The 57,671-nt window shown below is 55.5% G+C and carries 52 protein-coding genes, 1 tRNA gene and 1 pseudogene (1 of these 54 only partly in view); 34 read left to right on the top strand and 20 right to left on the bottom strand.

From position 1 onward, the window contains the following. Positions 1–427 precede the first annotated feature (427 nt). A complete protein-coding gene (locus ACFWYE_RS16070) occupies positions 428–1,540 on the top strand; it encodes a hypothetical protein (protein ID WP_379112672.1) in 1,113 nt (370 codons plus the stop codon). Between the two features lie 193 nt (positions 1,541–1,733). On the opposite strand, the gene ACFWYE_RS16065 is transcribed toward ACFWYE_RS16070, so the two are convergent. Next, a complete protein-coding gene (locus ACFWYE_RS16065; RefSeq protein WP_379112670.1) occupies positions 1,734–1,943 on the bottom strand; it encodes a hypothetical protein in 210 nt (69 codons plus the stop codon). A gap of 264 nt (positions 1,944–2,207) precedes the next feature. On the opposite strand from ACFWYE_RS16065, the gene ACFWYE_RS16060 reads away from it, so the two are divergent. The 6 genes from ACFWYE_RS16060 to ACFWYE_RS16035 all read left to right on the top strand — a co-directional run bounded on the left by ACFWYE_RS16060 (position 2,208) and on the right by ACFWYE_RS16035 (position 9,564). Next, positions 2,208–3,503, top strand: a complete 1,296-nt coding sequence (locus ACFWYE_RS16060; protein WP_379112667.1) for an HlyD family secretion protein — start codon at positions 2,208–2,210, stop codon at positions 3,501–3,503. After that, the gene (locus tag ACFWYE_RS16055) at positions 3,500–5,608 is read left to right on the top strand and encodes a peptidase domain-containing ABC transporter (RefSeq protein ID WP_379112664.1); all 2,109 of its coding nucleotides are present in this window, start codon (positions 3,500–3,502) and stop codon (positions 5,606–5,608) included. Before ACFWYE_RS16060 ends, ACFWYE_RS16055 begins: the two co-directional genes overlap by 4 nt. A gap of 1,111 nt (positions 5,609–6,719) precedes the next feature. Next, entirely contained in the window at positions 6,720–7,895 is a 1,176-nt protein-coding gene (locus ACFWYE_RS16050) for an abortive infection family protein (RefSeq protein ID WP_379112661.1), read from the top strand. 1 nt (position 7,896) lies between these two features. Continuing rightward, positions 7,897–8,403: a hypothetical protein gene (locus ACFWYE_RS16045; RefSeq protein WP_379112659.1), complete on the top strand. Its 507-nt coding sequence runs from the start codon at positions 7,897–7,899 to the stop codon at positions 8,401–8,403. Between the two features lie 347 nt (positions 8,404–8,750). Continuing rightward, positions 8,751–9,221, top strand: coding sequence for a hypothetical protein (locus tag ACFWYE_RS16040; RefSeq protein WP_379112656.1), 471 nt, complete (start codon positions 8,751–8,753; stop codon positions 9,219–9,221). Between the two features lie 64 nt (positions 9,222–9,285). Further along, entirely contained in the window at positions 9,286–9,564 is a 279-nt protein-coding gene (locus ACFWYE_RS16035) for a DUF5334 family protein (protein WP_379112654.1), read from the top strand. 41 nt (positions 9,565–9,605) lie between these two features. Here ACFWYE_RS16035 and ACFWYE_RS16030 read toward each other — a convergent pair whose 3' ends face one another. Beyond that, positions 9,606–10,661 (bottom strand): lysozyme inhibitor LprI family protein, encoded by a 1,056-nt coding sequence (locus ACFWYE_RS16030; RefSeq protein ID WP_379112651.1) that lies wholly within the window; start codon positions 10,659–10,661, stop codon positions 9,606–9,608. A 194-nt stretch (positions 10,662–10,855) separates the two neighbouring features. Between ACFWYE_RS16030 and ACFWYE_RS16025 the strand changes: the two genes are divergently transcribed. The 6 genes from ACFWYE_RS16025 (at position 10,856) to ACFWYE_RS16000 (ending at position 17,483) form a co-directional block, all read left to right on the top strand. Continuing rightward, positions 10,856–11,128: a hypothetical protein gene (locus ACFWYE_RS16025; protein ID WP_379112648.1), complete on the top strand. Its 273-nt coding sequence runs from the start codon at positions 10,856–10,858 to the stop codon at positions 11,126–11,128. Then, positions 11,125–12,534 carry a His-Xaa-Ser system radical SAM maturase HxsB gene (gene hxsB, locus ACFWYE_RS16020; protein WP_379112645.1) on the top strand — a complete coding sequence of 470 codons (1,410 nt, stop codon included), beginning with the start codon at positions 11,125–11,127 and terminating at the stop codon, positions 12,532–12,534. The genes ACFWYE_RS16025 and hxsB overlap by 4 nt, the downstream gene beginning before the upstream one ends. 98 nt (positions 12,535–12,632) lie before the next feature. Beyond that, positions 12,633–13,637, top strand: a complete 1,005-nt coding sequence (gene hxsC, locus ACFWYE_RS16015; protein WP_379112642.1) for a His-Xaa-Ser system radical SAM maturase HxsC — start codon at positions 12,633–12,635, stop codon at positions 13,635–13,637. After that, a complete protein-coding gene (gene hxsA / locus ACFWYE_RS16010) occupies positions 13,637–14,200 on the top strand; it encodes a His-Xaa-Ser repeat protein HxsA (protein ID WP_379112639.1) in 564 nt (187 codons plus the stop codon). The genes hxsC and hxsA overlap by 1 nt, the downstream gene beginning before the upstream one ends. Before the next feature lie 147 nt (positions 14,201–14,347). Further along, entirely contained in the window at positions 14,348–16,573 is a 2,226-nt protein-coding gene (locus tag ACFWYE_RS16005) for an AAA family ATPase (protein WP_379112636.1), read from the top strand. A 1-nt stretch (position 16,574) separates the two neighbouring features. Beyond that, positions 16,575–17,483 carry a hypothetical protein gene (locus ACFWYE_RS16000; protein ID WP_379112633.1) on the top strand — a complete coding sequence of 303 codons (909 nt, stop codon included), beginning with the start codon at positions 16,575–16,577 and terminating at the stop codon, positions 17,481–17,483. A gap of 96 nt (positions 17,484–17,579) precedes the next feature. Here ACFWYE_RS16000 and ACFWYE_RS15995 read toward each other — a convergent pair whose 3' ends face one another. The 3 genes from ACFWYE_RS15995 to ACFWYE_RS15985 all read right to left on the bottom strand — a co-directional run bounded on the left by ACFWYE_RS15995 (position 17,580) and on the right by ACFWYE_RS15985 (position 21,578). Further along, positions 17,580–18,017: a MucR family transcriptional regulator gene (locus ACFWYE_RS15995; RefSeq protein WP_379112630.1), complete on the bottom strand. Its 438-nt coding sequence runs from the start codon at positions 18,015–18,017 to the stop codon at positions 17,580–17,582. Between the two features lie 170 nt (positions 18,018–18,187). After that, a complete protein-coding gene (locus tag ACFWYE_RS15990; RefSeq protein ID WP_379112627.1) occupies positions 18,188–20,203 on the bottom strand; it encodes an ATP-binding protein in 2,016 nt (671 codons plus the stop codon). Continuing rightward, the gene (locus ACFWYE_RS15985) at positions 20,193–21,578 is read right to left on the bottom strand and encodes an SIR2 family protein (protein ID WP_379112624.1); all 1,386 of its coding nucleotides are present in this window, start codon (positions 21,576–21,578) and stop codon (positions 20,193–20,195) included. The genes ACFWYE_RS15990 and ACFWYE_RS15985 overlap by 11 nt, the downstream gene beginning before the upstream one ends. Before the next feature lie 407 nt (positions 21,579–21,985). Between ACFWYE_RS15985 and ACFWYE_RS15980 the strand changes: the two genes are divergently transcribed. Further along, complete coding sequence (locus ACFWYE_RS15980; protein WP_379112621.1) at positions 21,986–23,275, top strand: hypothetical protein; 1,290 nt, start codon at positions 21,986–21,988, stop codon at positions 23,273–23,275. Beyond that, positions 23,272–23,430, top strand: coding sequence for a hypothetical protein (locus tag ACFWYE_RS15975; RefSeq protein ID WP_379112620.1), 159 nt, complete (start codon positions 23,272–23,274; stop codon positions 23,428–23,430). The genes ACFWYE_RS15980 and ACFWYE_RS15975 overlap by 4 nt, the downstream gene beginning before the upstream one ends. Positions 23,431–23,483: 53 nt before the next feature. On the opposite strand, the gene ACFWYE_RS15970 is transcribed toward ACFWYE_RS15975, so the two are convergent. Next, on the bottom strand, positions 23,484–23,720 hold the full coding sequence (locus tag ACFWYE_RS15970) for a multiprotein-bridging factor 1 family protein (protein WP_379113129.1): 237 nt from the start codon (positions 23,718–23,720) through the stop codon (positions 23,484–23,486). Between the two features lie 153 nt (positions 23,721–23,873). Here ACFWYE_RS15970 and ACFWYE_RS15965 point away from each other — a divergent pair, with 153 nt between their 5' ends. Both ACFWYE_RS15965 and ACFWYE_RS15960 read left to right on the top strand, forming a co-directional pair. Then, a complete protein-coding gene (locus ACFWYE_RS15965) occupies positions 23,874–24,509 on the top strand; it encodes a hypothetical protein (RefSeq protein ID WP_379112617.1) in 636 nt (211 codons plus the stop codon). Between the two features lie 528 nt (positions 24,510–25,037). Next, positions 25,038–26,045, top strand: a pseudogene (locus ACFWYE_RS15960) (recombinase family protein); the annotation flags it as partial. 570 nt (positions 26,046–26,615) lie between these two features. On the opposite strand, the gene ACFWYE_RS15955 reads toward ACFWYE_RS15960, so the two are convergent. Next, positions 26,616–26,690: transfer RNA gene (locus ACFWYE_RS15955), tRNA-Gln, on the bottom strand. Positions 26,691–26,809: 119 nt separating this feature from the next. Further along, positions 26,810–27,154 (bottom strand): VOC family protein, encoded by a 345-nt coding sequence (locus tag ACFWYE_RS15950; protein ID WP_379061460.1) that lies wholly within the window; start codon positions 27,152–27,154, stop codon positions 26,810–26,812. Between the two features lie 363 nt (positions 27,155–27,517). On the opposite strand from ACFWYE_RS15950, the gene ppdK reads away from it, so the two are divergent. Together ppdK and ACFWYE_RS15940 are read left to right on the top strand one after the other, a co-directional pair. After that, positions 27,518–30,178 (top strand): pyruvate, phosphate dikinase, encoded by a 2,661-nt coding sequence (ppdK, locus tag ACFWYE_RS15945; RefSeq protein ID WP_379112615.1) that lies wholly within the window; start codon positions 27,518–27,520, stop codon positions 30,176–30,178. Positions 30,179–30,268: 90 nt separating this feature from the next. After that, positions 30,269–31,027 (top strand): polysaccharide deacetylase family protein, encoded by a 759-nt coding sequence (locus tag ACFWYE_RS15940; RefSeq protein ID WP_379061456.1) that lies wholly within the window; start codon positions 30,269–30,271, stop codon positions 31,025–31,027. A gap of 33 nt (positions 31,028–31,060) precedes the next feature. Here the strand turns inward: ACFWYE_RS15940 and ACFWYE_RS15935 are convergent, their stop codons facing one another. Then, complete coding sequence (locus ACFWYE_RS15935) at positions 31,061–31,792, bottom strand: SDR family oxidoreductase (RefSeq protein ID WP_379112612.1); 732 nt, start codon at positions 31,790–31,792, stop codon at positions 31,061–31,063. A 32-nt stretch (positions 31,793–31,824) separates the two neighbouring features. Next, positions 31,825–32,310: a VOC family protein gene (locus ACFWYE_RS15930; protein WP_379112610.1), complete on the bottom strand. Its 486-nt coding sequence runs from the start codon at positions 32,308–32,310 to the stop codon at positions 31,825–31,827. A gap of 110 nt (positions 32,311–32,420) precedes the next feature. Between ACFWYE_RS15930 and ACFWYE_RS15925 the strand changes: the two genes are divergently transcribed. Then, a complete protein-coding gene (locus tag ACFWYE_RS15925) occupies positions 32,421–33,314 on the top strand; it encodes a transcriptional regulator GcvA (protein ID WP_379112607.1) in 894 nt (297 codons plus the stop codon). Positions 33,315–33,338: 24 nt separating this feature from the next. Here the strand turns inward: ACFWYE_RS15925 and ACFWYE_RS15920 are convergent, their stop codons facing one another. Next, positions 33,339–33,728 carry a DUF427 domain-containing protein gene (locus tag ACFWYE_RS15920; protein WP_379112604.1) on the bottom strand — a complete coding sequence of 130 codons (390 nt, stop codon included), beginning with the start codon at positions 33,726–33,728 and terminating at the stop codon, positions 33,339–33,341. A gap of 80 nt (positions 33,729–33,808) precedes the next feature. After that, positions 33,809–34,165, bottom strand: a complete 357-nt coding sequence (locus tag ACFWYE_RS15915; protein WP_129415969.1) for a hypothetical protein — start codon at positions 34,163–34,165, stop codon at positions 33,809–33,811. A 194-nt stretch (positions 34,166–34,359) separates the two neighbouring features. Between ACFWYE_RS15915 and ACFWYE_RS15910 the strand changes: the two genes are divergently transcribed. Further along, a complete protein-coding gene (locus ACFWYE_RS15910; protein WP_379112601.1) occupies positions 34,360–35,988 on the top strand; it encodes a fatty-acid--CoA ligase in 1,629 nt (542 codons plus the stop codon). A 275-nt stretch (positions 35,989–36,263) separates the two neighbouring features. Continuing rightward, a complete protein-coding gene (locus ACFWYE_RS15905; protein ID WP_379061442.1) occupies positions 36,264–37,052 on the top strand; it encodes a DUF1499 domain-containing protein in 789 nt (262 codons plus the stop codon). Between the two features lie 54 nt (positions 37,053–37,106). On the opposite strand, the gene ACFWYE_RS15900 is transcribed toward ACFWYE_RS15905, so the two are convergent. Continuing rightward, on the bottom strand, positions 37,107–38,015 hold the full coding sequence (locus tag ACFWYE_RS15900; protein WP_379112598.1) for an MBL fold metallo-hydrolase: 909 nt from the start codon (positions 38,013–38,015) through the stop codon (positions 37,107–37,109). A gap of 209 nt (positions 38,016–38,224) precedes the next feature. Between ACFWYE_RS15900 and pseB the strand changes: the two genes are divergently transcribed. Genes pseB through ACFWYE_RS15885 form a run of 3 tightly spaced genes read left to right on the top strand, consistent with a single transcriptional unit; the run spans position 38,225 to position 41,387 of the window. Beyond that, entirely contained in the window at positions 38,225–39,250 is a 1,026-nt protein-coding gene (gene pseB, locus ACFWYE_RS15895) for a UDP-N-acetylglucosamine 4,6-dehydratase (inverting) (protein ID WP_379112595.1), read from the top strand. A gap of 8 nt (positions 39,251–39,258) precedes the next feature. Continuing rightward, a complete protein-coding gene (gene pseC / locus ACFWYE_RS15890; RefSeq protein WP_379112593.1) occupies positions 39,259–40,470 on the top strand; it encodes a UDP-4-amino-4,6-dideoxy-N-acetyl-beta-L-altrosamine transaminase in 1,212 nt (403 codons plus the stop codon). A 14-nt stretch (positions 40,471–40,484) separates the two neighbouring features. Beyond that, positions 40,485–41,387 (top strand): aldo/keto reductase, encoded by a 903-nt coding sequence (locus ACFWYE_RS15885; protein ID WP_379112591.1) that lies wholly within the window; start codon positions 40,485–40,487, stop codon positions 41,385–41,387. 57 nt (positions 41,388–41,444) lie between these two features. Here ACFWYE_RS15885 and ACFWYE_RS15880 read toward each other — a convergent pair whose 3' ends face one another. Genes ACFWYE_RS15880 through ACFWYE_RS15870 form a run of 3 tightly spaced genes read right to left on the bottom strand, consistent with a single transcriptional unit; the run spans position 41,445 to position 43,904 of the window. Continuing rightward, positions 41,445–42,779 (bottom strand): aminotransferase class III-fold pyridoxal phosphate-dependent enzyme, encoded by a 1,335-nt coding sequence (locus tag ACFWYE_RS15880; protein WP_379112590.1) that lies wholly within the window; start codon positions 42,777–42,779, stop codon positions 41,445–41,447. 7 nt (positions 42,780–42,786) lie between these two features. Continuing rightward, complete coding sequence (locus ACFWYE_RS15875; protein ID WP_379112588.1) at positions 42,787–43,173, bottom strand: GNAT family N-acetyltransferase; 387 nt, start codon at positions 43,171–43,173, stop codon at positions 42,787–42,789. Continuing rightward, on the bottom strand, positions 43,170–43,904 hold the full coding sequence (locus tag ACFWYE_RS15870) for a cytidylyltransferase domain-containing protein (RefSeq protein ID WP_379061427.1): 735 nt from the start codon (positions 43,902–43,904) through the stop codon (positions 43,170–43,172). Before ACFWYE_RS15870 ends, ACFWYE_RS15875 begins: the two co-directional genes overlap by 4 nt. 135 nt (positions 43,905–44,039) lie before the next feature. Here ACFWYE_RS15870 and pseG point away from each other — a divergent pair, with 135 nt between their 5' ends. The 3 genes from pseG to ACFWYE_RS15855 all read left to right on the top strand — a co-directional run bounded on the left by pseG (position 44,040) and on the right by ACFWYE_RS15855 (position 47,486). Next, the gene (gene pseG, locus ACFWYE_RS15865) at positions 44,040–45,068 is read left to right on the top strand and encodes a UDP-2,4-diacetamido-2,4,6-trideoxy-beta-L-altropyranose hydrolase (RefSeq protein WP_379112586.1); all 1,029 of its coding nucleotides are present in this window, start codon (positions 44,040–44,042) and stop codon (positions 45,066–45,068) included. 191 nt (positions 45,069–45,259) lie between these two features. Further along, positions 45,260–46,306 (top strand): pseudaminic acid synthase, encoded by a 1,047-nt coding sequence (gene pseI / locus ACFWYE_RS15860; protein WP_379061423.1) that lies wholly within the window; start codon positions 45,260–45,262, stop codon positions 46,304–46,306. A gap of 235 nt (positions 46,307–46,541) precedes the next feature. Continuing rightward, positions 46,542–47,486 carry an NAD-dependent epimerase/dehydratase family protein gene (locus ACFWYE_RS15855; protein ID WP_379061421.1) on the top strand — a complete coding sequence of 315 codons (945 nt, stop codon included), beginning with the start codon at positions 46,542–46,544 and terminating at the stop codon, positions 47,484–47,486. 21 nt (positions 47,487–47,507) lie between these two features. On the opposite strand, the gene ACFWYE_RS15850 is transcribed toward ACFWYE_RS15855, so the two are convergent. From ACFWYE_RS15850 to ACFWYE_RS15835, 4 genes are all read right to left on the bottom strand, one after another. Continuing rightward, positions 47,508–48,080 (bottom strand): DapH/DapD/GlmU-related protein, encoded by a 573-nt coding sequence (locus ACFWYE_RS15850; protein WP_379061419.1) that lies wholly within the window; start codon positions 48,078–48,080, stop codon positions 47,508–47,510. Further along, the gene (locus tag ACFWYE_RS15845; protein WP_379112585.1) at positions 48,080–49,105 is read right to left on the bottom strand and encodes a Gfo/Idh/MocA family protein; all 1,026 of its coding nucleotides are present in this window, start codon (positions 49,103–49,105) and stop codon (positions 48,080–48,082) included. Before ACFWYE_RS15845 ends, ACFWYE_RS15850 begins: the two co-directional genes overlap by 1 nt. A 105-nt stretch (positions 49,106–49,210) precedes the next feature. Beyond that, on the bottom strand, positions 49,211–50,329 hold the full coding sequence (locus ACFWYE_RS15840) for a Wzz/FepE/Etk N-terminal domain-containing protein (RefSeq protein ID WP_379112583.1): 1,119 nt from the start codon (positions 50,327–50,329) through the stop codon (positions 49,211–49,213). A gap of 36 nt (positions 50,330–50,365) precedes the next feature. Then, a complete protein-coding gene (locus ACFWYE_RS15835) occupies positions 50,366–51,667 on the bottom strand; it encodes a nucleotide sugar dehydrogenase (RefSeq protein ID WP_379061413.1) in 1,302 nt (433 codons plus the stop codon). A gap of 294 nt (positions 51,668–51,961) precedes the next feature. Here ACFWYE_RS15835 and ACFWYE_RS15830 point away from each other — a divergent pair, with 294 nt between their 5' ends. The 6 genes from ACFWYE_RS15830 to wecB form a co-directional block, all read left to right on the top strand. Next, positions 51,962–53,401, top strand: coding sequence for a lipopolysaccharide biosynthesis protein (locus tag ACFWYE_RS15830; RefSeq protein WP_379112581.1), 1,440 nt, complete (start codon positions 51,962–51,964; stop codon positions 53,399–53,401). After that, the gene (gene hisH, locus ACFWYE_RS15825) at positions 53,398–54,024 is read left to right on the top strand and encodes an imidazole glycerol phosphate synthase subunit HisH (protein ID WP_379112579.1); all 627 of its coding nucleotides are present in this window, start codon (positions 53,398–53,400) and stop codon (positions 54,022–54,024) included. Before ACFWYE_RS15830 ends, hisH begins: the two co-directional genes overlap by 4 nt. Further along, positions 54,018–54,779, top strand: a complete 762-nt coding sequence (locus ACFWYE_RS15820) for an AglZ/HisF2 family acetamidino modification protein (protein ID WP_379112577.1) — start codon at positions 54,018–54,020, stop codon at positions 54,777–54,779. Before hisH ends, ACFWYE_RS15820 begins: the two co-directional genes overlap by 7 nt. Further along, a complete protein-coding gene (locus ACFWYE_RS15815; RefSeq protein WP_379112575.1) occupies positions 54,772–55,962 on the top strand; it encodes an N-acetyl sugar amidotransferase in 1,191 nt (396 codons plus the stop codon). The genes ACFWYE_RS15820 and ACFWYE_RS15815 overlap by 8 nt, the downstream gene beginning before the upstream one ends. A 55-nt stretch (positions 55,963–56,017) precedes the next feature. Beyond that, a complete protein-coding gene (locus tag ACFWYE_RS15810; protein WP_379112574.1) occupies positions 56,018–57,346 on the top strand; it encodes a hypothetical protein in 1,329 nt (442 codons plus the stop codon). A gap of 119 nt (positions 57,347–57,465) precedes the next feature. Then, a protein-coding gene (gene wecB / locus ACFWYE_RS15805) for a non-hydrolyzing UDP-N-acetylglucosamine 2-epimerase (RefSeq protein WP_379061400.1) crosses the window boundary here: on the top strand, positions 57,466–57,671 show its 5' end (the start). The gene runs 871 nt beyond the window's last position; only the first 206 of its 1,077 coding nucleotides appear in the window; the start codon lies at positions 57,466–57,468; its stop codon lies beyond the right edge, outside the window.

The following is a 57,671-nucleotide window of genomic DNA, read 5'->3' as shown; positions in this document are numbered from 1 at the left end:
GTGGAGGAATGGTTGAGCTTCCGTGGAATGGCGATGGCACCATTCTCTTTTGGGGTGCCGGTGACGGGAGACACGGATACGCATGGCCAGCTGGCCGAGCCGGCACGGGCTCGTGTAGTCGCGCGTCGGACCACAAGAACGGTGCACCGTCTGTTTTGTGAAGAATTACTTCAGGTTATGTGCAGGATCCATGCAGATCATAGCCAGCATATTGACGAGACAACCGTAGGAAAAATAGTCTCTTTATCTTCGACATATTCTGGAACCCGCCCCCTAGAAATCGACTGAGGAAGTGAAGTTTTTTCGTGCGGCGGGGACAGGCAGCAGCATGCCAGCGCGTACAGAGGGTTGCTGGAGGCGGTTTGAACTCCTCAATCCAACAAGAGCCGGCATCCAACGATACCAAAGCTGCCATCGGTAATGCATCATGACGCGCCAATACCTCACGCAACGTCGGATTAGAAACCGCACCTATCTGGCCGTCATAGCAGCCATCGCGCTCGTCTGCGCTTTAGCTGCTGTGCCAGCCTATGGTGTCTTCCGGCGCATCGATGCCGCGCGAACGCTTTATCTCGGTTTTGTCGAGGCGATGTACTCGAACACCCCCATTCGCGTGAATTTCCTGCCCAGCCGCGAACACAGCTTTCCATTCGCGGTGCGCCGCGCGCTGACGGTTGCAATCGATTCCGAAATCGACCCTGCGTACCTCACCAGAGTGAAGTCAGCATTCAGTGTGATGACAAGGCTTATGGGTTCGACCGTAACGTTTCGAAACGTCAATCCAGATTTCGACTTCCGCGACGATTACTATGTCTATGTTGGCTACAAAAAGGATCGATATGCTTTTCGGCCCAGCTACATAGCTGACTTCACCGACAAGCTGCACGGCGCGATTTCAAAGCTCTATGGCAGCAAACGGGATGATCTCCTTTGGGAGAGATTTAGACTGGGTCCGACGAACATGGTTTTTGGAACCGGCTTTTTGTTCAACGCCGAATACAATAGAATACCTTACAACGAACTCGTGGAAGAAAGTGATAAAATTCGGGCTTCACACCCCAATGCAGTCCCGGCAATGGCTGTTATCGAAGGAGACGTAAGTTACAAGCTAAACAACGCCAGCCCGACCAAGGGAGTATTTTTTGTTTCTACCAGGAACGACTCGACCGTTGTGGAGGCAAAATTCCGTGAACACACGAATGACACTATCACCCAGGAAATATTTCAAGGACTTATTCAGCAAAATGACCTCAACGGACCATTCAGGCTGAAGACCTTGCTGGATGACTATGACGATGTCGCCAATATCGTCAAACCGCTGTCCGACAGTGAAAATATAGATATCGCCAACAAACATGCAGCGCGCGGGCTATGCCTTCTGGATACGATTTACCTGTTGCATCTGGGATCAGTCGACGCTGAAGATTTCCGGTGGCAGCTGTTGAAATCGAACTGGTTCACTTACGCGAAGCTATACCTGCAGGCCTACTCTGAATACCGAAAGGGCCCGGCTGAGTTGTTCGATTCCAGATGCTGGTAGTATCTGCTGTCCCTTGCAGTTTCCGACCGCAAAGCCTCGGCGAATTTCCCAGAATGGCCCGCGGAACGCCGGATTCATCTGCCTAATAGGTCAGCCGCGGTGCCTGCCAAATAGCAAGTCCGTCACGTGCAAAGATACACGCGACGGAGCTTACTAGCCCTAAGCTAGGTGGGGACGATCAACATTCGATCCGCTACCGCCCGGAGCGACCACCACCCCAACGCGGACTATCAGATCCAGGCACACCTGGTTTGTTGTGCGACCAGTCGGCATCCCGCTTGGTCGGCCTGTCACCCTTCTTGTCGCGCCCGTGTCCATTGCCGCCGCCGCGCCCGCGACCGCCACTCCCGCCGCGTCCGCCGCCTGCCACAAGCTTCATTTCTTCGACCGAAAGTTCACGCATATTGGTCCTCATTTGCTTTGAATACTGAATAATATCTGCGCCATCGCCATCAAAATTCTACAGGAAGAAGACAACTAGCGTATAAATCTTACGTCTTTCATATTACTGGTCAATATCATATAAAAAATATTGTATCTCCACAATAACTATACAAAATCTCCACAATAAATTCACAAATTGATGCGCGTTGCCTCCAAAATTTCAATGAATTAATGCAAAATCACTTCGAAAACTAACAATCGACTTCGAATTTTGGGGGCAAGCTTGAATGAACCTCTTTTTCGTTCGGAAGCCATTGCTGCCCAAAAAGACACCTTGTTTGGTCATGTGGTGTTACTGCGTCCACTCGGCGTTTCGGTCGCGGTCGCGTTGGGGGTTGCCATCGTTCTGGCGATCACCAGCTATCTGATCTTTGGTGAGTATACGCGCCGCGTACGCCTGACCGGCGTTGTCACCCCAAGTGCAGGGATTGTGAGGGTTTTTGCGCCCAACGCAGGCCGCGTGACCTCGTTGAACGTTGTCGATGGCAGCGAGGTTCGCCAAGGACAATCCCTCTACACCATCACCTCCGATAGCACGACGTCGCTGGGAGATACTCAGGCGACGGCCGCGCTCCTGCTGCGCAAGCAGCTAAGCGAGTTGGCCGCCGAGATCGTGCGCCAGCAGGATCTCGATCGGATTGAGAAAGCCGGACTGACGAGAGAAGAACAGGGTCTGCTCCGAGAAATGGATCAGGTGCAGGTTCAGACAAAACTCACGGCCAGCCACGCAGCTCTGTTGAGCATCATCTCGGATAAATATGACGAACTGGTTCGTCGCCACGTTGTCCTGCAGCGGGAGGCTTTCGCTCGCATGGAAAGCCGCATCCAAAAAGAGCAGGAGTTGGAGAATTTGCACCGTGAAGCCATTCGCCTAGAGCAAAGATTGGCAGAGGTGCGCACAAAGCTTGCAGGTTTCGATTCGAAGGCAGCCTCAGTCATCAGCCAGTTGCGCAGACAAATCAGCACCATCGAGCGCGATCTCGTCGAGAGTGAAGCCCGCAGACAGATAGATGTTACCACGCCAAGAACCGGGAATGTTGCAGCCATCCTGGTCCAGTCGGGACAATTCGTTGCCGCCGGGACGCCGTTGTTGTCGATCCTGCCAAGCCAATCCCAACTGGAAGTTCATCTGTTTGGGTCGAGTAGCACCATCGGCTTCATGCATGAGAACGCCAAAGTCATGCTGCGCTATGCAGCCTTTCCTTACCAGAAGTTCGGCCTCCATCCGGGAATTGTCACAAGTTTCTCCCGGGTCAGTTTGAGGCCGGGCGATATAGACATGATTACCCTGCCCGAAAGGGGACCCTCCCCTACGAACGATCCGTCCGCTGGCCTGTATCGAGTTCTCGTCCGGCCGGAACAAAATTATGTCGCTGCTTACGGCAAGAAGGAGCCTATCCGGCCAGGCATGGCCGTGGAAGCCGACGTGTTTCTGGACAGGAGGCCGGTTTATCAGTGGTTGCTTGAGCCACTTTACAGCCTGCGAGGCACGCTTTCCAGCGAGGGCGACATCAAGTGACCTATCTGGAAAATCTCTTTTTCGGCTTCAGATCACGCTTGCCATTGATACTGCAAACGGAAGCAGCTGAATGCGGCCTCGCCAGCTTGGCAATGATCGCATCCCATCACGGCCATCACATCGATATCAGCAGCATGCGCCATAAATTCAGCGCCTCCCTGAAGGGCATGACGCTATTCAATATTGCCGAGCTCGCCAACAAGCTCCTGTTGTCGACCCGCGCGGTCCAAGTGGCACTTGATGACCTGCGAGAGTTAAAAACGCCCTGCGTCCTCCATTGGGACTTCAGCCACTTCGTCGTCCTGGACAAGGTCACTGCCAACGGGGCGGTCATCCACGACCCCGCCCGCGGGCGCCGTCATGTCTCCCGAAAGGAACTTGATCAAAGCTTTACCGGTGTCGCTCTTGAAGTTTGGCCGGCTCCATCCTTCTCGCCGAGGGTAGAGCAAAACCGATTTCAACTGTTGAGCTTGTTCAGAGGTGTCGTTGGTCTCAAGCGCGCTTTGGGACAGATATTCCTGCTTGCTCTTTGTCTTGAGGTCTTCGCCATTCTCTCGCCGCTTGGCCTTCAACTGGTCATCGACCAAGCTATTGTGAGCGCTGATCTCGATCTCGTCACGGTGGTCACGATCGGCCTGGCGCTGCTGGTCCTGCTGCAGACGGTAATTGGTTTTGTCCGCTCATGGGCGACAATGGTGCTTATGACCCGGCTTGCCGTCCAATGGGATATTGGCCTGTTTTCTCATCTGATACGCCTGCCGCTGTCGTGGTTCGAAAAGCGCCATGTCGGCGATGTGGTGTCGCGCTTCGGTTCGATCAGGACCATCCAGGATACGCTAACCACGGATCTTGTTAGTTCCACTATGGACAGCGTGATGGTTGCCGGCATGCTGTTCATGATGTTTCTCTACAGCCCGCCCCTGGCTGCAATGTCCCTGGCCTCGACGCTGCTCTACGTGCTGGTTCGAATTCTGTTCCATCGGCCTTACCGCGCGGCATCGGAAGCGGAGCTCGTCTATCGCGCGAGAGAAAATACCCACTTCATGGAGTCCATTCGCGGCGCAAGCAGCGTCAAGGCTCTTGGCCTCGAAGAACGACGCCAAAGCGTATGGCTCAACACGTTGGTCGACGCCGTTAATGCCGATCTCAAGACAGACAAGCTCGATATCGCTTTCGCTGGGATCAATGGGTTGCTGTTCGGCTTCGCGCGGGTTCTCGTGCTCTGGATCGGCAGCCGTGCAGTGATCGAGGGTCGTTTGACCGTTGGCATGCTCATGGCGTTCTCGTCCTATCAGGAGCAGTTCACCAGTCGTGTCACCGAACTGATCAACATGATTTTCAAGCTGCAGATGCTGTCCCTGCAAGAGGAACGGCTAAGTGATATCGCACTGGCCCAGCCCGAAGCGCACAAAGGCGTCTCACGGATTGGAACTTCGACCGGTATTGTGGCAGGCCACCTTGAGGCGCAGGGGATCCGTTTCCGCTATGGCGACGGCGAACCGGATGTGTTGGAGGGGATCAATCTGACGATTGCAGCGGGCGAAAGCGTCGCCATTACCGGCCCCTCTGGCTGCGGAAAGAGCACATTGCTGAAGATCCTTTCGGGGTTGATTCATCCTACGCAAGGGCGAATCTGCCTGGACGGCAACGACATCCGTGATGTTGGACTCTCCAATTATCGGAAGATCACGGGCTGTGTTCTTCAGGACGACCAGCTGTTTGCAGGTACACTGTCTGAAAACATATCTGCCTTTGATCCTCATTCGGACCCTGCTTGGATCGAGGAGTGCGCACGTCTGGCAGCGATCGACGGCGAAATCCACATGATGCCCATGGGCTATGAATCGCTGGTCGGCGATATGGGCAGCGCGCTTTCGGGGGGGCAAAAGCAGCGCTTGTTTCTTGCGCGCGCCCTCTACCGCAAACCACGTATCTTGTTCCTGGACGAAGCAACAAGCCATCTCGACGAGACCAACGAGTTTCTCGTCAACCGAGCGCTCGCGGATCTCCGCATCAGTCGCGTGATCGTGGCGCACCGGCCATCGACTATCGCCATGGCCGGCAGAGTTATCGCAATTGAGGATGGTCAGGTCCGTGACCCTTGAGGTCTCGCAGGTGCCTCATTCGTATCAATGTAGCATTTTGTGGCAGTGATGGTCGATGTTGGAAAGGGTCGGATGGCACGTTCTATGTCGGCGATCCGGCGGCAGACTGAACAGCCACCGCCCGCGCGCGCATGGCAAGGCCCGCAAGCTTCTGGGAGCGCATCGATGAACGGTTCGAGCGCAATTGAAACGCATGGCGTCCGCACGCTGACGGACACCATCTGAGACAAGGAGGTCCGCTGCGGCGGATGAGGCTGATGCAGACCAGGAACGACGGAACGCACGTTATCATGCCTGCGGCCGCGCCGATCGCAAGACGGCCGGACCGCGCTCGATTGCCTGTGACGCTGCTCTGTCACTCCGATGGAAGAGTGCGCCGCGACGGTTCGAACGCTGCAAATAAGCAGCGCTGCTACCCCATCGCAGAGCGCGGAAGACTGCACGGCGCATCGGAATTCAAAGCTGGAGAGCGGAAGCGTGACATATCGTATAGATTCGTGAATTATCGCAAAATATAAAAGAAATGACGATGTCGATCAAATAACGAAAAGTACAACCGATTATGATGGCAGGATAAAAGGCCGCAACGTGCGCGCCGGTCGGTTGGTTGTTTTTATTCAGGTTCTTGGCGCGTTCCGCACCGTGCATCATTTGGGTGCACGGTGCGCTTTCTTGTCAGTGCTTTGAAAAGACGATACTTTTCGCACGTTGCGACGACCGGCGCGCGCTCTTCGAGTTCAGTGAGAGGCGAGCGTGCCAACGAAAAATTTAGATCCCTTGCGGAGATTGCTGATTCGGCCATGTTTTGGGTTCCGCCTCAGGCGGCGGGCCTCGCGCCGTTGGCGCGCGGGTCTTTTCTGTTTTTGTTTTAGCCTGTTCCTACAGGACACCGAACATTAGCGTCGAGCGGACTCTGCCCGCGTTTTTCTGATAGTGCTCCGCATGTTCGCCACCGGGCAATCCTCGTCTGGAGCAGATGCAGGAAGCGGCCGGTTGCTCAATCGTGGAAATGGTCACGAACAAATGGAGATCATGCGAGTCCAGATAAAGGTTCGTTTGACTGGCACCGCCACTGAATTCGCGTGTAAATTGAAAGGGGGAGGGCCGCGGGTTGAAACAGCAGGCAGCACAGCAGTATCCGACGACGGCGGTCAAACAGCTTAGAACCGCACTGGCGTTCGCGATCTCCGGTTTCAGCGCCAACGAGGTGCCATCGTTGTGCAGCCGTCTCGGGCTGCGGGATGGAGATCGCGATGAGTCCTTCAAAAGCAAATTCAAGTATGCGGAACGACGTCTGCTAGAGAAGTCTGCGTCCGAAATGATCCCTATCGCTCAGCGCTTGGTTGAGGAGGTCGACTCCTACGATCTAGCGGAGGCCTTGGCCAAAATTCAAGAAATTGGCCAGGCAGCGGTTTCCGAACTTACCCGACGTCGGATCATGGCTCTTTTCGACAAACGACCGTACAGCACCGAGTTTGAAGATCTGGCCTTCATTCGCCGCGTTTGGCCTACGCATCGGATGCCTTCGGTCTTCGCGGATGCTCCGTCGGAACAGACGCTGGATGATGACCTCTTCAATGCGATCGGTCGAAACAACAACTGGAACAACCGAGAAACGTTGGAGGCGGTCGGCTACCTTACATCTTCACAAAAGCAATTCTTTCGATTCTTGGAAGAGGTCACAAGCCCGCTTACCCAATCGTCTGTCTATCAATCCGATATCGCCGCGGTGATCAACGAACACCTGCACCACGATGGCTACCGGCTGATCATCACCCGGCGACTATCGGGAAGCCCGGTTTATGAGGTGCAGCCTGCTGCTATCGGCAGTCCGGCTGACGATGCGATATCGCAGACCCTTGCGGACTTCGATCCTGACACCGTGCACGCGCGATGGGCCCAGGCGCTCGACCGACGAGATGCAGACCCCGAAGGCGCGATCACGTTGGCCAGGACGTTACTTGAGGATGTATGCAAATGGATCATTACCGAGGCTGGGGATGCGTTTGAGGAAAAGGACGACCTCCCAGGCTTGTACCGAAAATTGGCGACGATCCTGAACCTTGCTCCTGACAATCATACCGAACCCGTTTTCAAGAAGATTCTTGGAAGCTGCCAGTCGGTGGTCGAGTCCTTGGGATCACTGCGGAACAAGATCGGCGACGCCCACAGCCCCGGTCCCAAAAAAGTAAAACCTGCCGCCCGTCATGCACAGCTGGCCGTCAATCTGTCGGGGACAATGGCGACGTTTCTTGTATCGACTTGGGCGGCGAAGAAGGGCAGCTAGAATGAAAAGATTGAACTATAGATATCCTCTGGCTCTCGCCATCACGGCCTCCATCGTAGCCGGACCGGTGTCGGGGCGATCGGCTCCCGAACACCACCTGTGGCAGGACAAGCGGACGTTCGAGGCTTACAGCAAAACAGCCCGGTCTATCACGGGTTCGATAGGGCTTTCCGGTCATCGGGACTTCGCCACGCCTGGCAGCAAAATGACCATCACTTTCGGTAACGGCAAGAAAATCCAGCTGACGTCCCTCGGCGCATCATGGCGTCAGTGGGATGATGTCGACAACAAGAACGTGACCGCCGAAGTGTTCAAAATGGCGAGGGATCCAGGCAAGCTCCTCAACGGCAACACACTTTGTGGGGATGGAGCGCGCTATATCGTTTTCCATGAGTCCATATCGAACGGGAACTCTCTACTTAGCGTCGCCGTCTTCGATAGTTCGAAGGAGCCAAAGGACATACACAGTCCCGGGCTTTGTGGAACTTTCAACTTTTTCACCAATTGACGTCGGGCGCAAAAAGGCGGAGCAAGGCCGTTCGCTCCAGCATATGCGCCTTGATAGGCGTCAGGTCTGCGGCGATCATTGGTTTAAGATCCTTCCCGCAGGTAGAACCGCTAGTCAGTGTCATCGCCAAGGCGAGTGCGCATTGAAAGGCCTCTGCAGACTTACCGCGATTAAGCTGAAGAACTAACGCAAGAAAACCGACGCCGAGCAGGCTGCCAAGTTGTTGCACGAGGCTAGCGCTGGTCGCCCAAAGAAGGGCATCGCCAGCGCAAATAGTATGGCCCAGCGGAAGGGACTAGACATCATATGGGATTTCGCCCCAAGAATTGGCCTTGGGGGGGACCGATATGAAACATCTTCCACTGTTGTTGGCAGCCGCATTATCTTTTGGTGGCTGTACAACGAATACATCGATCGCACAAAAAGACCTCACGGGCGAAAGCACGCTTAGTTTATGCCGGATGCTAACGGCAAACTACGACGACGCGTACAAAGCCAAAATTGTCAGGCTGCTTGTTCGTCGCGGTGCTTCTGCTGAGAAGTGCATGAAGCTGATCGCGTCGGACAACTCCGTTGCAACCGGGGTTGCTGCGGCAGGGCTCGGCGCCGCCGCCGCAGCTGTGGCTGCCAATAATGGCGGCTATGGGGGAGGAGGATACTATCCACCATCCTATGGCGTGGCCTGGGATCAATTCTACGGCCCAAACTACACATTGATCTGGCGCTGCCGGGATCGTGCAACTGGCCGGTTCGTCTACGACGGCTACTGCGGAGGACAACCAATGGTCGACTCTACGTGGCCTGGCTGGAGCGCGTAGAAACATGCCCGGAAGACCTGTGATTCATTCGCCACATCAACTCAATCGCGATCGGAGTACACCAATGCTTACCTACCGGGCGGGCGCTTTCTCATGCTTACTCTTGTTTCCATTGAATGCCTTTGCGTGGGATGGAGTCGATACCAGCACCGGTAACTCGGTAGAAATCGAGAAAGGCAACCTTGTTCGGACGGGTCGAGACATCGAGATTTACGACTACGATGCCGGCGAGTATCGCGATGTCACGGTCGAAGACATCAGTCGCCACGGATCCACTGTGGAGGTGGAAGTCTACGACAACGAAAGTGGTGAGTACCGCACCCTGGAAATGGACGGCCAGTAGCTGACCTGCTCAGCCTTATTGGCATACCGCCTTTCCTGAGGTCACAATTTCTTCGCTGCGTCGCTGTTTTGGACATCTAAGGATTTTGACAGTTTGTCCCACAGGGGTGTCAGCGTGTGCCGAAGTTCGAACTTGTTTATTGTCGATCCGTAGTGGCGGAATTCTATCTGGCTCGAACTATTCGACCACGTGAGCACATCGTTCTCGAACTTGTTTCCCAGTTTGTTCTGCCATGTCTCGACACGTTGTGTCGGTTCCCCATATGCCTTGCGCATAAGTTGTTGGAGGCTGGCGAAGCTGTCGGAGGGACCCTCAGTAGATATCCAAAACAGCCTTTGAACGCCGGCATCATCTGGAATGAAATAGAACCCAGTCATCACGCTAACATCGCCCAGAACGATCCCGGCTTCCATGACCATAGGGCTGCCGTAGCTCATCTGAACGTCGTAAAAGTATGAACAGAAGACGACCCCTGCAGCCGCCAATTTGTCGGGATAGAGCCGTGCCGACGAATAACCGAGCTGCTCTGCCCGCGGATCGTTGCTGCAAACTAGATAGGCGTTCGGATTCTTGTCCGGGTCGGGATACGGGGCAGATCGGAATTCCCGCAGACTCATCCCAAGCCTGAAATCCCTCCGTGCAAAAGCAGCTGGCCATGGATTGGTAACAGCCATTGCAGGGTCGGGCTTGGGAGGATTGGCGGTGGTTCCTGAAACGACAGGTTCGATCTTGTTGGCAGGGCTGGCCTCGAATTGTATTAGCGCCCATTGTTGACTGAGTGCGATGCAAGCTTCGTCTGCCCCACAGGCATGCCGTCGCGCCAGGAACGCTTTTGCAATCGAAATAGCCTTCTTCCGATTTCGTGCTTTGAAGCTCTCATAGGCTGTTGTTGTTTCTAGGTCAGTTTGGGCCAAGTAGGGATTGGCGCAAATAGCAACCTCATCGGGACGCTTCGCCTTTGTGCAATCGAAGCTCGGAGATGCGGATGCAGAACTTGCGACTAATGCGACTAAAGCCCCAATGAAAATCCACTTCCTTGCGAGGAAAACGTCTGCCGACACGCGCCTGCGAACAATTAACATGCCAGCAAGCGTCAAGACTGCTCTCCAATCCATTGCCAAGCCCTCCCCAGAGCGCTCGAAAGATCGCTGCCTCATCCTTACAATGCAAGCTGGATTCTGGATTTCCGTTGCGTTTGCTCGCCAGCTGGAAATTCGTTGACTCTGGACCCATTAACGTCACTTGATTACAAGCATAACACGTGCACTATCCCCGTCGGGGAGAGCGGGCTGTGGGTAATATCATTTCAGAGTCGGATTCTATTCTGACGGTTGCTATTGCGCCGCAGTTCGAAGCCTTTGTTTCGAGTGCCTGCGTCAGATTTCAGGTCCAGTTTCCCGAACTGACGGTGCGGATAGAAAACGGGATGGCCGAGATTTCCGGTTGCAACCGCCGCAGCTCCGACATTCGGCGTGCGTTCCTCCATACCCTCTACCGCGAGAAGATCTACGCAGAGACCTTACCTCTCAGGGCAAACCTGGTCGCAGCGGTAACCTCGCGATGAACGTCTGGCCGCTCAAGTTCCGCGAGCTCGCGGATAGCCGAATTTTATTCGCCGACGATGCCGGCGGCTTCTTTAAGTCGGATGACAACTTCCTCAACCGATACGCCGGCGACATGTTGAATGACGGAGATCGATCCTTTCTTACGGAAGGCGGCCATTCCTCCGACGACGAGCTCGATCTTTCTTGGACATCCTTTGCCTATCGGTGGTCGCAGCGGCAATCGAAGCCCCAGCAGCTGAACTACGTCATTCTGGTGCCGACACTCCGGTGCAATCTCGCATGCGGGTACTGCCAGGTGTCCCGGGCTCCGGAAAAGGCACGCGGCTTTGATTGGACCGACGAAACTTTGGCCGCAGTTCTTGCTTTCCTTGGTTCCATCGAAGGCCAGAATATCAAAGTTGAGTTCCAAGGCGGCGAGCCGCTGCTTCGTATCGATCTCCTCGAGATCGTACGCGACTTTTGCCGTGGCAAGTTTGCTCGCGCCCAGTTCGTTGTCTGCACCAACCTTCAGAACTTGGACGAAAGAGTGTGGTCTTTCCTCGACGCTGATGACACTTTCATCAGCACTTCGCTCGATGGAGACGCGACAACTCACCAACGACAGCGGACGCATGACGAGGGCTGCACGCGGGCTTTCTTCTCAAATCTCGAAGCTGCGGTGGCGCGCTATCCTGAGGGGAAGATTTCGGCGCTGCCGACGATTGATGTCTCGTCGCCACCGGATCTCGGGGAACTTCTCGACAGCTATGAACGGTATGGGATCAAATCTGTCTATCTGCGGCCAATAAACCATCAGGGGTTTGCGCGGAAGCTTGATCAGGGCGCGGACGCGTTAGGCCGCTGGAACAAGCTCCATTCGGAATTCATCGACCGTCTGATTGACCGCAATCACCACACCGGTCGCTTTATGGAAGAGTACTATTTCAGTCAGTGCCTAAAGCGGGTTCTTCGCTCTGGAGCTGACAACCATGTCGATATCCGCAATCCCGGGTTCTTCGCTTCGGATTACGTCGTCATCGATCACGACGGGAAATTCTATCCGACGGACGAAGCACGCATGCTGTCGAGAATTGGCCGCATCGATCTCAGCATCGGGGATGTGAACACAGGCATCGACAGATCGAAGGTGGAGATCCTGAATTCCGGCGCCTTCAACCACTTCGATCCGGACTGCATCCACTGCGCATACCAGCCGTTCTGCGGTTCAGACGTTATCGATGACATCTCCCGCTACGGTCGCATCGACATGCCGCGCCACGACACCTGGTTCTGTGGTCGACACCTGTCGATTTTTGACAAGGTATTCGAGGTGATCTACCGTCAGGACGACGCGGCTCGCGGCTCGGTTGCTGCTTGGTTGGGTATAGGCACCTGGGACCCGAGCATGGTCGCGGTGCATTCATGACACCGCTCCGCATCAAAGCCGAGGCACAGGCCGCACAGCCATTTGTCGTCCGGCTCCGGTCATTCGAGGGTATGGCCAGCGTCGATGGACGGGCTGACATGAGTGCTTTCGATGTCAGCCTAGAGACCGCAGGCGCAGACGTTGCCGAATATGCAGGCGAGGTCGGTTCAGTTCGGATCCTCGGGATCGATCCATCGGATGTTGATGGCGATGTGCTGCTCGTTAATCCACAAAGAGGAACCGCTGATCGCTTGATCCGCAGCACGTCACCCCACAATACGTTCCTGGTGACGGAGCGTTGCGACCAGCTCTGCGTGATGTGCTCGCAGCCCCCTAAGAAACAGCATGTCGACCTTTTCGGGTATTTTGAGCAGGCTGCGATGTTGGCTCCCGAAGGGGCAACGATTGGGATCTCGGGTGGCGAGCCGACGCTCTTCAAGGCCGAGCTCTTCAAGTTCCTCCAAAGGGTTATGCGGGCCAGGGAGGATCTCCGGTTTCACGTCCTGACCAATGGGCAGCATTTCGAAGAAGGCGACCGCCCGAAGTTGCTGGAATTGGATCGCGAAAGGATCGTCTGGGGAGTACCCCTCTACTCGGCTGATCCCGTCATCCATGATGAAATCGTCGGCAAGACTGGGGCTTTTGGAAAGCTGCGTTCAGGCCTGGCATTCTTGGCACGAGCTGGTGCACAAATCGAGTTGCGCACAGTTCTCATGCAGCCGAATGCCCAGGGACTCCCCAGGCTCGCCAGATACCTAACAACATCGGTGCCGTTTATCCAAACCTGGGCGATCATGCAGCTCGAGAACATCGGTTACGCACGGCAAAACTGGAGCCGACTGTTCTATGACAGCTCAACTGGCTTTAGAGCAGTCGGGCAGGCCATCGACATCGCCCGAAGCCGCGGCATCGATGTTCGGCTTTTCAATTTCCCTCTCTGTACGGTCCCTAGATCGTATCGGCATCTAGCACCGTCGACGATCTCTGATTGGAAGCGGGCCTATATGGATGGCTGCAAGGACTGCAGTCTCAGGGGCGACTGCGGCGGTTTCTTCGAATGGCACCCGCGAGATCATGGGTATGTGGGCTTGGGTAGGGTCTGATGAAAAAGCGCTTGTTTGCGATACCGTCGCTGTTGGCGGCGGGCTTCATGCCATCAGAGGGGCAGGCCTTACCTTCAAAGCCATTGTTGACTGACGGCGGTAAGTCGCTGTCCTTGTTCGATATCTTCAAAATGGACCATGTGTACACGCTGGCGGGGCACCGCAGCCACAGCTCACACAGGAGCCATAGCTCTCATAGCAGCCATCGATCGTCGACCGGAGGCTATTCGTATCGGCCGCCTGTCTATAACAGTCCGTCGCCGTCTTATGTGGCACCTTCGAGTCCGCTCTATTCGACACCGTCGACCACATATCAGCCGCCCGCGGCAACAGCGCCGGCGCCGCTTCGGACGCTGCCTGGCAACGCGAACAAGTTCAAAGAGATCGTCCTCGAGGTGCAGTTCGCGATGCTAGCGTTTGGCTACTACAACGGCGAATTGAACGGTCTGATGGGGCCTGAAATGAGGGCAGGGCTTCAACGAATGCAGGTGGACTATGGTCTTAAGGTTACGGGGACGATTACGCCGGAGACGTTGAACGCGTTGAAGATCGAGGCGCGGTGAGATGGTGGCCTCTTTTAAACTCGAAGATGTGTCGCGTGAAAGCTAGTGAGTCCTCAGCTCCGCCTCCGAACTACGGCAGGAGGCCAACTGCTGAAATAGCATAGGCATGGGTGAAAGGAGCGGTGAGGCGGTTGGAGCGCGAGGGATGTGATTAAGGTTGGTCGTTTAGGGGCGAACTTTCCGCCGACTCTGGCATCAGATGATGCCATAGCCGCGCGCCGGGCTGTGGAGGAGGTTCTTCTTCTCAGTATCCAGGCACGAGCACAACGCCGTATACCCTTCGAAGCAAGGGTCTACGGCGCAGAGGACGTGCGCAAGTCTCTTTATGCACAGTTCGAAGGTAGATGCGCGTTCTGTGAGAACGATCTCCGAAACTCGGAATGGCCAGTCCATCATTTTCGGCCACTTAGAAGCGCGTCGGACAGCTCGGCCAAGTTTCCAGACGAACACTATGCTTGGTTCGCCTACGAATGGGGCAATTTGTATCCTGTATGCGGAGATTGCCATCGTGCGAAAAAGTCGAATTTTCCGGTAAAGGGAAGGCGCGCTGCACCGTTTTCATCATTGGATGAAGCTCGGAACATTGAGGCCGCTCTTTTGCTTGATCCTGATATTGATGACCCTTCACGCCATTTGATTTTTCGTTGGAATGGCGAGTGCGAGCCCAGTTCGGAGCGCGGCGAAGTCACAGTTGCGACATTCGATCTAAATCGATGGAATTTGGTGGAAGAGCGCCGCGATTCCGCACATCGTCTATTTGAATTCTTGAATGTAGCGCCGAGTAGGCCACCGACCGATGTGATCGTCGAGTTGAACAAACTTGTGCGGTTGCGCCCTGGCTTGTCCGGTGCGCTGCTGAAGCGATTTGTTGACGATATATGGGACAGGTCAGCACGTCGCTCACGATCACGCGGTCCATTCGATGCTCTGCAAGCGTTCCTCAAAGATATGGACTCCGAAGTTTACGGAGCTTGTCTCGAAGAAGCGTTGAGTGAATTTCGCAGTGATCCGGGCAGTACGGGTTCATATATCCCTGGGCCAATTATTTCGGAACCTATGATTTCGGTTGCTAGGGCGCAGCCGCTGCTGGCGCATGACTTTCAATTTCGTTCGATCAACATCAATGGTTTCAAGGCGCTCCGGTCAATACGGTTTCAAGTTCCAGAACGAAGGAATTCCACATACGGCGCGCCCTGTCTGATGCTGCTCGGTGAGAATGCTAGCGGAAAAAGCTCCATTCTCGAGGCCATAGCGCTCGCTCTCATTGGCACTGAGGCGGCGAGCAAGGTAGCAGGTCCGCCATCCGACTACCTCCGTCGAAAGGATCCACGGCGATGGGCGCTGGTCGACCCAGAGCCTATGTCAATCGCGATCGACTTCTTCGGTTTGAGTGACCCAGTGGAGCTTCGGGTGGATCCTGCGAGACAGGTCTTTGAGGGGCCAAGCAGTCCGACTGCACTAGTATTAGCGTATGGCCCTCGGCGGTTTTTTTCAAAGGGTGGTCGGATGCGGCAGGGAGGAGCTGAGAGGTATGTACGCACTCTCTTCGATCCGATGGCCACAATTCGACACCCGGGTGCTTGGTTGAATCGCCTGCGCGGCGACAAGTTTGATGCCGTCGCGCGCGTGTTGAGAGAGGTTTTTGTTCTTCGTCTTGACGATGAGCTCATAAGAGATGGCGAGATGGGAGTGTCCGTGCGTGCCAACGGACTGCTCACGCCGCTCGACCGAATGAGTGAAGGTTACAAATCGCTGTTTGCGATGACCGTTGACGTAATGCGCGGGCTGATGGGCCACTGGGATAACTTGGACGAGGCTCGAGCGATCATACTCATCGACGAAATCGAAACTCACCTTCATCCGAGATGGAAGATGCGTGTAATGGCAGCTCTGCGGCGCGCTCTTCCTTATGTCACTTTCATTGCCACAACTCACGATCCTTTGTGTTTGAGAGGACTCGATGATGGGGAGGTTTCAGTTCTTGTCCGCGACGAGCAACAGAACATTGAAACCTTGGACGATCTGCCAAGCATCAAAGGATTGAGAGCAGACCAGCTATTAACGTCTGATTTCTTTGGTCTTTCCAGCACGGCTGACCCGGAGATGGAGGAAAGGCTTTCGCTGTATGCGGGTCTGTTAACCACTCCTGTCGAACGACGAAGCACGAGTGAGCAAGCTAAGTTGCGCGAAGTAGAAAGTGAACTCGCCCAGACGTTGGTGATTGGAGATACCGCTGTCGATCAGGTTGTTGCTCAAGCAATGAGGCAATTCGTCGAAGCTCGGCAGGGGGCCCCAGTTGCTCAACGTACTGCTGCGCGTCAGCGGATGGTGTCGGCATTGCTCGATGCCCTTAATCAACCTCCAAGGACCTGACGTGCGCTTCGTCAACCGGAATGATGTTGCGGAACCTCCGTCTCTTGCTAGTGCGGATAGCGCTGGAAAGACCGAGCTTGAGAAGGCGCGCGCGTACTATGGGGCAACTCCACCTCCCAAGAAGAGTTACAAATTCAAGGCATATACGGCGGACGACGTACACAAAGCCCTCGACAAGCTCTTCAAGGGGAAGTGCGCATACTGTGAGACACCCTATCAAGCCTCTCAACCAGTAGACGTAGAGCACTACCGTCCGAAAGGAGGTGTGGAAGATGATCCAGATCACTTGGGCTACTGGTGGTTGGCGATGCGCTGGGACAATCTTCTTGCAAGCTGCATCGACTGCAATCGACGCCGTCGGCAGGTAACAGCAACTTTGGGCGAAACTCTACACGAGCTCGAAACTGCCTTTTATGAAGGCAAGACAAAGAACTCGGGTAAGAAAGACTCATTCCCGACTAGAAATGGAATTTGGGCTCGCACTGAGGCCGACGCTATCGACAACGAGCAACCGTTGCTGATCGATCCAACACGGACAAACCCCGACGGGTACATTCTCTGGCCGGTCGAAGGAGCCACTTCAGTGGCAGTATCTTCAATTGCTGTCGATGGGAGCGAAAGCCCGGAGGGGAAGGCATCGATCCACGTATACGGCCTGAACCGTATGGGTCTTATCCAAGAGCGAACGAAGCTATTGCTGGAACTGCGTGTAAGAGAAGAAAGACTCCGCAAATTGCTTAATGTGGCGGAACAAGCCGAAGCGGCAGGCCAGCCGATTGACGAGTTCTTGGATTTGGCGCGTGAAATGGCTGCCGATATGGTTGGGATGACCTCTCCGGAAAGTCGCTACTCTGCGCTCGCGGTAGCTTTCGTAACGGAGTTGAGAGCTAAGCTCAACGACCTCTTCTGACTTGCCGCTGGACCCTCCCTCATTAAATTCAACCGGCTTTGTGTCTAGATAGGTCGCGGTTCCTCCGCGTCATTAGGTACCGCAAGCCCAAAGTTCCTATTTTGCGATATCCTTCTTAATCCGCTTTCCCTTCGGCTTCCTTCCCAATCCGAGATTTTTAGCAAGCGCCGACCGCTGTTCTGAATAGCTTTCGGCCACCATTGGATAGTCAGATGGAAGAGACCATTTCTCACGGTACTGTTCCGGTGTTAGCCCCAAGGTTGTCAGGTGCCGCTTCAGCGTTCGATATTGCTTTCCGTCCTCCAGACTTATGATGTAGTCGCGCGTTACCGACTTCTTGATGGAGATGCGGGGTTTCTGCGGCTCAACAATCGGTTCCTTCGGGCTATTGATACCGCTTAGGCTGTGAAAGACGCTAGCGATGACACCTGGCAACTCGGATACCGGTACGGGATTGTTGGCAACGTAAGCGCTTACGATCTCAGCAGTGAGTTCGGTGAGTATGTCGGTGGAAGGTGGGTTTTCCTCGGCCATTTTATTGTTCCCCAGTTTTATTGGCGGATTCGCCATTATCCGAGAATGGGGCGTTTCGAAAGGTGAAATTTAAGGCTTAAAGTTCGGCCCGAGACACTCAAGGGGGAGCATGGCTGCGAGGATTGACCCTACTGTGAACCTTGACCAAGGCTCAACGAGCCACCCAACGCCTACCTTAGGAGATCGCCTTCATCTTCATCGTCACTGAGGATGACCTCCTGACCATTGGAAAGCGATAGGGGAGTGCAGCGACCAGTCTCCTGAAACCAAAGAGCACTGATATGCGCATCGTCGCTCGCGGGCAGCGGATCTGCCCGTCGCACCTTGAAAGTGGTGGGTAAGTTTACCGAATTTCCAAACACCAACGCATGCTGCTTCGGGAGTGAAGGCAATCGTCGTAACACTCCCTCAGATATCGTCGGTGACATTTGCCTGATCTGTGACAGATCGTCGGGATTCTGGATCCGGTGAACGACAAAATTAGAACACTGCGAGAGAACAGTCTTCGATAACTCGCTTGGCCGCTGGGATGCGACCAGCAGGATAAGTCCGTATTTTCGGCCCTCTTTAGCGATCCTGTCGAACACGCGTCCGGCCTCCAGGGCATAACGCGACGGTGTGGCCGAGATGTAGCGATGCGCCTCCTCCAGAAGCAGGTGGACGGGGAACCGGTTACGCGGTTCGGCCTGACGCAGCAGCCTGAAAATCATGCGAGCTACGACTGCGCTCACCAACTCGACGACTTCATCGTCGACGGAGTTCATATCAATGATAACGATCTGCGCCGACTTCAGATGTCCCTGCCCATGCGGGATCAAGCCTAATAGACTGGCGAGAAATGCTTTGGCATCGTTCGGTGCGCCAACTGCGGTATGGCGAAGAAAGTCATAGTCTTGCCGCTCTAGCAAAGCTTTGAAGCGGGTGACCATTTGCGAGCAATAGTCGCGGATTTGGCGATTGCCGTGCGCTTCCTCGTAAAGCAGCGCCAGGTCGATCGCATCCCCCAGTGCCTCGAAATCAAAAGGAATATTGCCATACTCGGGCATCTTAAAGTCGGGAATAAGAAAGCCGCCATGTCCGTCTGCGCCTATAAGGCGTTCAAAGGCATCGTTAATGTATTGCATCGTGCCGTAATTGACCTCAATCAGATCGCCGATTGTGTTCGAATTGATTTCGGCAGTGCTAAAGCGCTGCATAATTCCGAGAATGCGCGTTTGCTTAGCGCCCGGCGGTGTTTCGTCTGAGAGGATTTGGGTTATACACTTGGCGAGGATGTGGTTGCGGATCTGATTGAGTTGTTGACTCGCGGTTCCGCCAAACAGCGTCGCCAGCCCCAGGGCCATTCGCAAGATCGGTACTTGCGTCCGCTCGCTCGCCTGGAGCAGCAATTCCCATTCCGACAGATCAAGGAACCAATGCGGAATACGAAAACGTCCCGCGGCAGCGGTGCCGTCGAGGATGAGTCTGTCGACTCCGATCTTGGTGTCATTGGCAATGTTGCTGAACGCCTGATGGTATTCGCCGTTGACGTCAAACACCACGAACGTTGCACCCCTGGCGTGATGTTCGTCCCGTTTTTCGAAAAGCTCCTGAAGGATTGATGCCACCGTACAGGACTTGCCGCTACCGGTGTTGCCCAGCACTGCGGCATGGCCACCGAAGAATTCGTCGATTCGCACCTTCACAAGGTATTCCTCGAACACTACCGACTTGCCTATCTCAAGGATTCGCAATCGGGTGGCTTCGGGCGGGACAGGGCCGGCCCCGTCCAACCCGGTTGAAGGCTCCGTGGCCGGACTAGTATCAAAGATACGGTCAAGCTCGCGGTCCAGCGCGTATAGCGCGTCGGCGTAGAGCGAGGGGAAGACGGAAACGCCGAACCTGAACTTTCCCCCCTCTATTGGGAGCATGCCCACTGGCACTACGTCCAGAAATTTAGCTGAAGCCGCCCTATCCAGATCACTGCCCGCAGCGGTGTCGCGTTCCCGAAGTCCAACGATCTCTGCTACGACATAATCAGTCTGCGCCAGGATCATGACAAACGATCCCAATCGGGCGACATAGTGAACGTCGTCAAAACCCACTACCGTAAAGCTGTCCGTGTCACCCTTCATTTCTATCACGAACTTGTCGGCCGAGACCGACACCACTGAGCCGATGGTGCGCCGCCGATCGTCAGTCGTCACTGGCTACTCCGTCCGCTGTCGCTGTGGTCCCTGAGGCCATCGTGCGCAGCACCAACTTGACCGCCTCGTCGATGCGATCGGACGGCCGGCGAGGCAGTAGATGCTCCACAATTGTGCTGAAGTAGTGCGCTGGAGCGCCGTCGGTGGGGCCGGGACCACCAATTATCCAGATTCGCGGGTCGCCAAGCGCCCGAAGTTTGGCGATTTCGCCGCCTGAATTGGGGTCAGCATAAATAATCAGGCGGAACGTTGGGATCGTCAGCGCTTGATAGATGATGTTGTTCAGATGCTCGTCACCGAATGCATAGCCCATAGTGATCAGAACGCTCTGCTCTCGGACAACCCGTGACTGGAACTCGCGGAAGAGATCAGAATACGGGGAACCGAGACTTGAGTTCTGCTTGGCTGGCGTTGGGAAGATCATTACCTTTGAGGGTGATGTCTGCGGCCATGTTTCTCGGATTGGAAACAGCCCGTGATCGTCTTCAGTCCAACTGATCGAGCCGTGCAGCTTGCAAAGGTAGACGAAGCCGTCCACCGCTGACCACTTCCGGTTTGTTAAGTCGAGCTGTTCGGCAAGAGCATAACGAAATGTAGCAGGGTTGAACCGTCGCTCCACCACACCTGAAAAACCATTGGAGTAGGGCAAGCCCAAGCGATCCATCGCACGCTCGTTGAAAAGATCGTAGTTCGTTGTGAATACCCAAGGACGAGGCAACGAGCGGTCGCGTAGCACTAATCGACGATAGAAAGATTCGTACAGGTCGAGAACACTGTGGTCGCCATTCGAGAAAGGCCCCTCGGTGCATCGCTCCCAAAGGAAGGCATGTACTTTCTCAATAATGCCGCTGACCGTCGCGACTTCCTCGAAATCGCCCAAATCGTCGCTGCGATCGAGCACGAACCGGAGAGCGTAAAGTGTCTCCATCAGTCGCTCTAGGTTCTTGGCATACCCACCATCGAGCGATAGACCGTAGCCAGCGAGCCAAGAGATTTCGCTAGCGTTCAGCGCCCACTGGGGCGTTGATGAGGAACGCGCATCCGCATCATCGGGCACGGCTGCTGTCTCACTCCTCACTTCGGGTCTCGGAGGGGCTATGGTGCCACAGAATTCCTTGGCAAGCGGAAGCATGGTTGGTATGCCACGTTCTGCCTTTTCGACGACCATAGAAGAACAGCCCGCCCCGAGTAGGAATGCGACGTTGCGCGCACCAAGGGCATCTGCAAGTGCCTTGCGCACCTTCTCAGGTCCCCTGTCCCAGTCAAGCTGCTGAGTTGCCTGGTCTCCGTGTCTAACGAACGTGAAACGCCCGTCAGATACAGCCTTCTCATCCGCAGTCGAGATTTCCGCTACTACTTCGTTGTCCTGTTCCACGGCCCCCGCCGATCAAATTGAGTGCAACCACAATCCATCATCCGCCGAGATTATTACCCGATTCTACACGTCCGTTCCTTCCATTTCCTTCTTTCGAGGCGAGGTACAAGGCTTGACTGCCTCTTTGATATCGATGCCAGGCAACCTGCGCCCTATTTCGAGTGGTCTGAGGAGAAGGCTCTCTTTCCGCTAGTTCAAGCACTTGATACTTGGGGGGGCGTGAAACCTGGCGCTCTACGCGGTCCGTTTATTTAGCTTAATGCTGACACGTTTAACCTCTCGTGAGGTATCAACTTGGATTCAATGACGACGACCCCATCCAATTCGATCCGGATATGGACCCGAATTCAAATAGTTGGGGAGCTTATCTCATATTTTACAGACCATCGCGTCTGTCGGATGAGGAGATGCAATGGCATTTCAGTGATCGCGACGGCCGATGGAGTGAGCAGACGAAGGCGGCGATGAAGGCATCTGGTGCGAAGGGCCTAGACCTCAATCGCAACTGGGCTCTGACCCATCAGGTTTGGTCCTGTGCCGGATGTGGTAGGTCGAAAGGGCAATGCTTCCGACTTTCCAAGCGAGGCATTCTTCTAGGAAAGCTGGAGATACATCACGACCACCTGCGGGACCTCGTCTGGCCGCGTGCCGGGGAGCTGCTTGGAGAGGACTGGCGGGACAGGCTTCCCGGTACTGGGCAAATGCTGGGGCTCGCTAGGGAAATAACGTCGCGCTTTTCCGAAGCGATGGTGTGTTCGGAATGCAATGCAGCCGACGGGAAGGCTAAAAGACTGCTTCCTGAAATCGATCGCCGTTTCACATTCACCGTCTCTGAAATCAAGAAATTTGCGATTCCGCGCGCTGGCTTAGATCACGGTATCGATGTCGTGAGAGCTCGGTCGATCTGGGAGGAGCAACGTGATGGCTTTGAAATGCGATTAGACCTTCTTGATACGCTGATCCATGAGATTGGCAGCCGTCGCATCTCGCACGACAGGGAGGGATGGCTGGGCATCAGACCAATGCAGGAGCTACTCGGCAGCCAGGAAACTGTGTTGAACGCCTTCTACGAGCAGATTCGTGCGGATGACCGCAGGTCCGAGATTAATGGGCTGCAGGCAGAATTCCTTACTCGGTCCGTCAGCTTGGATTCGCTACGTTTTTCCGAACCGCGGGGGGTACTCCCTGCTGTTGCTCCTTCGGACGAGGAGTATGCAGCCTATTCCGATCCGGTTTCTCCAAAGACATGGGGGGCTGCGCCTGAGGACTGGACCTGCACCTGTTGTGGCCGCGCGAAGCGGGAGATTGTCAGGAAGGCCAAGACTGAAAAATGGTCAGGAGGTGTAAGGAGCCTTCGGGTTCTCGTTGACGAGACCGACCTCGAGACGATTACACGGAGGACACGACTGTTTCCTCAATACCGGAACGACTTCTGGGTCGGGGCCTCGCACTTCGTATCGGTCTGCTCCGACTGCAAAAAAGTCAACAGAGACGCACGTCAGAAGGACCGCACCGTGCCTGATGGCTATCTTTCCCTCGAGGACATTCAGGCCGCCCTCCAGGAGGTGCGTCCTCACTCAGAGCACCTAGTCGACTACGCCCTCGTGCGAGAGAAGATGCTGACAAACCGCCTTATGACTCTGCCTACGAAGCCTATTCGGCCTATCAATCACTCGTCCGGAAGCTCGCAATCGTGATGCAATACCGCATTGAACGACGTGTTCCACGCGAAGCGGTCGTAGCTGAATTTTGCGAGATCTTGCACTTCGAGCACGACATCGACTCCCCTGAAGAGCAAGAGGACTTTGTCGAATGGCTGCTGTCGCGGCAGAGATTGGATGATGATGACTGAAGTCACCGCCTAATTGAGATCGTATCTCTGCAGCGCCATCTTGGCCGCATCCGTCATGTACTCTTCGCGCGATGTGACAGGCGCACGCCAGGACCGCCACCGTTCTCCGGTATAAATTCTATCCCAACTGCCTCGAATGTGGCCTGTATCGCGGCTACCGTCGAACTCTTGAGATGTTCTCCTCGCTCAAATCGAGCGATGGTGTCAGGTGATACGTTGGCGTTCCGAGCCAAATCCCTCGTTCCCCAGCCAAGTGCAGCGCGCGCCATTTTGCATTGGATAATGTTCATTTCGTAACAGAGATACGATTTTCGTTGATCCAAAATTTCAATCAAGTTATCGTACCATTGATACGATAATAGGGTCTGGCCGCTGCGGCTGCTGACGGTGTTAGCACCACCCTCAGCAGCCTAACCACACCCAAGCTGTAAGGAGCTCGGATCATGGCTGATTCCGACATTAGCACGACTTTGCCTTCCGTCACGCGCAGGCGACTAATTGCGGGTGCTGCTGTGACAAGCGTATTCTGGCCGTTTGGAGTTTCAAGTCACGAGGGTCCACGAAGCGACCCGGAGCTAAGCGATGCTGTTCTCGACCTCTGCCAAAACTGGCAGAGGCTTCACGATAAGACACTGACGCTGTGCCACCGGCAACATCAGTTGGAAACAGATCTCGCTAGGACGGTGGGTTTTCCTCGCATCGACGTGCAGCTTTGCGATGGCCATGAGGTGACGGTCCATTCCATTGAGGACCTCAAGGATCTCCATTTTCCCGAAGTCGAATGGGGTAGGGCACTCGCGAGCTTGGCCGCGCAACAGGCGCGATGGGACGCTGCGGATGCTGAGATCGGGTATTCGAGAACAGACGATCTGATAAGGCAAGCGGAAGCGGCGGAACAGGCACTTTTAGATGACCTGTCACGGTCTCCTGTGTCTTCCATCGAAGGTATATTGGCTAAGCTGATGGTCATCATACGCAACGGCGAGCACTGGGAGGACCCACACAACTTCCCATGGCCTCATATCCGTTCGGTGCTCGACGACGTCGCCCGCCACCACTGCATCGACCCTACGACATAGTCGCATCACGCGAGCGACAGAGTGAAGGAGTCCATTCGCCCTATTGGTTTGCTGAAGGGGGTAGAAAAGGCAAGGCAAGCGCACATAACGGTCATTCGAGATTTTGGAAGTTTCTCTGATGCTGTTCCGATGCGGATGAAATCCGAGCGGAACAGGAATGGTGAAGACAGCTGGGCACTATTTAGACGATGACAGCGGATTGCCGGCCGAAACGGCTTTGTCGTCGTGCAAGCGCAAAGTCAATGACGCCGTGTTGGAACAAACTATTCGACTTTTCGAAAGTCGCACCGGCCGATCTATGTCCAAGGAAGATGCTCGGCAGATCGTGGAGAATGTCTCTGGTTTCTTTCGCATCCTTTCTGACTGGGATCGGACAGAGCGGGCGCAAAAGTCGGTGCCGCGTAATCATCCAGCGGAGTAACGGCAGGCGAGGGGCATAAATTATCTGCTAACCGGGTTGACGATGGGCCTGAGGCGTCAATGATCTGCCCGCCCTAGTCATTCTCACCGGTACTACCGCCGACCCCAATGACCAAGGAAGCGTCGACGATGGATCAGCGCACCATTCAACTCCCAAAAAACCCGAACTTGGTGAAAGCACTGCTCTATGCTCGTGTCTCTTCCAAGGAGCAGGAGAAAGAGGGATTTTCCATACCAGCGCAATGCAAGCTGCTTCGGGATTACGCCCTGCAAAATCAGTTCGCGATCGCCCAAGAATACATCGACATCGAGACTGCCAAGGCCAGCGGACGCACCAACTTCAGCGAGATGGTCAAGTATCTGCGCAAACATCCGGGCGTGCGCGTCATCCTGGTCGAAAAGACCGACCGGCTCTATCGCAACCTCAAAGACTGGGTGACGCTCGACGAATTGAATGTCGAGATCCACCTCGCCAAAGAGGGCGTGGTACTGTCGCGGGACTCCCGTTCCTCGGAAAAGTTCATGCATGGCATCAAGGTGCTGATGGCCAAGAACTACATCGACAATCTGTCCGAGGAGGCGCGCAAGGGCCAGATGGAGAAAGCCGAGCAGGGCATTTGGCCAACGAAAGCGCCGCTTGGCTATGTCAACGTCGTGGCCAAGGACGGGAAGAAGGTCATCGAGCCGGATCCTGTGCTCGCGCCAATTGTCGTCAAGCTGTTCGAACGCTACGCGACGGGACAGTATTCACTCAAAGCACTCACCAAAGCCGCCCATGCCGACGGGCTGGTCTATCCAAAGAGCGGCAATCTCGTCCCCGTGAGCACGACACATGCGATCCTGCGCAATCGGCTTTATTCCGGCTTGTTCCAGTGGAACGGCAAGCTGCACCGAGGCAAACACGAGCCGCTGGTGTCGATCGAATTGTGGGAACGCGTCCAGGGTGTCCTGACGGGGCGCAATGCGACTCCCATTCATTCTGGCGGGAAAGAGTTTGCCTTCACCGGCCTGATGACCTGCACCGAGTGCAACTGCGCGGTCGTGGCCGAGATCAAGAAAGGCAAATACGTCTACTACCACTGTACCGGGCATACCGACAAAGGCCGGGGCGGCTATGCCGATTGCCGCCGCAAATACGTTCGCGAGGAGGTGCTCGATCAGACATTTGCAGCGCTACTCGACGCGCTGCATTTTGACGAGGAAGTGCTGGACTGGGTACGGGAGGCACTCAAGGCAAGCCACGCGGACGAGAAGCGTGAACATGAGCAAGCCCTCCACAGATGCCAAACCGAATACAAGCGCATCGAAGATCGCTTGAACGCCATGTATCTCGACAAACTCGACGGGCGCATCGACAACGCCTTCTATGACCGCATGTCGACACAGTGGCGCGTTGAGCAGACGCGGCTGTTACGAAAGATCGAACGCCACGGCGAGGCTCAGGAATCATACATGGACGACGGCATTCGGCTGCTCGAATTGGCTCGCAACGCCAGCCAGTTGTTCGCCCGCCAACCCGCGCACGAAAAGAAACGGCTTCTGAATCTGGTGCTGTCGAACTGCGGATGGACCCGAGGTGAGGTTCAGGCGGTCTTCAGACAACCTTTTGATTTGCTTGCGGAAACTTTAGCTTCGGCTGCAGCGCAACAGGCCGGGAGAGCCAACGTATCGGCGGAGCATCCAATTTGGCTGGGGCGCCAGGATTCGAACCTGGGAATGTCGGTACCAAAAACCGATGCCTTACCGCTTGGCGACGCCCCAACAGCCGATGAATCGGATGTGAGCGGCCTTATAGGCAGAGCCGGCCAAAAGCACAATCGCCAATAACATGCCAAAATCGATGCACGAGCCCCGCGGAAGGTCGGGGGCTCGCGCAACGGCTATTCGCTCCAGACGGCCAGTTCGTTGCCGGCCGGATCCGCGAAGTGAAAGCGCCTGCCGCCGGGAAAAGAGAAGATCGGCTTGACGATCGTACCGCCGGCGTTGGTGACCGCGTCGAGCGTCTCTTCCAGGTTTTCCGAATAGAGCACCGGCAGTGGTTTGGCCGTTGCAGCGGAGGGGTCGGCATCAAAGCCGCCGTCCAGGCCTTCGTTGAAAGCCGAATAGGTTGGCCCGTAATCCGTGAACGACCAGGAGAAGGCCGCGCTGTAGAATGCCTTGACGTTGTCGAGCTTGCCTTTGGTAGCCGGCATTTCGATGTAGTCGAGTTTGCCTGTCTTACGCATTGCAGCACCCTTTGTTCTTCATATGTTCTTTATGGCATGGGAACCGCCAGAGACTCAAGGGCTTCATGGCTATGAGGGCGCTTGGATTCGGCATGGCGAGCCGTCCGCCTTCTCTGTCGAACTGGTCGAGTGATTCCTTTTCCCGTGAGAACGGAGTTTGATGACATGGCATCCCGCCATCCTTTCGAGTGGCACCAGCTGCCCGATTTCCGACACATCACTCACCCCTAAAATGGCTTAATCGATTGTAGCTGCGGGCGAGGGTTTCAGGCGCTTGCCTTTCGCAGCGCAGCATCCTAGGCAGGCCGCGAGGCTTACCCCGGGGCAGGAGCCCCAGAGGCGAAACCAGGCTGAGGAGCGAGCATGACCAAGTGGGTCTACACCTTTGGCGACGGAGCGGCCGAAGGCCGCGCGGGAGATAAGAATCTGCTGGGCGGCAAGGGGGCCAATCTGGCCGAGATGTGCAGCCTGGGCCTGCCGGTGCCGCCAGGTTTTACGATCACCACCGACGCCTGCAATCACTACTATGCCAATGGGCGCGCCTATCCGGGTACACTGGAGGGCGATGTCGACGAGGCACTTGGGCACATCGGCCGGATTACCGGCCGCAGCTTCGGCGATCCCGGCAAACTGCTTCTCGTCTCGGTGCGTTCCGGTGCCCGTGCATCGATGCCGGGCATGATGGATACCGTGCTCAACCTCGGACTCAATGACGAGACGGTCGAGGCATTGGCGAGCGATTCCGGTGACGCTCGGTTTGCCTATGACAGCTACCGCCGTTTCATCCAGATGTACTCCGATGTCGTGATGGGACTCGATCACGAGGTCTTCGAGGAAATCCTGGAGGACCAGAAAGCCAGCCTTGGCTACGAACTCGACACGGAACTTTCCGCCATCGAATGGCAAGGTGTCATCGCGCTCTACAAGACCAAGGTCGAAGAAGAGCTCGGCAAACCGTTCCCCCAGGATCCGCGTGAGCAGCTCTGGGGCGCCATCGGCGCCGTCTTTTCCAGCTGGATGAACGCGCGCGCTATCACCTACCGTCGCCTGCACGATATTCCCGAAGCCTGGGGCACGGCCGTCAACGTCCAGGCCATGGTATTCGGCAATATGGGCGAGACCTCGGCTACCGGCGTCGCTTTCACCCGCAATCCATCGACCGGCGAGAAGCTGCTCTACGGCGAGTTCCTGGTGAACGCACAGGGCGAAGATGTCGTGGCCGGCATCCGCACGCCGCAAAACATCACCGAGGCAGCCCGCATCGCCGCTGGTTCCGACAAGCCTTCGCTTCAGAAGTTGATGCCGGAGGCCTTTGCCAACTTTGTCGCGATTTCGGACAAGCTCGAAAAGCACTACCGCGACATGCAGGATCTCGAATTCACCATCGAGCGCGGCAAATTGTGGATGCTGCAGACTCGATCCGGAAAGCGCACGGCCAAGGCCGCTCTGAAGATCGCGGTCGACATGGCTCATGAAGGCCTGATCACCAAGGAACAGGCGGTGGCCCGTATCGATCCGTCTTCGCTCGATCAGCTTCTGCATCCGACCATCGATCCGCGCGCCGAGCGCAACGTCATCGGCGTCGGCCTGCCGGCATCGCCTGGTGCCGCCACAGGCGAGATCGTGTTCTCCTCCGACGACGCCGAAGAACTGAAATCGCAGGGCCGCAAGGCAATCCTGGTGCGCGTCGAAACCTCGCCGGAAGATATTCACGGCATGCATGCCTCCGAAGGTATCCTGACCACGCGCGGCGGCATGACCAGCCATGCCGCAGTGGTCGCGCGCGGCATGGGCAAGCCATGTGTTTCAGGGGCCGGTTCGCTGCGCGTCGACCATAAGGCAGGCGTGCTGATTGCGCTCGGCGCCACCTTCAAGAAGGGAGACATTATCACCATCGATGGCGGCAACGGCCAGGTGCTGAAGGGTTCAGTGCCGATGCTGCAGCCCGAATTGTCCGGTGACTTCGCCGCCATCATGGAATGGGCCGATGGTGCGCGCCGCATGAAAGTGCGCACCAATGCCGAGACACCGGCCGACGCGCGCATGGCCCGCTCCTTCGGTGCCGAAGGTATCGGGCTCTGCCGTACCGAGCACATGTTCTTCGACGGCGCCCGCATCGTCGCCATGCGCGAGATGATCCTGGCCGATACTGAGAGGGATCGTCGCTCGGCACTTGCCAAGCTCCTGCCGATGCAGCGCTCGGACTTCCTGGAACTTTTCGAGATCATGGCCGGTCTGCCGGTGACCATCCGACTGCTCGACCCACCGCTGCATGAATTCCTTCCCAAGACCGAGGAGGAGGTGGCCGAGGTCGCCGCCGCCATGAATGTCTCGGCCGACAAGCTTCGGCAGCGCACTGAGGCCCTGCACGAATTCAACCCGATGCTTGGCCATCGCGGCTGCCGTCTGGCGGTCTCCTATCCGGAAATCGCCGAGATGCAGGCACGTGCCATCTTCGAGGCGGCAGTCGAGGCCGGTCGCAAGGCCGGCGCGCTGGTGGTGCCGGAAATCATGGTGCCGCTGGTCGGCATCGTGAAGGAGCTCGACTACGTGAAGGCGCGCATCGACCAGGTGGCCAAGGCCGTGATGGACGAGACCGGCGTCAAGATCGACTACCTCACCGGCACCATGATCGAACTGCCGCGGGCAGCCATCCGCGCCCATGTCATTGCGGAGACGGCGGAATTCTTCTCCTTCGGCACCAACGACCTGACGCAGACCACCTTCGGCATTTCGCGCGATGATGCGGCTTCCTTCCTGGAGACCTATCGCCAGAAAGGCATCATCGAGCAGGATCCGTTCGTGTCGCTCGATCGCGATGGCGTTGGCGAACTGGTGCGCATGGCTGCCGAAAAGGGCAGGGGTACGCGTCCGTCCATCAAGCTCGGCATCTGCGGCGAGCATGGTGGCGATCCGGCCTCGATCAGCTTCTGCGAGGAAGTGGGGCTGGACTACGTCTCCTGTTCGCCCTTCCGCGTGCCGATCGCCCGTCTGGCGGCGGCGCAGGCGGCGGTGGCGAAGTAGAGGAACATCCGGCGGTCTTGCACGTTCCGTCGCAAGATCGCCGTTTTCGCCAGCCATGGGCGGCGGGAACAGAGTTCTTTGGAAATTGCGATGCGCATCCTTGTCACCGCTGCCTTGACGGCGACGCTGCTGAGCGGTCCGGCCTTCGCCGGGCCGTCGGAACGTCTTGTCGAGCCGACGCTGCGCATAACGCCGGGCGGCAAAGCTGTGCCGCGTGTTGCGCTGACCTTCGATGCCTGCATGGGCAAGACCGATCGCCGCATCCTGTCGGTGCTGGTCGACAACAGCATCCCGGCGACGATTTTCGTCACCGGCCGCTGGCTGAAGCATAACAAGGATGTGCTGGCCGAACTGCAAGCACATCCGGACCTGTTCGAGATCGAGGACCACGGTGCCATGCACGTGCCGGCTGTTGATCGGCCGATCCGTATCTTCGGCATTGCCGCAGCCGGTTCACCCGAGGCGGTCGACAAGGAAGTGCGAGGCGGCGCGGAAGCCATCGAGGCGGCCGGTGCGACGGCACCGCGCTGGTTTCGCGGGGCAACGGCACGCTACAGCAAAAGTGCCATCGAGCAGATCCGCAAGCTTGGTCTGCGGGTCGCCGGCTACTCCGTCAACGGCGATGGCGGCTCGCTGCTTGGTGCCGCAACCACCGAAAAACGCATTGCCGCTGCCCGTGATGGCGACGTGGTGATCGCCCATATCAACCAGCCGACACATGCGGCTGGCGAGGGGGTCGCCAAAGGGATCCTCGCGCTCAAGGCCAAGGGCTTTTCGTTCGTCAAGCTGTCCGATGTTCCTGCCGAAGGCTCGGACGGCACAACGGTTGAGACGGTTGCTGGTTACTGAGGGCGCGCCTGCGCGCGCGGGATGGCTAGCCTCTCAGATCAGCCTCTGTCCGCCATCGATATGGAGCGTCTCACCCGTCATGAACTCGTTTGCCATGAGGTAGAGGTAGGCAGGTGCGATGTCGGCCGGATTTGCAACCTTTCCAGCCGGCAGTCTGGAACCGATGTCTTGGAAGAAGCCGGATTTGGCCTCTCCGACAAGCTCGTCCCACATCGGCGTGTCGACCCAGCCGGGCGATACGATGTTGACACGCATCGGTGCGAGTTCCAGCGCGAGCGCCCTGGCGAAATAGCTGAACGAACCGGCGATGGCGGACACCACCGAGCCGCCAGGAACCGGCGGCCGATCCTTGTTGATACCGGAGGTGAAGGTCATGGAGCCTCCAATTCTAAGCGTACGTGCCGCATGTTTGGCGAGCATGACCGCACCAATCAGCTTGTTGTCGACGAAGCTGCGCACGAAATCCATGTCGGTATCGTTGATCGGATAATTTGGGGGCGGCGTCCCGGCCGTCGAGACGAGATGGTCGAACGATCCGATTTCCTCGAACAGCCGGCTGACTTTCGCTTCCTTGGTCATGTCGGCAGCAATGCTTCTCACATTGCTGTCTGCACCAAGTGATTGTCGTGCAGTCTGCAGCTTGTCGTGCGAACGACCGACGATCGTGATATCGGCGCCATTCTGCAAAGCTGCAGCAGCCACACCGAGCCCGATGCCGGAGCTGCCCCCGACGACGACGATTTTCTTGCCCGTAAGCGATGCCATGGGGAGCCTCTGCTCTTGATGATGTTGGAGGATTACGCTTGACCTGCGTAGGCAGCTTCCAGGTCCGCGACGATGATCTTGGTCATGCCGTACATGGCCTGCCTTGCCCGATGTGCCTTTTCTCGGTCCGGGTCGGTCATCAGTTTCAGCGCGATCTCCGGGATGACCTGCCAGTAGACCCCGAATTTGTCCTGCAGCCAGCCGCACGGCTTTTCGGAGCCGCCACCTGCGATGAGCGCATGGTAGTAGTAGTCGGTCTCCTGCTGGTCCTTGGTTTCTATATAGAGCGAAAGCCGTTCATTGAAGGGCGGCATGGATCCTGCGTCGAGCGCTGTCAGCTTCAGCCCTTCGAGCTCGAAGTCGAAGACCGCATGTGGAACGCCTCCGCCCGCCTTGGAAAAACCGTCGGTGAATTCCCGGGTTCCGAGAGCCTTCGCGTCCTTGAAAGCCGACATATAGAAATCCCGTGCTTCTGCCGAATTTCCGTTGAACCATAGAAAAGGACGAATCGTAGCCATGCTGATCCCGTGAGCTTTGATCACAAATTGGCTGACATCTTCGCCGGTAGTAGCTTGACCGACAAACCACTAGTTGGCACAAATTTGTGAAGATCACTCACAGATAACCGATGGCTCGCAAGCTTCCGCCACTCAACGCCTTACCGAGTTTCGAGGCAGCCGCACGGCATTTGAGCTTCTCCAGGGCGGCGGAAGAACTCAATGTCACGCATGGTGCCATCAGCAGGGCAGTCAAGAACCTTGAAGATCAGCTCGGCGTTCAGCTGTTCGAGCGTGCCACGAGGTCCGTGCGTCTCACTGCCGTCGGCGAACCTTATGCGCGCGCCGTCCGCGACATGCTTGATCAATTGGCGATAGCCACGGCCTCCGCGACGAGCCGCCATTCGAACACGACGCTGAATGTGAGCACGTCTGACGGTTTCGCCGGAAAATGGCTGGTGCCGCGGCTCTATCGCTTCCATCGCGCTCACGGCGATATCGACGTTCGGGTCTCGACGACAGGGAAACTCACCAACTTCCGCGGCGACGGCATCGATGTCGCCATACGTTATGGCAGTGGTGACTATCCCGGGCTGACATCGGAATTCCTGGCTGGTGAAGAGGTTTTCCCGGTCTGCAGTCCAAAGCTGCTTGAAGGCGCGCATCCGCTGCACGAACCTGAGGACCTCAGGCACCATACGCTGATCCACGATGGTTATCCGATCGACTGGGCAACCTGGCTTGCCAGCGCGCGGGTGGAAGGCGTGGACCCCTGTAGCGGGTTGACCTTCGATTCCGCCAGTTTCGCCGTCGAGTCTGCCGTGCAGGGTGAGGGGGTCGTGCTCGGCCGCACCATGCTTGTCGCCGCCGATCTGGCCAGCGGCAGGCTGGTTCGTCCTTTCGCGCACGCGCTGAAGTCTCTTTCCAGCTTCTACGTCGTCTATCTTCCTGATGCCATTCGTCAGCGCAAGGTACGGGCTTTTCGGGACTGGCTCCTTTCGGAAATCCAACCAGCCGAGACTTGAGGGATCGGTATTGGCAGGGAAGAGCTAGGTTGCGGTTGTTTCGATCTCGACCCGGTCAGGGTAAAATGCACCGTGATCCTTGATGACGAGCATCTCGTCGTAGGGTGCCCGATAGGCCCACATCACATCCCTGCGCGTTTCAACGCCGGTATCGGCACTCCAGTAGCTGGCATCACCCTTGAAGGGACAGTGGGTCGAGCTGTCGCTTGGCACCAGCATGTCAAATCGAATGTCGGCGAACGGCACATAGAGCACCGGCGGATAGTTCGCTTCCTGCAGAAGCTGGGCACGACCGGAGGTCGCGATCACCGTGTCACCGAAGCTGACGGTGACCGTGCCATCGAACGGTTCGACGGTGATCGTGTGCCCAGGGCTGCGCTTGAAACCGGGGGCAGGATTGGCTTTCTGGTCCATAAGACATCTCCACTGCTGGCTCCCATATAGAGCCGGCGATGGCTAGCGCCAGCAACCTGCTGACAAAACCAGCTCTGGAATCAGGCGGCGACCTTCAGCGCATCCATCAGCCCGGCATACGCCTCGGCGATACGTGCGGCGGGGTTGCTGCTCTTGGAGGCGGTTTCCACCTTCAGCGAGCCGCCCTTGGCCGGCAGCGACAGCAGCAGATATTGCCGGTTCTCGCCGTCGCCGACGGATGCAGCGGCGACATACTCGTCGGCGCCCTCATTCAACACGCACATGCTGAAAAGAAGCTTGCCGCTGACGGCTTCGAGCGCGCCGTCCACAACAGTTGCAAATTCCTCCGTGGAGACGGCCTTGGCCACCGGTGTCAGCTCGCCGAGGCTTTCCTCAAGCGCGGTTTCAAGGGCTTCATCGTCGATCTGCGGGTCCATCGCGAACCTCATCCATCTCGCCTGTCACGTCCCGCCAGCTTGAAAATATGCAGACTTTGGTCGGCTTGACAATGGTCGGTTGCAGAATCGCCGCGCGATGCGCGCACAAAGGGTCTTTTCTGACCTGCGGCAGTCTGGACTTTCTCGACGTTCCTTCCAGAATGCAAAAAAAACATAAGATGAGGAGGAACACGATGCTCGGACTGATGCAGCAATGGCCCTTGCTGTGCCACAAGATCCTGGACAATGCGGCGATCCAGCATGGCAAGCGTGAAATCGTCTCGCGTTCTTGCGAAGGGCCGATCCTGCGTTCGACTTATGCCGAACTCAGGCAGCGCTCATTGAAAGTCGCACAGCGGCTGCAGCGCGATGGCTTCAAACTGGGCGACCGCATCGCGACTTTGGCATGGAACACCGCTCGTCATCTCGAGGCCTGGTACGGGACGATGGGCATCGGTGCGGTGTATCACACGCTCAACCCGCGCCTGTTTCCCGAACAGATCGTCTGGATCATGAACCACGCTGAAGACCAGGCGATTTTCGTCGACCTCACCTTCATGCCTCTGGTGGAGAAAATTGCCGGTGCTGTACCTTCGCTGAAGAAGATCATCGTCCTGACCGACAAGGCGCATATGCCGGCAACCAGCCTGACCAATGCCGTGCCCTATGAGGAATGGCTGGCCGAAGCCGATGGCGATTTCCAATGGACAAGCTTCGACGAAAATACTGCCGCCGGCATGTGCTATACTTCCGGTACCACGGGTGAGCCCAAGGGCGTGCTCTACAGCCATCGCTCCAATGTGCTCCATGCCATGATCGCGGCCATGCCAGATGCCATGGGCATTTCCTCGCGCGATGTCGTGCTGCCGGTGGTGCCGATGTTTCACGCCAACGCCTGGGGGCTCGGCCAGTCGGGGCCGATGATCGGGGCCAAGATGGTCATGCCCGGCGGCAAGATGGACGGCGCGTCCATCTATGAATTGCTCGACACCGAACAGGTGAGCTTCACTGCGGCGGTCCCGACCGTCTGGCTGATGCTGCTGCAGTATCTGGAGGAAACGGGCAAGAAACTGCCTCACCTGAAGAAGGTGGTGATCGGCGGTTCGGCATGTCCGCGCGCCATCACCCAGAAATTCCAGGACAACTACGATGTCCAGGTCATCCATGCCTGGGGGATGACCGAAATGAGCCCGCTTGGCACGCTGGGAACCCTGAAACCGGAATATGCCGGGCTGACCGGCGATGCGCGGCTTGATGTCCAGCAGACTCAGGGCTTCGCGCCGTTCGGTGTCGAAATGAAGGTCACCGACGATAACGACAACGCTCATCCTTGGGATGGCAAGACATTCGGACGCCTCAAGGTACGCGGTCCCGCGGTGGCCAGCGCTTATTATGGCGGTGCGGGAGCCGAGCAGTTCGATGACGACGGCTGGTTCGATACCGGAGATGTCGCCCATATCGACGCCAACGGTTATATGCAGATCACCGACCGGGCCAAGGACGTCATCAAGTCCGGGGGCGAGTGGATCTCCACCATCGAACTCGAGAATCTCGCTGTCGGCCATCCCGATGTGGCGGAGGCGGCCGCGATCGGAATTCGCCATTCCAAATGGGACGAGCGCCCGTTGCTGGTGGTGGTGAAGAAGCCGGGCAAGGAGCTCTCGCGAGACGATGTTCTCGGTTTCATGAGCGGCAAGATCGCCAAATGGTGGATGCCGGACGATGTCGCCTTTGTTGCCGAGATTCCGCACACAGCCACGGGCAAGATCCAGAAAAGCGCCTTGCGCGCGCAGTTCCGCGACTATCGCCTCCCGACCGACTGAGTACATGGCTTCGAACGTCGGAACCGATTTTCAGAAGGGATGCCAAGCGACGCGCCAGAGCGTCGCTTGGGTGACGTTCTGGCCTGTGCAATTCCCAGCCGAAGCCGGTGCGGAGTGCTGCGTTTCGGCTTCAATCCGGCGCAGAAACACTCTAATGCTCGAGCCGGACTGGAGCGTTTCCGTTCTTCACGGAAACGCGGAAACGCTCTAATTCTTTGTTTTTACGCAATTCCGGACGGGAAACCGCCACAGTTGTTCTGGGGAAATTGGTGGCGATGACGGCATATCCCGAACGGCAGGTGGCAAGAGCGGCGGGCTGGTCGCGACGAACAGGGGCTTTCTCGGCAGTGCTTCTGCTCACTGCCTGGGGCGGTCACCACTATGGTCTGGTCGAGACCGGCGGTTTTCTCTGGGTGCTGGCGCTGGTGGCGCTGCTGGCCCTGTTGGCCCTGCTCTTTGCAGGTTTCGCGCTGGCGAGGTTGTGGAGCCATGGCGCTATCGGTGGCCGCGATCTTTCGGTGGGCGCACTTCTGGCTGTGCTCGTGCTGGTGCCTTACGGCGTTGCCGGGTACCGCATGGCCAGCTATCCGACATTGCGTGATGTCTCGACCGATCTCGACAATCCGCCTCGGCTCGATATCAGTTCCCGCACCGCCGGCATGAATGTTCTTGCGCCGTTGACACCCGGCGAGGAACGCCTTCAGGCCGAGATCTACCCGGCGGTAACCGGCCATCGTTACGACCTGCCATTCGACGAGACCTTGGCGGCCGTGCAGACCGTGTTCGACCGTCGAGGCTGGACAATCGTCGGCGAGATGCCCGAACCGCAGGAGGGACAAACCGAGGCGACGATCGCCGCGCTCGCCACATCCTTCGTGCTGGATCTGCCCGCGGACGTGGCGGTCCGCATCACCACCGATGGCGAGACCACATTGGTCGATATGCGCTCGGCGTCGCGCTATGGCCGTCATGATCTCGGTGACAATGCCGAGCGGATCGTCGCGTTCCTCGCCGAACTTGACCAGGAGGTTGCTGCGCAGATCGGGACGACAGCCGCGCAGTAGCTTCCTTGGGGACAGCGATGGCCGGCGCTGAGCTGTGTCGCGAGTTTTGACCGATCAGGCCGCCGGCCGGAATACGCCGTCGATCGAGACTTCGCCATCGCTTGTCGCCAGCCCCCGTGCGACCAGGTCTTCCAGATGCGCCAGAACCGAAAGCCCGGCAGCGCCGTGCAGCCTCGGGTCGGTCTCGCGATAGATCGCCTCGACGATCGTCTTGATGCTGCGGTCGCCTGATTTCAGCCGTTCAAGCACGGCCCGCTCGCGCATCTTGCGGTGCGCCTTCAAGCCGCGCATGAAGGTTTTCGGTGCCGTTACCGGTCCGCCATGGCCGGGCAGCAGAACGCGATCCTCGCGTTCCAGCAGCCGGTCGAGCGAGCGCATGTAATCTGCCATCGCGCCGTCGGGTGGCGCCACGATGCTGGTAGCCCAGGCCATGACATGGTCGGCCGAGAACAGCATGCCGCTGCCTTCCAGGGCGAAGGCGGCGTGGTTGGCAGTGTGACCTGGTGTCAGAACCGTGCGGATCGTCCAGCCGTCGCCGCTGGTGAGGGCATTGTCAGGCAGGACAATGTCGGGCCGGAATTCAGTGTCGGCACTGGCATCAAGTGGATTGGTTTCTCCGATCCTGAGCGGCCTGGCAGGGCGGTGTGGCCCCTCGGCCAGAACCGTGGCGCCTGTCGCCGCTTTCAGCCTGGCGGCGAGCGGCGAGTGGTCACGATGCGTATGGCTGACGAAGATATGACTGACCGGCCGCCCGGCAATGGCTTCGACCAGCGTTTTGAAATGCGCTTCGTTTTCAGGTCCTGGGTCGATCACCGCCAGCGTATCGCGACCGACAATGTAGGAATTGGTACCGTGGAATGTGAACGGGCTGGGATTTTGCGCGGTGATACGCAGGACGCCAGGCGCCAATTCGACAGCTGAACCATAGGCAGGCTCGAACCGGGGATCGAATTTCAGCATCATGCGGCGCAAAGCTCCGGTGTGGGAACGACGATAGTGGCTGCCATCTAGCATGGACAACTGACAAAAAGGCGATGCGTTTTTGGGCCAGCCGCTTCCGCTCGAGGCTGAGTGCCAACGTGCTTTTCTCGGCAAGCCCTGCTCCAGCATCCGCGTTTACTCTCAGAATCGGTTCAATTTTCATCCCGAAGACAATTCCTGGAAACATCCAAATGATCCGCAATTTTCTCGAGCCAGCGCCGAATCTGGATGGCAGATCGATACTCATCACGGGGGGAACCGGTTCCTTCGGCAAGGCATTCGTGCGTACCGTTCTGCAGCGCTATAAACCTGCTCGCCTTGTCATCTTCTCGCGTGATGAGTTGAAGCAATACGAGATGAACCAGGAACTCAGCGATCAAGAATATCCTTGTCTGCGCTATTTTATTGGTGACGTTCGAGATCAGGCTCGATTGGAAATGGCCATGGCAGGCATCGAATATGTCGTTCATGCCGCAGCTCTCAAGCACGTGCCGATTGCGGAGTATAATCCGTTCGAATGTGTTCAGACCAACATCATCGGCGCCGAGAATGTCGTCCGAGCGGCTTTGAACAAGGGGGTGAAGAAAATCGTCGCGCTGTCCACGGACAAGGCAGCCAACCCGATCAATCTCTATGGCGCTTCAAAACTTGCCTCTGACAAGATCTTCATTGCCGCAAACAATATCGCCGGCGCATCAGGTCTCCGAAGCTCGGTTGTCCGCTACGGCAACGTCATGGGTTCGCGTGGTAGTGTCTTGCCGTTTTTCCGCAAGCTGGTTGCAAACAAGGTCGATCGTATCCCGGTCACACATCCAGAAATGACCCGTTTCTGGATTACGCTCGAGCAGGGCATCAACATGGTGCTGTCTTCGTTCGACCTGATGAATGGCGGTGAGATTTTTGTACCGAAAATCCCATCGATGAAAGTTGTCGATCTCGCCAATGCCATCGCGCCCGGCATTCCGCATGAAATCGTGGGCATTCGCCCGGGTGAAAAACTGCACGAGGTCATGGTGACCGGCGACGATGCCCGCATGACGGTGGACCTCGGCGACCGCTATGCGATCTTGCCCGCCTTCCGTTTCTGGACAAAGGATGAGGACGTTGCGGGTAATCTGAAGCGGGTCCCCAGCAATTTCAAATATTCGAGCGATATCAACGACGAATGGCTGGACGAGAGCGGTTTCAATGAATTGGTGGCGCGCACCGGCATTTGAGGTCCGTCATGTCCGAGAGTTTCTTACCCTACGGTCGACACTGGGTCGATGAAGACGACATCGCTGCGGTTGCAGAATGTCTGCGCGGGGACTGGTTGACCACCGGTCCCGCGGTCGACTCGTTCGAAGCGGCATTCGCAGCAGTCGTTGGTGCTCGCTACGCTGTCGTCGTCTCCAATGGAACGGTGGCATTGCATCTGGCTGCGCTGGCTGCGCAGGTCGACGCGAATGATATCGGGATTGCGCCGACCATGTCGTTTTTGGCCTCCGCCAACGGCATGCGCTACACGGGTGCCGAGATCGTCTTTGCCGACGCAGATCCGGATACCGGCCTGGTTACGCCCGAGACTTTCCGTGCAGCCATAAAGCGTAGCGCAGGGCCGGTGAAGATGGCTGTTGTGGTGCATCTCAATGGCAACCCGGTGGATATGCCGGAAATTGCACGCATAGCCAGCGAACATAGCATCGTCCTGGTGGAAGATGCTTGCCATGCTTTGGGATCAACCTATCGCGACGAGACTGGTGCCGCGGTCAAGGTTGGCTCATGCCAACATTCTGCGATGACCGTTTTCTCGCTGCACCCGGTGAAGACGATCACAATGGGTGAGGGCGGCGTGGTTACAACCAACAATCCGGTTCTCTACGAAAGATTGAAGCTCTTGCGCTCGCACGGGATGGTAAGAGCCACCGAAAAAACCGTGAACCACGATTTGGCGTTTGCACGTTCAGGCGATGCAAATCCCTGGTATTACGAAATGCAGGAATTGGGCTTCAACTACCGGGCGCCCGATTTTGCCTGCGTTCTTGCGCACTCGCAGCTCAAGAAACTGCCGATGTTTGCGAGGCGGCGCGCGCAACTCAAGGAGATCTACGATCGTCAGTTTCGCGATATTGGAGAACTCGTAAAACCGCTTCTGATCGAAGCCTGTGCAGAACCGGTGCTGCATCTTTATCCGCTGCTCATCGATTTCGCTGCGCTCGGCAGGGAGCGGGCTCGCGTGATGGCTGATCTGCGGGAACTGGGGATAGGTACTCAGGTTCACTATATCCCGATCCATCGCCAACCTTACTACGTCGAGCACTCGCGTGTGGTCGATCTGCCGGGAGCCGACTCATACTACGAAAAGGCCCTTTCCATTCCCTACTATCCGCTGATGACAGACCAGGATGCGGAACGGGTCGTCAGAGCAGTCAGGGGTGTCCTGGGTATCAATAGCTAGCGGAAATGGCGCTCATGCTTTCTGATCCGGCGCGTCTCGGGATCGGCACCGTTCAGTTTGGATTTGCTTATGGCGTTACCAATCAGGCCGGCAAAGTGGGGGTGGAGGAGGCGACTTCCATTCTTCGCTTTGCACATCAGAATGGGGTCCGCACCATCGATACAGCCGCCCTCTATGGTGACAGTGAGGCTACGCTAGGTCTAGCGACTGCGGGGGCTGCTTTCGCCATCGTGACCAAAACGGTCAAGGTCGCTAGCGAAAGGAGCGCAGATGCGGCTGTCGAAGCCATCATTTCGCGCTTTGAGCGATCGATCCATGATCTCCAGGTTAGCCATGTCGATGCCCTGATGGTTCACGATGTGGCAGATCTGCTCGGTCGTTATGGGGACAAGGTTTGGCGCTGTCTGCAGGGTGTCAAGGCATCGGGACGAGCCCGCAAGATTGGTGCTTCCGTCTATTCCGGCAACAATATCGATACACTGCTGGCACGCTACGACATCGATATCGTCCAGCTTCCTATCAATGCCCTCGACTTGCGCTTGGTTGATGAAGGCCAGCTCGACAGCTTGGCGGCGCGCAAGGTCGAGATTCACGCCCGGTCGATCTTTCTCCAGGGATTGCTCTTGTCGCCACCAGAGCAACTGCCGTCGAAGTTTGCGGCTCTTGCGCCGTCCCTGGTCCAAATGCGTCAAACCTTCGCCGAGGCCGATCTGACTGTCATGGAAGGGCTCCTCGCCTCCGTCTTTCGCCATCCGATGGTCGATCGTGTGATCGTCGGGGCGGCCAGTCTTCGTGAATTCGAGGAAATCGTTTCAACGGCGAACCGGTTGCGCGCTCGACAAATCGATTATGCCTCCTGGCGTTGGCCGATTTCCGATGAGCGCCTGTTGAACCCCGCATTGTGGGGTGGGTTGTAAATGGGGCTTCCTCTGACGCAGTTTGCTAGCGTTTCGGAGCTACTAGTGCATTTCCCTCTACCTCACTCGGAACAGCGGCATCATCGGTTCGCAGCGAAGATATTGCCGGATGGCCTTGTTCTCTACGGCGTCGCGCAAGAGCGGAAATATTTCATCATAGGCAGTGAGCAGTTTTGCAACATCTGCGTCGCTGTGCGCGAAGCTGACATTGTGTGTACCAACCGAAATGATGCCGCGGGCCAGGATTTCCTGCATCCATAGGGTTTTGATTTCGAAGGAAGTGCTCCCGTTGGCATCGGTTATGCTCAGGAACGACCATGTCGGATGTCCTGCGGAGCCGAGAAAGCTTTCGCAGCCATGTTTGGCGATCAAGGCTTTGACGCCGTCAGCGATCTTGCTGCCTGTCGCGTTGAGTTTCTCGATCACATTGTGGCTGCGGATTTTCCTCAAGCTGGCTTGGGCTGCTGCCAGAGACATTGTTTCTCCGCCCATGGTGAAGGAAAAGAAAATCTCGGCAAACTCGGCCATGATGTCGGCGCGCCCGGCTACCGCAGAAAGAGGATAGCCGTTAGCCAGTCCCTTGCCGAAGCAGGAAAGATCCGGCTGTACGCCGAAAAGCTGCTGGGCGCCGCCCTCGGCATATCGAAAACCCGTGATGGTTTCGTCGAAGATCGCGATTGCGCCGTGGCTGTGAGCGAGGTCGATCACTCCCTGCAGGTAGCCCTCTTTCGGGAAGGTGGTATTCATCGGTTCGAGAATGACCGCAGCAAACTCATCGGGTTGGGATGACAGGACTTTGTCGAGCGCTTCCAGGTCATTATACGGGAAGACATGGGAGAGCTCGCGGGTTGCCTTCGGGACCCCTTTGTTGCGGGCAGTCGAGCCGATGTACCAGTCCTGCCAGCCGTGGTAGCCGCACATGGCGACTCGTTCTCGACCGGTGAAGGCCCTCGCTGCCCTGATGGCGCCAGAGGTCGCGTCGGATCCGTTCTTCCCGAAACGCACCATTTCCGCCGACGGCACCATCTCGACGATGAGTTCTGCCACCGCTCTTTCGAGGGGATGTGCCAAAGGGAAAGAGATGCCATCCTTGAGCTGCTCCATGACGGCGGCATTCACATCCGCATCGGCATGACCGAGCGTTACAGAGCACAGGCCATTGTTGAAATCGGTATATGCATTGCCATCAACATCCCGGACAACGGAGCCGCTACCCCGCTGGATGAAGAAAGGCGAGACACCACGCGGATACTGCGTGAGGCTTTTTGAAAATGTCTGTGACCCAAGCGGAATGATCTTCAGCGCTTGATCCAGCATCTCCTCTGAAGTCCGATAGCGGCCACCGCGTGCGTGGAGAGGGTTCGTTTCCTGCCTCGGGCTGGAATTGGACATCGCGACTTCAATCCTTGATATATTCAACTGTATGGCCGGCTTTCGTTGCCACTTTTGCCGAAGCTTCGTTGTTTCGCTTTATCCTCGCACGTTTCGGGCCGAAATGATGTCGTGCCAATGTGAGCATTCGGGTGGCCACACCTTTGCCTCGAAAATTCATGTCTACGGAATAGCTGATCTGATCGTCGTCGACGCGCACCATGCCCAGTGCGTTGCCATCTTCCTCGCAGATGTATAGCCCGGGGTCCGGTCGGGCCAGCCTGGCGGAGAGCCATTTCAGGTGGGCTTCCCAGGTGACTGGTTCCGCGTTGACCGACATCGCTCGGGTGAGCGGCTCATTTCGCCAATCGAACAACAGTCGCGCGTCTTCGACAGTCGCGGGACGCAGCTTCATTCGCTTTTGAACCCTTCGTTTCGCACGAACCCGGAGTTCAGTGCCGCTAGTGACGGATTCGCTTCCAGATAGGCAAGCACGTCACCGCTGTCGAAGGTGGGCTTTGTCGGATAGAGGGCCTGATATATGGCTTCTACAAAGGTAAAATCTGCAGGCTCGTCGACTGTCCAACGCAGTCCAGACAAATCCCTTTCATTTTCATAGTTCGCCAACTTGAACCGATCCGGCTGGCGATGAAGAAACGGCATCACATGTTCCCGATCAGATTTTGTTGTCGCCTCCCTCCAGGCGATTTGAAGGGCTTCGAAAGTCGCCACCTCGACATCCAGCCCGTCGGGGAATGTCGGTCGGATTGAATTCGAAGCGTAGTCGTAATTTCCGTCGATAGCGAAGCGAGTTACCGCGTCGATGACGCTGGGATCGGCGAGTGGACAGTCACCGGTCAGCCGTACGACATGAGAAGGAGCGAATGGTTCGGCCGCGCGATAGAAACGGTCAAGGACATCCTCCAGGTTGCCACGATAGACATCAATGCCGGCGTCTTGACCTATACTCGCTACGGCATCGTCTTCCGGATTGTGGCTGGTCGCCAACACCAGCCGCGCTGGTACTTTTGCGCATTGGATGCGCTCGATTTGGCGATGCAGCATTGGCTTGCCGAGGATAGGCTTCAGTACCTTGCCCGGAAGCCGTTTCGAAGATGCTCTTGCTTGCAACACCACTATGATCATCACTGCATCCGGCGAGTGCTGTAAGATTGCCCGATTGTCACGTCTCTATAGTAGATGGAGCGGCAATATCCATGCGTTATCAAGAGGTTTGCATTTGATCACACACAATTTTGAAGCTTTGGTGGGGGCTATTTGATGAGGGCGGTGATCCGGTGCGATGCTGGGGCGATCATTGGTGGAGGACATGTTGTGCGCAGCGCTGCTCTGGGTGCAGCGCTAAGACGACATGGCTTCGACGTCACCTTTGCCGTGTCTGACGAGACCGTGAGGAGCATTCCGCAATTGCTCGTCGATTTCCCCGGAACTTTGCAAGGCATGGCCGCCACTGAGGCTGATGCAGCGCGGATGAAATCGCATTGGCCCTTTGGTGTGGAACTTGCCGTCGTCGATCACTATGGCCTCGGTGAAGGATTTGAGAAGTCACTGGCAGGTTGGGCCAAGAAAATACTGGTCATCGACGATGCGCCGTCGCGGCGTCACGCTTGTACCCATTTGGTCGACATGACTTTTCAGCGGCGGTCCGAAGAGTACGGCGGGCTGGTCGATATGACTACGATCCTGCTTTGCGGCAGCAACTACGCGATGCTGCGCGACGCTTTCCAAAAAGAACGGCATGCAGCCCTTAAACGTAGGCCAGATGCGGTACACCGCATTTTGATCTCGATGGGCTTGAGCGACAATGTGAATGCTACCGAGGCTGTGCTGAAGGGTATCCGTGGCGCTGGTGGAATGTATGAGGTGGACTGCGTTCTCGGTGCGGCCGCGCCCCATCTCGACGCCACGAGGACCGCCATTTCCGCTGGCGGCGGTCGATGGCATCTGCATGCTGGCGCTGACGCTGAGACGATGGCGAGGCTAACAGCCGCGGCCGATATCGTCGTGGGCGCACCCGGCAGTGCGAGCTACGAACGCTGCTGTGTCGGCCGACCCACTCTCCTCATCATTGTCGCTGACAATCAGCTACACAATGCTGCTGCCTTGGAGGAAGCTGGTGCTGCGGTTGTGATCGGGAGACTCTCGACCGACACAGCCAGCGGTGTCGCTGGCGCAATCCGCATGTTGGCTGAAAGCAGGCCCAAACTGCATGCGATGCATCTTTCGGCTGCCGCGATATGTGACGGGACTGGCGCTGACCGCGTGGTGCAGGCATTGCTGGGTTCCTGATAGCAGATCGTCAAATCCCGCCCGATCGTTGTCGCTGGAAGCGTGGAAGGATGTCTGTCCGCGCAGCTTGACAGATTCGACGAAGTTCACGAGATGACGTGTCGACTTCGTCTCTCGAATGCCGCTAGCGATCTGGACTTGCAGCGGCCGGGCGTGGGCACGAATTTGGGCTGTCGGAATGGGGAGGCGTTGTGAAAATCGGCAATCGTGAAATCGGTCTCGATCATCGTCCCTACTTGATCGCGGAAATGTCTGGAAACCACAATCAGTCGCTTGAGCGGGCGTTGGAAATTGTGGACGTTGCGGCTCGTTCCGGCGCGGACGCCATCAAGCTGCAGACCTATACCGCCGATACGATGACCTTGAACATCCGCGCGCCGGGGTTCGTGATCGACGACGAGGAAAGTCTTTGGGCGGGCCGGCAGTTGTATGAGCTTTATCAGGAAGCACATACTCCTTGGGAGTGGCACAGACCGATTATGGAGCGTGCGGCCAACCATGGCATTCACTGCTTCTCGACGCCCTTTGATGATACCGCCACCGATTTCCTCAGTTCGCTCGACGTCCCCGCTTTTAAGATCGCGTCTTTCGAATGCACGGATCTGCCTCTCATTAGAAAGGTGGCAGCAGCCGGCAAGCCTATGATCATTTCCACCGGCATGGCAACGCTGGCCGAAATCGACGATGCCGTTCGTACTGCTCGACAAAGCGGGTGCCAGAATATCGTGCTGCTCAAATGCACGAGTACCTACCCGGCGACGCCGGAAAATACCAACGTGCTCACCATCCCGCATTTGCGCGTGGCATTTCCGGATTGTGAGGTCGGGCTTTCCGATCACACGATGGGCTGTGGAGCGTCGGCCGCAGCGGTGGCACACGGAGCCGTACTCATAGAAAAGCACTTCACGCTTCGCAGAAGCGACGGGGGTGTCGACTCGAGTTTTTCGCTCGAGCCAGAAGAATTCCTGCAACTGCGTGTCGAAACCGAGCGGGCATGGCAATCTCTGGGGGGCGTCAGATATGGCACACAGCCGGCCGAAGAGAAATCGACGGCTTTCCGGCGTTCTCTCTACATCTCGCGCGATGTGAGAGCCGGCGATGTACTTTCCGCTGAAAACGTCCGCATCATCCGTCCAGGTTTCGGATTGCCGCCGAAATTCTATGATGTCGTGATTGGCAAACGCGCAGCCAGGGATGCACCCGTCGGGACACCGATAAGTTGGGAGCTCATAAGCTGACGCGTCGTTTGAAAGCGAAAAGGATTGTTAAGGCTATGACACGCATCCGGCCGGGTTCACATCCCAATCGAATATATCTCGGGTGGTCTCTTGCTCGCGCCGGCAGCACTTATCACGAGTCCTATTGGACATGGCGTATATAGTCGATTGTGCTGCAGTTAGAGTACAGTGAAAGACTTGCACCTTCCTGTGTTCGTTCTCTAGAAGGCGCAGGTTCAAAAAAAGTTGTCTATTTATGCCCAAAATTCTGATCACTGGCGCGAGTGGATTTGTAGGTCACCGGCTTGCTCTATACCTTTCAGCGAAAGGGCTTGACGTTCGTTGCGCCTACAGAAAATTACCTGATAATCGCTTTGGCGATGCGGTTTCGATTGGTTCGATCGGTGCTGAAACAGACTGGACCGACGCGTTGAAGGGCTGTGATGTCGTTGTGCACCTCGCCGGCCATGTCGGGAGTCGTGGCGTTCCAGATGAATACTTCTCAGAGGTCAACGACAGGGGCACATCGCGTTTAGTTGAACAAGCGCAAACAAGCCATGTTCGGTTACTCATTAACGCCTCAACGATCGCGGTTGTCACAGGCCATGCCTCCCGATCTGTTGTCAATGATCAAACTCCAACTGGAAATTACTCCGTTTATGGTCGGAGCAAATTGGCGGGTGAAAATCATATCGCGAAGTTCGTTGAAATTGATCGCCATGCTATCTCGCTACGACCCCCTATGCTCTATGGAGATCACGCCTCGGGCAATTGGCGGCTTCTGAAACGCGTGGCAGCGTCGGGCGTCCCTTTACCCCTGAGCACGTTTAGAAATCGTCGGAACCTAATGGCCGTCGACAATTTCGTTCATGCGGTAGCGCTTCTTGCCACCATGGATCATGATAAGGTCCGTTCTGGGGCCTACGCGATTGCCGATCAGGAAGCAGTAAGTACAGCCGACATCGTCCGGTTAATGCGATATCGGATGCAACGCCCAGCATTGCTGTTTCCTTTTCCTCCAAGCTTCCTGAGTATTGCTCTTGGTCTAATCGGGCAGCGTTCTGCTGCAGATAGCCTGATTGGTGATCTAGAGATCGACTCGGGGAACTTTCGTAAAACATTTAACTGGCAGCAGCCTCTGACAGCTCAAGAAGCTATCTCTGGAAAGTCTCTGCTGTTCCCAAGCCAAAATATCCGATAAAATCACCGAACAATATTACTACTATTTCTCGGATGGCTCCAAGATACCATCTGCTGTCAATATGTACTGTTCACCAGTTCTTGGGCAGCGCAGCGTTCCGTCTAGGATTTCGCCGGTTTTCGAAACCCAGCCAATTCTACGTGCAGGAACACCGGCCATCAATGCGTATTGTGGTACCGGTTTCGTAACGACGGCTCCCGCTGCAATCAGGCAATATTCGCCCAGCTCGTTGCCGCATACGATCGTCGCATTGGCCCCGATGGTCGCTCCGCGTCTCACCTTGGTTGGCCGAAACTCGGTTTTGCGTTCTACATCAGCTCTTGGATTGAGGACATTGGTAAAGACGCAAGACGGACCACAAAAAACGGCCTCTTCAAGTTCAACGCCTTTGTAGAGTGAAACATTATTCTGGATTTTGCAGTTGTCAGCGATCAAAACATCGGGACCAATCATCACATTTTGACCGATAGAACAGCGTTCTCCGATTTTGGTACCTGCAATGATATGACTAAAATGCCAGATTTTCGTTCCTGATCCGATCTCGACGCCTTCATCGATATAGGAGCTTTCATGAATAAAGTAGTTGGAGCTCACTAACTGTTCTCCCGATCATTTCGCAGGGAATTTAGCATGGCTGGCCTTAGGTCTTTGATTCCAAGATTTTCACGTAATTTATCCTCGGCAAGGCTAAGGGTCCTCAAAACGCGCAATCCCTCGCGCGCGCCGGTTCGCGGTTCCGTGCCGTTCTCGATGGAGCGAATAAAATGCTTGCACTCCTCCAGAAGGGGTTCTCCGTGCGGCACAATTATGGGACGAGCATCGGCTTTAGTCGGTGTCGGGACACGTCCCGCTGTGTCGATGACATGGTCATAGACAAGCAACTTTCGATCCCAGTTAGGCTCGCTGTCTTCGAAAACCGCCATTGCCTTTTGGCCAATGACAACCAGCTTCTGTTCCTTGAAAGGGTGCAGCCAACTTACTTGGATATGGGCGCCCGCTCCGTTCCGGAATTTCATTTGTGCCGTTACGAAATCTGCAACATTCGGGGTGAATGCTATGCTGCCTTGTGCAGAAACGGAGATCGGATCCTCGTCGAAGAGCCCGAGCAACATAGAGATGTCATGTGGAGCGAATGACCACAGCACATTCTCCTCAATCCTGAACTTGCCAAGCGACAATCGATTTGAATAGGCGTAGCGAAGGTTGCCCAGTTCTCCATCCCGAACCATCTGCGCGAGTCGGACATAAATCGGGTGATAGTGCAGGAGATGCCCCACCATGAGAGTGAGGCCACGACTATCAGCCAGTTCCGACAAGTGCTCCGCTTCGGCGACGTCAAGAGCTAATGGTTTCTCGACGAAAACATGCTTGCCCCGCTCCAGTGCGCTCCGAGCTAAGGAATAGTGGAGCTCTGCTGGCGAGGCGATGGAAATCGCATCGATTTCCTTAGCCGCGAGTGCATCATCGAATGAGAGGGTCTGCACCCCATATGTCGCTGCGGCTTCCTCCGCAGCCTGTACATTGGCGTCGACAACGGCGACGAGCGCTCCAATCCGCGAAAAATTTCGGGCTAGATTGCGTCCCCAATAGCCGTAGCCAACATGTGCGATAGATGGCACCAAGCTCTCCCTTTAATTTATTTGCAGGCGCGAACTTTATTCATGGCCTTGGCGCGCAGGAAACGTGATGGAGCCTCTTCTTGTCCGCTCCTGATCCGAGGCCCACTAAGCGCTCGCTTTGTCAGCATAAATCTCGTGCAGGAGCACATACCCAATTCCCAACCCAAATCCAAACAGTAGGAAGAGTGGCAAGAAGACGCTTGCTCTCGGAAAAACCTTTTCGGCTGTGGCTGAAGCAAGGCTGTAACGCACAAGTTGTGTTGTTGATGAATCCGCTAAGGGCGTAAGCGACAGTAGCGTCAGGATGCGTCCTGAGAGAGGATCATTTTCAAGGGTATAGATACGTTGTTGCTGCTCGCGAAGATCATCTATGAAAGGATCATTGTCCTTGCGGTTCTTTAACGCAACTATTTGCTCATCAAGAGCAAGGTAACCGCGTAAGTATGGGTCAGAATCGTTAGCGGAGTTAATTTGGACGGAGCCCCGACCTTGCTCCGTTGCATCCAATGCGCGAACTTCAATCGGCTTTTCAATCTTTAGAGAGCGGGCAATGTCAGCCTGCTCACTTAGCTTGGCGATCTGGTCATTCCGCATGGCGTCAACACGCTGACGCCTCGCTGCTATATCTATTTTGAGCTTGGCAACTTCCGCAAGCTGCGCTTCCTTGATCCCATTCGCCCGTTGGCGTACTGCCTCGGCCAAATCCTTGGCCATTTCCTGGGATGACGTCCGCAAGACTGTGGTAACAAAATTTGTCAGAGCTTCTGCGTTGTCGCTGCGGGCGACTATTCTAAGGAACGGCGTCTCTTGAGTTGCGGAAGGTGGAGGCGTTTCAAACACGATGCCGCCAACGAATTTGCGGGCTTCGCTGTCATACTGTTGATCGGACAAATCTGAGCGCCGAACGACACCTGTCTCCTTGGCTTTCGCTACGAGATTGTCGAAGTCGCGAACGTATGTCGCATACTCAAGCTCGAGGGCTTCGGGAGTATAAGGAAATATTTTTTCGTTCGCTAACGTCGTAAAAAGAGAAAATTGTGTTTGCCGCAAGGGGGTGATCTCGATCTCCGATTGGTATGAGCGCGGGACAACAAAAAAGAGTATTATACCAATAAGGAGTGATACTAGGCCAATGCCTGCGATTACGAGCCTTCCGTTCCAAAGCGTTCTTATTAGGTCAGCTATACCGAGGTCTAAGGTTTCTACGGTGTAATCACTTCGCATGGGCATCAATACTCCACCAGTGTGAAGAGTGCTGGTTTACGCTTTCACAACATTGGGATGAGGAGCGCGATACTTGCCACGCGTGTCTACGATGAGTGACGCGTGGTCTAGGATTTGATCGTAGGGGAAATCAGAATGATCGGTAAGGACCACAACGCAATCGTAAGAAGCGATATTGTCTTTCGTCAGCTCTACTGATTGAAGATTGAAATGATGCTCTCTCATCTTCGGGAATACGGGCACCTTTGAATCCGCATAGTCGACTATGGCGCCGCGTTCACGGAGCAGTTCCATTACCATAACGGATGGAGATTCGCGCATATCATCGACATCGCGCTTGTAGGCAATCCCAAGCGCAAGAATTCGGCTTCCTCTGAGTGCTTTGCGTCGATTGTTCAATGCTGCCACGATTTTTTCCAGAACCCATCGTGGCATATCACGATTGATCGATCCGGCGAGCTCTATGAAATGGGTGTTGAGCCCATACTCGCGCGCCTTCCAGGTCAGGTAGAACGGGTCGATCGGAATGCAGTGGCCGCCGAGGCCGGGTCCCGGATAGTACGGGGTGAAGCCGAAGGGCTTCGTCGCTGCAGCGTCGATAACCTCGAAAATGTCGATGTTCATCTTGTCGGCGATGGTTTTCATCTCGTTCACGAGACCGATATTTACTGCACGATGGATGTTCTCGAGCAATTTAGTGAGCTCGGCCACTTGGGTCGATGATACGAGAACGACGTTGTCAATCGCGTTGGCGTAGAGAGCATGACCAATTTCACGGCAGGTCACGGTAGACCCGCCCACGATTTTCGGGATTGTTCTGGTATTGAAATGAGCGTTGCCAGGGTCTTCCCGTTCGGGAGAATAAACGAGGTAGAAGTTTTCGCCAATACGAAGCTCGCGTTTCGCGATATAGGGCTGCAGGACCTCGGCTGTTGTCCCTGGATATGTTGTGCTTTCGAGTGACAGCAGCTGCTCCGCCCTTAGATAAGGGGCGAGGCTTTCCATAGTTGAGACAATAAACGAGAGGTCCGGCTCGCGATGTTTGCTCAGGGGGGTTGGAACGCAGATTACAATGGCATCGGCTTCGCTGATCCGGGAAAAATCCGTAACGGCTTCAAAACCTGAAGCTACCATCTCAGCGATTTCATGGCTCGGAATGTGGGCGATTGGACTCTTTCCGGCATTCAGAGCATCAACTCGTCCCTGATCTATGTCGAAGCCGAGTACTCGGAAGCCAACATTCGAAAAACGAAGAGCGAGCGGAATGCCCACATAACCGAGACCGATGATGCCTACCACTGCTGTCTTTGCTTTGATTTTTTCCAGAAGGAGCGTCAATGTGCCAGTCCGATCGCTTTGCTGTTGGTGGGGTCGGCTTTACTGGTTCACCCTTGCCTTGACAAGGGTTCGAGTTGTCAGCCAAGGCAGGCAACTGGTGCGATCACATTGTTGCTGATTTTCGAGCACAAGTCGCGTTGGCATCTGTCGGCTCCTTGGTCGTGTGATTGGGAAACTGACGGGCTCTCTTGTAGCCAAGGCCCATGGGACGACGGGTTTGAACGCAAAATACGAAAATGGAAGTTGGTTGTGTGCGTTGCCGTGTGGTTTCTTGGTGTTTAATGGGTTCTTCGAATGAGTTTTGTTTCCAACGTCAAGACTATGTTGGGTGGTTTTGCTCTTGCCCAAATCATTCCTCTCTTGGCGGTTCCGGTTCTCACTCGCCTTTACACGCCTGAGGCGTTCGGCCTCCAGTTGCTTTTCATGGGAGTGGTAGCCGTCTTGGTTATCGCTTGCACGTTGCGCTTGGATCTGGCGCTTCAGCTTGCCGCAGATGAGAAGGAAGGAGGCCTGCTCATTAGCTTGATCTCTTTGCTTACCTTGATCGTTTTGATGGTGCTCATCGCTGGTATCGTCATCTTCGGAGAGCCCATTTCCGCAAAATTAGGGCATTCTGGTCAGACTATGTGGATGTGGTTTGCATTGCCCATGACGGCAGCAACCGTGTTCATGCAAGTTGCGACGTCACTTTTGACACGACAAAAACGTTTTGGTCCGATCGCTCGAACCAATGTGTACAATCAAGTAGGTTACGTCGCTTTCGCCTTTTCCGCAGGACCATTTTTGGGGGCACTGGGACTAGTGGCCGCCAAATTGGCTGGTCAGCTTGTTGGTATCTCTCTTGTCCTCCGGTATGTCGCTTCGAATATATACCGCTATTTCCGTATACCTACGCCAGACGACGTCCGCGTTCTTTGGAACCGGTTTCATCAGTTTGTGGTTTTCAATGCCCCTTATAGCCTGATCGGAACTGCTGCACGTGACATGCCGATCTACGTTTTTTCGACAACGGGTGCCGCTGCCGCGGCAGGGTTCTATGGTCTTTCACGGACTGTACTCAGCGTCCCAATGCTGCTTGCAACCGCCGGCTTGAGCCAAGTCTTCTACAGGGAGGCTATTGAGTACAGGGGCGCCATGCGAATAGAGACGACGGCACGAGCTCTGCTGCGGTTGACGCTGTGCGGTCTGGCCCCTCTCTTTGTGTTTGTCTGCGTTTGGGGAGATGTCGTTTTTGTTGTTTTGTTTGGCACCAAATGGCTGGAGGCCGGCATCTATGCGATGATCCTGGCGCCGGCTGCATGGTTGAGCGTCCAAACCAGCTGGCCGGAAAGACTCTTTGAGGTGGCTGGGCGCCAAGAAGTCTCATTTAAGGTGCAAATGACCTTCGATATGCTAACCGCAATCGTTGTGATTTTGCCACTTATGGCAGGAGAGAACCCGATCATTTCCGTGATTGGCTTCGCGGTAGTCAATTGTGTCTATCACCTGGTTTATCTTACCGCCATATTTTCCGTGTCCGGTTTCTCGAAGTGGCACTTGCAGCGCCTTTTGTTTGAGGGTATGGCGACGCTCGTGCTGAGTTGCTCGGTATTCGCGCTGGTGCGCAATTTTCTCATCCCCGGTCTCGCAGGGGCAGTCGTTTGTGCCTTCGTTGCAGTCGCGATCTCAGTAGTTCTTGTGCTAAAAAGCGCTCGCAATGTTGGGGCGCTGCTCGGTAAAGAGGAAACGACGTGATTGGAATTGTCGACTATGACGTTGGCAACGTTGCCTCAATCGCTAACATGCTGGCAAAAGTTGGTGGCAAGGCGATAATTACGCGTGATCATGGCGCTTTGCGAGAGGCAGAAAAGATAATCTTGCCTGGCGTCGGAGCATTCGACACCGCCATATCCAATCTGCGAAATCTCGGCCTCTATGATTTGCTTAATGAGTTGGTCGTAGAGCAACGCAAACCAACGCTCGGAGTGTGTCTGGGTGCTCAACTTGTTGGCAAGGCCAGTGAGGAAGGCGAGCTGTCGGGATTTGGCTGGCTCGACTTCAATCTGGTTCGCTTCAAGTCGCCGGTAGACCAAAAATTGCGTATTCCGCATATGGGTTGGAATACTGTCATTCCAACAGCGGATGGCATTGGTATTTTTCAAAATGTACCCGAGCCGATGCGGTTTTACTTTGTACATTCCTACTATATGATCACGGAGGATCCCTCGATCGTGCTCGCGACAACTTCCTATGGTGGAACGTTTGCCAGCGTGGTTGGCAAGGGGAATGTACTATCTATGCAATTTCATCCTGAAAAGAGCCATAAATTCGGCGTCGCAGTCTACCGCAATTTCCTGGAGCGGTTTACCGAATGCTGAGGACGCGTGTCATCCCTTGCCTTCTTTTACGAGGGGGAGGGCTCTACAAAACTGTGAAGTTTAAGGACCCGAAATATGTCGGTGATCCAATAAATGCGGTTAGAATTTTCAATGAGAAGGAAGTTGACGAAATCCTTGTGCTGGATATCGGCGCAACTTCGGAGCGTCGCGAGCCGAATTTTGAATTGATCCGGGATATAGCCAGTGAGTGCTTTATGCCGCTTGCTTATGGTGGCGGAATAACGGATCTGGGTCAAATGCGCAGACTGCAGCGTATCGGAGTAGAAAAGGTCGCGATTAATAGTGCCGCGTTCAGAAACCCAGATCTCGTTCGATCCGCATGCGACGCATTGGCCACTTCAAGCGTGGTCGCGGCGATTGATGTGAAGCGCTCCTTCTTCGGAAAGTATGAAGTCTGGATTGATGGTGGCAGGACGAATACGAAAGCTGATCCTGTTCAGCACGCCGTTAATCTCGCGAAGCTCGGAGTTGGCGAAATCCTGATCAACAACATTGATCGCGACGGTACCATGAGTGGCTACGACGTGGCCTTGATTAAGAAAATAGCAGAAAGTGTCGACACGCCAGTGATAGCTTGCGGGGGCGCGGGTTCTCTGGATCATATTCAGGAAGTGACGCAAAAAGGCCATGTTGAAGCGGCGGCGGCAGGGAGTTTGTTTGTATTTCACGGTAGGCATCGTGCTGTGTTAATAAACTATCCTTCACAGCAAGAGTTGGAGGCTTTACTTGATTAATATTTTGAATCCTGCTGGTTCAGGACAGTACCGAGCCGTGAGCGCTGATGGCTATCGGATGTGTGTTCGTTGCGTTATGGACACCACCGATCCCCAAATTGCCTTCGACGACGATGGTGTGTGCAATCACTGCCACTATTTCGATGATGTTCAGTCGACGCATTGGTTTCCTGGAAAGGAAGGCAAGGCGCGGCTGGATAAAATTGTGGCGCGCATCAAGGAGGAGGGTCGCGGCCGAGAGTACGATTGTATTATTGGCCTCAGCGGAGGTGTTGATAGTTCCTATCTTGCACTTAAGCTGAAGGAGTTTGACCTAAGGCCGCTGGTCGTTCATGTCGACGCTGGCTGGAATACAGAGCTGGCAGTTCGAAATATCGAGAATATCGTAAAGTATTGTGGCTACGACCTTCACACCCATGTCATGGATTGGGAGGAAATGCGTGATTTGCAGCTGGCTTATCTCAAGGCCGGTGTCGCAAACCAGGATGTTCCACAGGACCACGCTTTTTTTGCAAGCATGTATCATTTCTCTGTTAAGAATAAGATTAAATATATTATAAGTGGTGGAAATTTAGCAACTGAATCTGTATTCCCTCGGGCCTGGCATCATAGCGCGATGGATGCCATTAACTTGCGGTCGGTTCACAAGAAATTTGGCGAGCATCCGCTGCGTCAATACAAGACAATTAGTTTTTTTCAATATTATTTTGGATATCCCTTCTTTTATGGAATGAGGACGGTTCTTCCTCTGAATTTTCTTCCTTATGATAAGAAGAGAGCTCTCGCGGAGCTTGTCGAGAAAGTCGACTACAAGCCCTATTTGCGCAAGCACGGCGAATCTGTGTTTACTCGATTCTTTCAGAATCACTATCTGCCGCGTCGGTTTGGCTACGACAAGCGTAAGCCCCATCTGTCCAGCTTGATACTTTCCGGTCAGATGTCCAGGGATGAGGCGGTGGCGACACTTCTTGATCCGTTGTATGCCCCTGATGAGCTGGCTGCGGACATACAGTACTTCTGTAAGAAAATTCGTATCTCAGAGGCGGAGTTTGAGCGCTTGATGAATGCTCCTCTCCATGATGCAAAGGAGCTCGGGACCTGGGACGGTTTGCAAAGTTTTGCGAAGGGCGCACAGGATATCCTCCAGCGTGTGACTGGACGTAGGTTGCGAATTTATTCTTAAGGATCAGGTTGGCTGGAAATCAATCCTATTTGATAGGTTTGTAGTAAAAGATGAGATGAACAATATGGTGAACCGGTCGCATTCATTTGTGGTATTGCGGCCATCTCATAGACTGGTGATCCAGTTTACATTGGTTCTACTGTATCGCCTTGCCTGCGATTGGTTTGCTTGGCAAACATCTCGCCAATTCGGGCAATATGGCATCGCAACCGTTGGGTCCCCATTTTCTTCGAAGTATTTTCTTTCCATTGCGGTTTTGTCGGTCACCGCCGCTATCTATTCTGCATTCTTGAATCGTAGGCTTGACGTATTTGATGTTGGTCTCGCCTTCTTGTTTCTAACGTCTTACGTTCCGGTAACCGTGGCATGGTGGATCACGGCAGGATCAGACTCTTATTTTGGGTTTGTGACATTGTTTTGGGTATCTATCTTGTCACTGAGCATCGGCGTGAGATGGAAATCGCCTTCTTTGCCACTTCTTGGTGGTGGTTATACAAAAATTTTTAGCATTATCTATTCTGCTATTATTATCTACTTGGGAATTCTCCTATATCTCCGGTTCGGCGCGCCTGTTCTGACTGATTTTGGTTCTGCTTACACCCTTCGCGCCGCATTCAACGAATGGCTTCCGAAGGGATTGCTGACCTATCTTTTCTCTTGGTCTGTTTATGTTTTTGCAATATACCTTTTGATCATATCGAAAGAGATTTTGTTCAAATTAATCGCCTTAATATTCATAATGATGATTTTCTCTGCGTCCGGGAACAAAGTGTATATACTTATGCTTCCGATATTGCTTTTTCTTCATTTGATCTCGGTGTATGGATTTGCTTGGCTTATGGCGCCAACGATGGCGGTCGGTGTCGTTTTGGCGAAGATTATTTTCGATTTGGGAGAGGTTTGGATCCCAACATTTGTTCAGCGATTTCTAATTATGCCAGCTGATATCGCATTCAGATATGCGGAGTATTTTAGAGAACCCTTGCTCTATTCATATAGTTTCTTATCGCCATTTTTCACATATAGATATGATGATTTGCCAGGAAAATTGATCGGTAAAGCGTTTTATGTTTCAGGGGATAATGCAACGGCCGGGTTCGCAGTTGATATGTTTACGAATTTGGGATGGATTGGGCTTCCAATCCTTGTCGTTTTTTTTGTGGCTCTGCGTAGAGTTTTAACCCCTGGAGCGCATCTGGTGTTGTTGTTGCCTTTTGTTATTCAGCTCATCGACACACCATTGCCGACTGCATTGCTGACCGGTGGAGGGGGGTTGATGATTGCAGGCGCTTTCCTTATTTCGCGACATAGGATTCTCGTGAAACCTTCTGCGTCGACATCAGGGAGCGCTGCGGTTCGTCGTTCTCTGGGAACAGGCACTTGAGCGTCTTGGTGAGGCTGCCGGGTCTCTCCGCGCTGTGAGCGTCACTTGATTGACGTTGGCGGTAAAATAATCCACGGAACGCCAACTGTCGCGCGCGTTGCGCCATAAGGAAGATAGATTTGGTTGCAAAGATCGTCACTGTTGTCGGCGCTCGACCGCAGTTTGTGAAGTCTGGTATCGTGGCAAAGGCGGTGGCGAAACATTCCCACCTTAAGGAGATTCTTGTTCATACCGGGCAGCATTTCGATGCGAATATGTCCGACGTTTTTTTCGAGCAGCTTGGCATACCACGTCCAAACCATCTGCTAGATATCCACGGTGGCTC

This window comes from Mesorhizobium sp. NPDC059025 (assembly GCF_042739655.1).
Lineage (GTDB): Bacteria > Pseudomonadota > Alphaproteobacteria > Rhizobiales > Rhizobiaceae > Mesorhizobium.
This window is presented reverse-complemented; position numbering and strand designations above follow the sequence as displayed.

Coding starts and splice junctions, on each gene's coding strand:
- ACFWYE_RS15880 (WP_379112590.1), bottom strand. CDS start 42,779: ATGTCCAATTCCAGCCCGAGGCAGGAAACGAACCCTCTCCACGCACGC.
- ACFWYE_RS16045 (WP_379112659.1), top strand. CDS start 7,897: ATGAAAAGATTGAACTATAGATATCCTCTGGCTCTCGCCATCACGGCC.
- ACFWYE_RS15915 (WP_129415969.1), bottom strand. CDS start 34,165: ATGGACCCGCAGATCGACGATGAAGCCCTTGAAACCGCGCTTGAGGAA.
- pseB (WP_379112595.1), top strand. CDS start 38,225: ATGATCCGCAATTTTCTCGAGCCAGCGCCGAATCTGGATGGCAGATCG.
- ACFWYE_RS15930 (WP_379112610.1), bottom strand. CDS start 32,310: ATGGCTACGATTCGTCCTTTTCTATGGTTCAACGGAAATTCGGCAGAA.
- ACFWYE_RS15830 (WP_379112581.1), top strand. CDS start 51,962: ATGAGTTTTGTTTCCAACGTCAAGACTATGTTGGGTGGTTTTGCTCTT.
- ACFWYE_RS15925 (WP_379112607.1), top strand. CDS start 32,421: ATGGCTCGCAAGCTTCCGCCACTCAACGCCTTACCGAGTTTCGAGGCA.
- ACFWYE_RS15970 (WP_379113129.1), bottom strand. CDS start 23,720: ATGAACATTATCCAATGCAAAATGGCGCGCGCTGCACTTGGCTGGGGA.
- ACFWYE_RS15875 (WP_379112588.1), bottom strand. CDS start 43,173: ATGAAGCTGCGTCCCGCGACTGTCGAAGACGCGCGACTGTTGTTCGAT.
- ACFWYE_RS15840 (WP_379112583.1), bottom strand. CDS start 50,329: ATGCGAAGTGATTACACCGTAGAAACCTTAGACCTCGGTATAGCTGAC.
- ACFWYE_RS15870 (WP_379061427.1), bottom strand. CDS start 43,904: ATGATCATAGTGGTGTTGCAAGCAAGAGCATCTTCGAAACGGCTTCCG.
- ACFWYE_RS15855 (WP_379061421.1), top strand. CDS start 46,542: ATGCCCAAAATTCTGATCACTGGCGCGAGTGGATTTGTAGGTCACCGG.
- ACFWYE_RS15910 (WP_379112601.1), top strand. CDS start 34,360: ATGCTCGGACTGATGCAGCAATGGCCCTTGCTGTGCCACAAGATCCTG.
- ACFWYE_RS15905 (WP_379061442.1), top strand. CDS start 36,264: ATGACGGCATATCCCGAACGGCAGGTGGCAAGAGCGGCGGGCTGGTCG.
- ACFWYE_RS15900 (WP_379112598.1), bottom strand. CDS start 38,015: ATGATGCTGAAATTCGATCCCCGGTTCGAGCCTGCCTATGGTTCAGCT.
- ACFWYE_RS15885 (WP_379112591.1), top strand. CDS start 40,485: ATGCTTTCTGATCCGGCGCGTCTCGGGATCGGCACCGTTCAGTTTGGA.
- ACFWYE_RS16040 (WP_379112656.1), top strand. CDS start 8,751: ATGAAACATCTTCCACTGTTGTTGGCAGCCGCATTATCTTTTGGTGGC.
- pseG (WP_379112586.1), top strand. CDS start 44,040: ATGAGGGCGGTGATCCGGTGCGATGCTGGGGCGATCATTGGTGGAGGA.
- ACFWYE_RS15950 (WP_379061460.1), bottom strand. CDS start 27,154: ATGCGTAAGACAGGCAAACTCGACTACATCGAAATGCCGGCTACCAAA.
- ACFWYE_RS16070 (WP_379112672.1), top strand. CDS start 428: ATGACGCGCCAATACCTCACGCAACGTCGGATTAGAAACCGCACCTAT.
- ACFWYE_RS15940 (WP_379061456.1), top strand. CDS start 30,269: ATGCGCATCCTTGTCACCGCTGCCTTGACGGCGACGCTGCTGAGCGGT.
- ACFWYE_RS15980 (WP_379112621.1), top strand. CDS start 21,986: ATGCAATGGCATTTCAGTGATCGCGACGGCCGATGGAGTGAGCAGACG.
- ACFWYE_RS16035 (WP_379112654.1), top strand. CDS start 9,286: ATGCTTACCTACCGGGCGGGCGCTTTCTCATGCTTACTCTTGTTTCCA.
- ACFWYE_RS15920 (WP_379112604.1), bottom strand. CDS start 33,728: ATGGACCAGAAAGCCAATCCTGCCCCCGGTTTCAAGCGCAGCCCTGGG.
- ACFWYE_RS15820 (WP_379112577.1), top strand. CDS start 54,018: ATGCTGAGGACGCGTGTCATCCCTTGCCTTCTTTTACGAGGGGGAGGG.
- ACFWYE_RS15810 (WP_379112574.1), top strand. CDS start 56,018: ATGAACAATATGGTGAACCGGTCGCATTCATTTGTGGTATTGCGGCCA.
- ACFWYE_RS16065 (WP_379112670.1), bottom strand. CDS start 1,943: ATGCGTGAACTTTCGGTCGAAGAAATGAAGCTTGTGGCAGGCGGCGGA.
- ppdK (WP_379112615.1), top strand. CDS start 27,518: ATGACCAAGTGGGTCTACACCTTTGGCGACGGAGCGGCCGAAGGCCGC.
- ACFWYE_RS15995 (WP_379112630.1), bottom strand. CDS start 18,017: ATGGCCGAGGAAAACCCACCTTCCACCGACATACTCACCGAACTCACT.
- hxsA (WP_379112639.1), top strand. CDS start 13,637: ATGAAAAAGCGCTTGTTTGCGATACCGTCGCTGTTGGCGGCGGGCTTC.
- hxsB (WP_379112645.1), top strand. CDS start 11,125: ATGAACGTCTGGCCGCTCAAGTTCCGCGAGCTCGCGGATAGCCGAATT.
- hxsC (WP_379112642.1), top strand. CDS start 12,633: ATGAGTGCTTTCGATGTCAGCCTAGAGACCGCAGGCGCAGACGTTGCC.
- ACFWYE_RS15935 (WP_379112612.1), bottom strand. CDS start 31,792: ATGGCATCGCTTACGGGCAAGAAAATCGTCGTCGTCGGGGGCAGCTCC.
- pseC (WP_379112593.1), top strand. CDS start 39,259: ATGTCCGAGAGTTTCTTACCCTACGGTCGACACTGGGTCGATGAAGAC.
- ACFWYE_RS15965 (WP_379112617.1), top strand. CDS start 23,874: ATGGCTGATTCCGACATTAGCACGACTTTGCCTTCCGTCACGCGCAGG.